49 protein-coding genes (2 of these 49 only partly in view) are annotated in these 57,671 nt (G+C 36.3%); 17 read left to right on the plus strand and 32 right to left on the minus strand.

Features of this window, described 5'->3' with window-relative positions; all coding sequences use genetic code 11:
- The 14 genes from RBU59_RS11205 to RBU59_RS11270 all read right to left on the minus strand — a co-directional run.
- Window positions 1-37 carry the 5' portion of an ABC transporter permease gene (locus RBU59_RS11205; RefSeq protein ID WP_308147952.1) on the minus strand. The gene continues 1,295 nt to the left of window position 1, outside the view, so 37 of the gene's 1,332 nt are visible here — the first part of the coding sequence; the start codon lies at window positions 35-37; its stop codon lies beyond the left edge, outside the window.
- Window positions 27-299, minus strand: coding sequence for a hypothetical protein (locus RBU59_RS11210; protein WP_308147953.1), 273 nt, complete (start codon window positions 297-299; stop codon window positions 27-29). Before RBU59_RS11210 ends, RBU59_RS11205 begins: the two co-directional genes overlap by 11 nt.
- A gap of 18 nt (window positions 300-317) precedes the next feature.
- Window positions 318-2,792 carry a COG1361 S-layer family protein gene (locus RBU59_RS11215; protein WP_308147954.1) on the minus strand — a complete coding sequence of 825 codons (2,475 nt, stop codon included), beginning with the start codon at window positions 2,790-2,792 and terminating at the stop codon, window positions 318-320.
- Between the two features lie 135 nt (window positions 2,793-2,927).
- Entirely contained in the window at window positions 2,928-3,893 is a 966-nt protein-coding gene (locus RBU59_RS28775) for an ABC transporter ATP-binding protein (RefSeq protein ID WP_330698528.1), read from the minus strand.
- A 143-nt stretch (window positions 3,894-4,036) separates the two neighbouring features.
- Complete coding sequence (locus RBU59_RS11225; protein WP_308147955.1) at window positions 4,037-5,230, minus strand: AI-2E family transporter; 1,194 nt, start codon at window positions 5,228-5,230, stop codon at window positions 4,037-4,039.
- Between the two features lie 169 nt (window positions 5,231-5,399).
- A complete protein-coding gene (locus tag RBU59_RS11230; protein ID WP_308147956.1) occupies window positions 5,400-6,020 on the minus strand; it encodes a cytidylate kinase-like family protein in 621 nt (206 codons plus the stop codon).
- A 328-nt stretch (window positions 6,021-6,348) separates the two neighbouring features.
- Window positions 6,349-9,162, minus strand: coding sequence for a transglutaminase domain-containing protein (locus RBU59_RS11235; RefSeq protein ID WP_308147957.1), 2,814 nt, complete (start codon window positions 9,160-9,162; stop codon window positions 6,349-6,351).
- A gap of 14 nt (window positions 9,163-9,176) precedes the next feature.
- Window positions 9,177-10,388 (minus strand): DUF58 domain-containing protein, encoded by a 1,212-nt coding sequence (locus RBU59_RS11240; RefSeq protein ID WP_308147958.1) that lies wholly within the window; start codon window positions 10,386-10,388, stop codon window positions 9,177-9,179.
- A gap of 8 nt (window positions 10,389-10,396) precedes the next feature.
- Window positions 10,397-11,338 (minus strand): AAA family ATPase, encoded by a 942-nt coding sequence (locus RBU59_RS11245; RefSeq protein ID WP_308147959.1) that lies wholly within the window; start codon window positions 11,336-11,338, stop codon window positions 10,397-10,399.
- 167 nt (window positions 11,339-11,505) lie between these two features.
- Window positions 11,506-12,567: a sporulation integral membrane protein YtvI gene (ytvI, locus tag RBU59_RS11250; protein ID WP_308147960.1), complete on the minus strand. Its 1,062-nt coding sequence runs from the start codon at window positions 12,565-12,567 to the stop codon at window positions 11,506-11,508.
- An 87-nt stretch (window positions 12,568-12,654) separates the two neighbouring features.
- Window positions 12,655-13,332 (minus strand): potassium channel family protein, encoded by a 678-nt coding sequence (locus RBU59_RS11255; protein WP_308147961.1) that lies wholly within the window; start codon window positions 13,330-13,332, stop codon window positions 12,655-12,657.
- Between the two features lie 52 nt (window positions 13,333-13,384).
- Window positions 13,385-14,677 carry a TrkH family potassium uptake protein gene (locus RBU59_RS11260; protein ID WP_308147962.1) on the minus strand — a complete coding sequence of 431 codons (1,293 nt, stop codon included), beginning with the start codon at window positions 14,675-14,677 and terminating at the stop codon, window positions 13,385-13,387.
- 17 nt (window positions 14,678-14,694) lie between these two features.
- The gene (locus RBU59_RS11265; RefSeq protein WP_308147963.1) at window positions 14,695-15,318 is read right to left on the minus strand and encodes a DUF47 domain-containing protein; all 624 of its coding nucleotides are present in this window, start codon (window positions 15,316-15,318) and stop codon (window positions 14,695-14,697) included.
- Window positions 15,319-15,450: 132 nt separating this feature from the next.
- Window positions 15,451-16,503, minus strand: coding sequence for an inorganic phosphate transporter (locus RBU59_RS11270; RefSeq protein ID WP_308147964.1), 1,053 nt, complete (start codon window positions 16,501-16,503; stop codon window positions 15,451-15,453).
- A 209-nt stretch (window positions 16,504-16,712) separates the two neighbouring features.
- Between RBU59_RS11270 and RBU59_RS11275 the strand changes: the two genes are divergently transcribed.
- From RBU59_RS11275 to RBU59_RS11285, 3 genes are all read left to right on the plus strand, one after another.
- On the plus strand, window positions 16,713-18,242 hold the full coding sequence (locus RBU59_RS11275) for an ATP-binding protein (protein ID WP_308147965.1): 1,530 nt from the start codon (window positions 16,713-16,715) through the stop codon (window positions 18,240-18,242).
- Window positions 18,239-18,943, plus strand: a complete 705-nt coding sequence (locus RBU59_RS11280) for a response regulator transcription factor (protein ID WP_308147966.1) — start codon at window positions 18,239-18,241, stop codon at window positions 18,941-18,943. Before RBU59_RS11275 ends, RBU59_RS11280 begins: the two co-directional genes overlap by 4 nt.
- Window positions 18,944-19,029: 86 nt before the next feature.
- Entirely contained in the window at window positions 19,030-21,204 is a 2,175-nt protein-coding gene (locus tag RBU59_RS11285; protein ID WP_308147967.1) for a serine hydrolase domain-containing protein, read from the plus strand.
- A 134-nt stretch (window positions 21,205-21,338) separates the two neighbouring features.
- Here the strand turns inward: RBU59_RS11285 and RBU59_RS11290 are convergent, their stop codons facing one another.
- Window positions 21,339-21,941: a nitroreductase family protein gene (locus RBU59_RS11290; protein ID WP_308147968.1), complete on the minus strand. Its 603-nt coding sequence runs from the start codon at window positions 21,939-21,941 to the stop codon at window positions 21,339-21,341.
- A 514-nt stretch (window positions 21,942-22,455) separates the two neighbouring features.
- Here RBU59_RS11290 and RBU59_RS11295 point away from each other — a divergent pair.
- The 3 genes from RBU59_RS11295 (at window position 22,456) to RBU59_RS11305 (ending at window position 24,183) form a co-directional block, all read left to right on the plus strand.
- Window positions 22,456-22,824 carry a demethoxyubiquinone hydroxylase family protein gene (locus tag RBU59_RS11295; RefSeq protein WP_308147969.1) on the plus strand — a complete coding sequence of 123 codons (369 nt, stop codon included), beginning with the start codon at window positions 22,456-22,458 and terminating at the stop codon, window positions 22,822-22,824.
- 25 nt (window positions 22,825-22,849) lie between these two features.
- The gene (locus RBU59_RS11300) at window positions 22,850-23,665 is read left to right on the plus strand and encodes a family 1 encapsulin nanocompartment shell protein (protein WP_308147970.1); all 816 of its coding nucleotides are present in this window, start codon (window positions 22,850-22,852) and stop codon (window positions 23,663-23,665) included.
- Between the two features lie 143 nt (window positions 23,666-23,808).
- Window positions 23,809-24,183 carry a desulfoferrodoxin family protein gene (locus RBU59_RS11305; RefSeq protein ID WP_308147971.1) on the plus strand — a complete coding sequence of 125 codons (375 nt, stop codon included), beginning with the start codon at window positions 23,809-23,811 and terminating at the stop codon, window positions 24,181-24,183.
- 128 nt (window positions 24,184-24,311) lie between these two features.
- On the opposite strand, the gene RBU59_RS11310 is transcribed toward RBU59_RS11305, so the two are convergent.
- A complete protein-coding gene (locus tag RBU59_RS11310) occupies window positions 24,312-25,025 on the minus strand; it encodes a DUF975 family protein (protein ID WP_308147972.1) in 714 nt (237 codons plus the stop codon).
- A 452-nt stretch (window positions 25,026-25,477) separates the two neighbouring features.
- Here RBU59_RS11310 and RBU59_RS11315 point away from each other — a divergent pair, with 452 nt between their 5' ends.
- Entirely contained in the window at window positions 25,478-27,535 is a 2,058-nt protein-coding gene (locus RBU59_RS11315) for a methyl-accepting chemotaxis protein (RefSeq protein ID WP_308147973.1), read from the plus strand.
- A 272-nt stretch (window positions 27,536-27,807) separates the two neighbouring features.
- Window positions 27,808-28,008 (plus strand): hypothetical protein, encoded by a 201-nt coding sequence (locus RBU59_RS11320; RefSeq protein WP_308147974.1) that lies wholly within the window; start codon window positions 27,808-27,810, stop codon window positions 28,006-28,008.
- Window positions 28,009-28,085: 77 nt separating this feature from the next.
- On the opposite strand, the gene RBU59_RS11325 is transcribed toward RBU59_RS11320, so the two are convergent.
- Together RBU59_RS11325 and RBU59_RS11330 are read right to left on the minus strand one after the other, a co-directional pair.
- A complete protein-coding gene (locus tag RBU59_RS11325; protein ID WP_308148578.1) occupies window positions 28,086-29,591 on the minus strand; it encodes a sulfatase-like hydrolase/transferase in 1,506 nt (501 codons plus the stop codon).
- Window positions 29,592-29,704: 113 nt separating this feature from the next.
- Window positions 29,705-31,414 carry a solute:sodium symporter family transporter gene (locus RBU59_RS11330; protein ID WP_308147975.1) on the minus strand — a complete coding sequence of 570 codons (1,710 nt, stop codon included), beginning with the start codon at window positions 31,412-31,414 and terminating at the stop codon, window positions 29,705-29,707.
- Window positions 31,415-31,553: 139 nt separating this feature from the next.
- Between RBU59_RS11330 and RBU59_RS11335 the strand changes: the two genes are divergently transcribed.
- From RBU59_RS11335 to RBU59_RS11345, 3 genes are all read left to right on the plus strand, one after another.
- Window positions 31,554-32,714: an ROK family transcriptional regulator gene (locus RBU59_RS11335; RefSeq protein ID WP_308147976.1), complete on the plus strand. Its 1,161-nt coding sequence runs from the start codon at window positions 31,554-31,556 to the stop codon at window positions 32,712-32,714.
- Between the two features lie 327 nt (window positions 32,715-33,041).
- On the plus strand, window positions 33,042-33,467 hold the full coding sequence (locus RBU59_RS11340; RefSeq protein ID WP_308147977.1) for a MarR family transcriptional regulator: 426 nt from the start codon (window positions 33,042-33,044) through the stop codon (window positions 33,465-33,467).
- Window positions 33,468-33,479: 12 nt separating this feature from the next.
- The gene (locus RBU59_RS11345; RefSeq protein ID WP_308147978.1) at window positions 33,480-33,908 is read left to right on the plus strand and encodes a pyridoxamine 5'-phosphate oxidase family protein; all 429 of its coding nucleotides are present in this window, start codon (window positions 33,480-33,482) and stop codon (window positions 33,906-33,908) included.
- A 284-nt stretch (window positions 33,909-34,192) separates the two neighbouring features.
- Here the strand turns inward: RBU59_RS11345 and recQ are convergent, their stop codons facing one another.
- From recQ to RBU59_RS11385, 8 genes are all read right to left on the minus strand, one after another.
- Window positions 34,193-36,544, minus strand: a complete 2,352-nt coding sequence (gene recQ / locus RBU59_RS11350) for a DNA helicase RecQ (protein ID WP_308147979.1) — start codon at window positions 36,542-36,544, stop codon at window positions 34,193-34,195.
- A 171-nt stretch (window positions 36,545-36,715) separates the two neighbouring features.
- Entirely contained in the window at window positions 36,716-37,435 is a 720-nt protein-coding gene (locus RBU59_RS11355) for an MBL fold metallo-hydrolase (protein ID WP_308147980.1), read from the minus strand.
- A gap of 82 nt (window positions 37,436-37,517) precedes the next feature.
- A complete protein-coding gene (locus RBU59_RS11360) occupies window positions 37,518-38,111 on the minus strand; it encodes a TetR/AcrR family transcriptional regulator (RefSeq protein WP_308147981.1) in 594 nt (197 codons plus the stop codon).
- 384 nt (window positions 38,112-38,495) lie between these two features.
- The gene (locus RBU59_RS11365) at window positions 38,496-40,103 is read right to left on the minus strand and encodes a M56 family metallopeptidase (protein WP_308147982.1); all 1,608 of its coding nucleotides are present in this window, start codon (window positions 40,101-40,103) and stop codon (window positions 38,496-38,498) included.
- A 1-nt stretch (window position 40,104) separates the two neighbouring features.
- Window positions 40,105-40,560 (minus strand): BlaI/MecI/CopY family transcriptional regulator, encoded by a 456-nt coding sequence (locus RBU59_RS11370; RefSeq protein ID WP_308147983.1) that lies wholly within the window; start codon window positions 40,558-40,560, stop codon window positions 40,105-40,107.
- A gap of 240 nt (window positions 40,561-40,800) precedes the next feature.
- The gene (locus RBU59_RS11375; RefSeq protein ID WP_308147984.1) at window positions 40,801-41,265 is read right to left on the minus strand and encodes a cupin domain-containing protein; all 465 of its coding nucleotides are present in this window, start codon (window positions 41,263-41,265) and stop codon (window positions 40,801-40,803) included.
- A gap of 335 nt (window positions 41,266-41,600) precedes the next feature.
- On the minus strand, window positions 41,601-41,930 hold the full coding sequence (locus RBU59_RS11380; protein WP_308147985.1) for a hypothetical protein: 330 nt from the start codon (window positions 41,928-41,930) through the stop codon (window positions 41,601-41,603).
- 203 nt (window positions 41,931-42,133) lie between these two features.
- Window positions 42,134-42,955 (minus strand): AraC family transcriptional regulator, encoded by an 822-nt coding sequence (locus RBU59_RS11385; protein WP_308147986.1) that lies wholly within the window; start codon window positions 42,953-42,955, stop codon window positions 42,134-42,136.
- A 153-nt stretch (window positions 42,956-43,108) separates the two neighbouring features.
- Here RBU59_RS11385 and RBU59_RS11390 point away from each other — a divergent pair, with 153 nt between their 5' ends.
- The 4 genes from RBU59_RS11390 (at window position 43,109) to RBU59_RS11405 (ending at window position 48,486) form a co-directional block, all read left to right on the plus strand.
- On the plus strand, window positions 43,109-43,984 hold the full coding sequence (locus RBU59_RS11390; protein WP_308147987.1) for a sugar phosphate isomerase/epimerase family protein: 876 nt from the start codon (window positions 43,109-43,111) through the stop codon (window positions 43,982-43,984).
- Between the two features lie 13 nt (window positions 43,985-43,997).
- Complete coding sequence (locus RBU59_RS11395) at window positions 43,998-45,056, plus strand: Gfo/Idh/MocA family protein (protein ID WP_308147988.1); 1,059 nt, start codon at window positions 43,998-44,000, stop codon at window positions 45,054-45,056.
- Between the two features lie 137 nt (window positions 45,057-45,193).
- Window positions 45,194-46,048, plus strand: coding sequence for a sugar phosphate isomerase/epimerase family protein (locus tag RBU59_RS11400; protein ID WP_308147989.1), 855 nt, complete (start codon window positions 45,194-45,196; stop codon window positions 46,046-46,048).
- A gap of 323 nt (window positions 46,049-46,371) precedes the next feature.
- Complete coding sequence (locus RBU59_RS11405) at window positions 46,372-48,486, plus strand: Ig-like domain-containing protein (RefSeq protein ID WP_308147990.1); 2,115 nt, start codon at window positions 46,372-46,374, stop codon at window positions 48,484-48,486.
- A gap of 112 nt (window positions 48,487-48,598) precedes the next feature.
- Here RBU59_RS11405 and RBU59_RS11410 read toward each other — a convergent pair whose 3' ends face one another.
- Window positions 48,599-50,122, minus strand: coding sequence for a glycoside hydrolase family 31 protein (locus tag RBU59_RS11410; protein WP_308147991.1), 1,524 nt, complete (start codon window positions 50,120-50,122; stop codon window positions 48,599-48,601).
- 174 nt (window positions 50,123-50,296) lie between these two features.
- Here RBU59_RS11410 and RBU59_RS11415 point away from each other — a divergent pair, with 174 nt between their 5' ends.
- Together RBU59_RS11415 and RBU59_RS11420 are read left to right on the plus strand one after the other, a co-directional pair.
- Window positions 50,297-51,190, plus strand: coding sequence for an AraC family transcriptional regulator (locus tag RBU59_RS11415; RefSeq protein WP_308147992.1), 894 nt, complete (start codon window positions 50,297-50,299; stop codon window positions 51,188-51,190).
- A 236-nt stretch (window positions 51,191-51,426) separates the two neighbouring features.
- Window positions 51,427-51,567 carry a hypothetical protein gene (locus tag RBU59_RS11420; protein ID WP_308147993.1) on the plus strand — a complete coding sequence of 47 codons (141 nt, stop codon included), beginning with the start codon at window positions 51,427-51,429 and terminating at the stop codon, window positions 51,565-51,567.
- 302 nt (window positions 51,568-51,869) lie between these two features.
- Here RBU59_RS11420 and ltrA read toward each other — a convergent pair whose 3' ends face one another.
- The 5 genes from ltrA to RBU59_RS11445 form a co-directional block, all read right to left on the minus strand.
- Window positions 51,870-53,174: a group II intron reverse transcriptase/maturase gene (gene ltrA / locus RBU59_RS11425; RefSeq protein ID WP_308144086.1), complete on the minus strand. Its 1,305-nt coding sequence runs from the start codon at window positions 53,172-53,174 to the stop codon at window positions 51,870-51,872.
- Between the two features lie 592 nt (window positions 53,175-53,766).
- Window positions 53,767-55,407 carry a flotillin family protein gene (locus tag RBU59_RS11430; RefSeq protein ID WP_308147994.1) on the minus strand — a complete coding sequence of 547 codons (1,641 nt, stop codon included), beginning with the start codon at window positions 55,405-55,407 and terminating at the stop codon, window positions 53,767-53,769.
- A gap of 49 nt (window positions 55,408-55,456) precedes the next feature.
- Window positions 55,457-56,089 carry a hypothetical protein gene (locus RBU59_RS11435; RefSeq protein WP_308147995.1) on the minus strand — a complete coding sequence of 211 codons (633 nt, stop codon included), beginning with the start codon at window positions 56,087-56,089 and terminating at the stop codon, window positions 55,457-55,459.
- A 447-nt stretch (window positions 56,090-56,536) separates the two neighbouring features.
- Window positions 56,537-57,226 (minus strand): hypothetical protein, encoded by a 690-nt coding sequence (locus tag RBU59_RS11440; RefSeq protein ID WP_308147996.1) that lies wholly within the window; start codon window positions 57,224-57,226, stop codon window positions 56,537-56,539.
- Window positions 57,227-57,477: 251 nt separating this feature from the next.
- Window positions 57,478-57,671: the 3' portion of a methyl-accepting chemotaxis protein gene (locus RBU59_RS11445; RefSeq protein ID WP_308147997.1), read on the minus strand. Its footprint extends 439 nt past the window's final position; only the last 194 of its 633 coding nucleotides appear in the window; the start codon falls outside the window, past its right edge — the gene reads right to left on this strand; it ends in the stop codon at window positions 57,478-57,480.

Below are 57,671 nucleotides of genomic sequence, written 5' to 3' on the forward strand. Positions count from 1 at the left end.
TCCTTAGACCCATTTTAATTAAATCGCTAATCCTCATAAAGCTCATATCCTTTTTTTATTTTTCTTTTAGCTAATAAAATGCCCAAAAAAATACTTACCGCCAAAGTAACTGCAGATATACCAATAACAAAAGGCCAGCTTGACAGGAGCGGATCCTTGCCGGCACCGGCATCACCCTGAACTTCTCCTACTACTTCCCCATCGCTTCCTTCGGCACCGGTTTCACTAACAGCACCTTTCGCCATAGCATCATTTAATAATACCTGTACATTAAATTCATGATCCATGAATATAGTCATAGTTCTCTCCTTTCAGGCCTATTCCACTTCTTCCTGTTTTCTTAACTTTCTTCTATATAATGCTAATCTAACTTTTCGTGTTACCGGTGTAATGATTACTAAAATTCCAATTTGCAAAAGGACAAAAGCCCATGCCGGAAGAATCGGATGTTTCGCCGTATCTACAATCGGCATATCTCCTCCCATATCTCCCCCGTCTTCTGGTACAAATTCTCCCTGTATCGTTCCCTCAAATTCTTTCTTAATACTGACTTCATCCCCGTTACTGTCTTCAAAGGTTACTACCAGCGTTCCTTTTGCCTGACCTTCAATGGAAGGTATTACCTCTAACTCCGCATATTCCTGACTGCCTGCTTGCACATTACCGATGAAGTACATATTTCCCGTACTTAGTTTATAATCTCCCTCCACGGTAGCATGAACATTATTAAGCGTAGATTTACCCATGTTATAAAATTCGAAAGTTAAAGCGGTTGGTTGATTTACTACGGGAGCATCCCAGGAACCTACTGCGATATTATCGACAACAGGTCTTGCATTTTCCACTGCTTGTAGATTAATTGTCTCTTTTGCCGTCTCTCCTATTTCTCCTGTTTGAGGATTAGGTTCCGCGCCTTCGTATTCATATTCCATGGCAATTTCCAACGGATAAGCTTTGGTAGTGGCATCTGCTTTCACTCTTAGTTCCAGTGTATTTTGCACCGTTTCTCCGGCTGGTATTTCATTTATGTAAAATGTATTGCTGCCTTTGGTAACGGAAAACACATTATCAGCCTGTGATACAGTAACCTTAATATTTCTGGCAGCTACACTGGAATGTGTATTTTTGATATCAAAATTAAATTTAAAATTATTACCTGCTCTTAATTCCTCTTTATCAGTTGAAAAATTACTTATTATTAATTTCGGCTTACTTGATCCGATACCGCTGTTTTGAACATCCTGAATAAATAGGGTTGCTGTGTCGGACTGAATTTTACCGTTTGTCACTTTATATTCTAACTTTAAATTCAGGCTGTTTGTTCCCTCCGGTGCATTTTCAGAAACAGTTAAGGGTATTGAAATTCTTTTCTTTTTATGACCATCTAATTTATCAATATACTGATATGGTTCGGAATCCATTGGAGCAAAGCTGGCACCCTCTGCACTCACAATAGAAACTTTAATTTCTTTTATATTGATTTTACTCTTATTTTCAAGATCGAAAGAAACATCCATACGTGCACCTGCATTAGGTTGTGCAGGATTTTGAGATACATTACTTACAACTATATTCGGCTTACCGTCAGCATCTACTCCGTCGGCTGATACTACTTCCAGGTATAATGTTGACGTTGTCGTAAGTTCCACGTCTGCATCATCTTTATAAGTGATGGTTAACGGCACTTCTTTTAAACCCGCTGTTGCATCATGTGATACAATCAAAGGAATTTTCACATCTATTTTATTGTTATATTTCAAGTCCTTTACGGCTATGGTTTTAGAGGTATAACCCGGCAGAAAACTGCTTGTACCTAATCCTCCTACTGAGACTTCGATTTTATCTGCTTTCTTCTCACCAGTATTACGTAAAGTAGCAACCAGATTAAAGCTGTCTCCGGCTTTTAATTCACTGGCATATTTTGTGCTGACTACTTCTATTTTAGGTGACATACTGTCATTTTTAATATTAACATAAATTTCGACCGAATTTTCACCGGCTTCCCCCTCTACATTTTTATATTCCATCTTAACTGTTAACTTTTTAGTACCGGCTGTAGCAGTAGTAGCTATACTTACAGGCAGTTCAACATAACAGCTTGCATTTGCAGCTAAATCCCCATCATCGTCAATACTTTGTTTTAACTTTGAATATTTGGGGACAATTCCTGCTGCGTCATATCCATCAATACTGAAATACGCATTATAAGCTGTAATTTCTCCCTCATTTTTTATCATAAAAGATAATTTTGTATCCTTGCCAATAACTGCATCCTTAAATTCTACATTATCAACCGTCAATTGGGCGGGTTCTTTTTCTTTACTAATTACCAGATAAGCAAGAGGCAGATCCAAGGTAAAAGAGTCAAGGGATCCGTCATCCTGATCCTCAGCGGTAAATTCTACACTTACCTGTAATTTATATCTGTTTATTTTGGCAGATTCTTTTACCTTTATATCAAATTCTATATATGTAGTATCATAATAGGAAATTCCGGCTGGTTTAATACCATCAACTGAATAGGTTATATTTGATACCGTAAATGGCAGATCCTCCGTTTTAACTCTGATTATCGGATCATTAATATAACCATTAACTGCTCTGACAGGTAATTTAACATGTGCGGTTTCTCCCGGTATTCCCTCTATATCATCTACTCTGCCGTCAAAATTAATCGCTGTTGCTTTATCATTATAAGATTCTGCATCTGCGACAATCACATTACCTAATATATTGCTTAAGATTAATGCCAGAGTTAAGATCGCAGTAAAGATTTTTCTTACTCTTTTCATTTTTTCTCCCTCTACTTCCTTAATTTTCTTATTCCCTGTAATTACCTGCTTCGAAGAAACAAGTAATACCTTTATACGCATTTTTATTTATATTCAATAAGCTGCTTGTTGTTATTTTGCAGGTATTTCTATTAATTAACCAGCAGGCGTTTCTCTTTCCTCTTTAACCTCCGACCTATTACCTGTCTCATTCAATTGGATTGATAATAGATCTGCTTGTTTTGAATCAATTTGTGAAGTATCAGCTTGTTCGTTCTCAGATTTTGTAATTTCTGCTTGAACAGTTTCAGATAATGCAGTCTCAGTTTGCGCCTTTTGAGATGGTACCGTATCAAAGCCAAAACCGTTCTCCTTATTATTCTCTTCCGAATTATTACAATCTTTATTAACCTCTTTCGGATTGTGATTCAGTTCAACACTTTGGATTTTACCATCTAAAATATGTATGATCCTGTCAGCAAAATCTGCCAGTCTTCGGTCATGAGTAACCATTACAATGGTCTGGTTATTATCTTTGGCTATACTTTTAATCAGATTCATAACTTCCATAGCCGTTTTTGTATCCAGATTCCCGGTAGGTTCATCAGCAAATACGATCTCCGGTTTTGCTACGAATGCTCTGGCTATCCCGACCCTCTGCTGCTGCCCGCCGCTCATCTCTTTCGGTTTATGCGATAATCTTGTACCCAGTCCAACTTCTATCAGCATATCTCTTGCCATCTTTTTTCGGACTTTAGTTTTGACTCTTTTAAATACCAGCGGAAATTCCACATTTTCCAAAGCCGTCATAGAACTCATAAGGTTGTAAGATTGAAAAACAAAACCTAAATAGCGCTGTCTGAACCTAGCCAGACTGTTTTCATTCATCTTATGAATTTTCTTACCTTTTATAATAATCTGACCACCGGATAATTTCTCTATACCAGCCATCAGGTTAAGAAGTGTTGATTTACCTGAACCCGAAGTTCCTAACAAGCAGCAGAACTCACCTTTTAAAATATCAAAGCTTACATCGTCAACAGCAAATATTTTTTCGCTGCCCATTCGATATACTTTTTTAACATTCTTAACCTCGATTATCTTTTCAATCTGGTCATCCACCCTGGCATCCTCCTCCCTTTTTTCGGATTCTTTTCTCCAGTTTATGTTACTCTAAATTTATTAAATAAAGACTATATTATTTCTTAAATTTTTATGACATTTTGTTAAATTATGTCATGTTTTCATTAATATAATGATAACATCTACTTTGTCATGTTGTTGCTTTCTGCTTCTTTCTTTTCCAACTGGTGATTGATATACCGTACAAATAAAACCTTTATGAGTGCACCTACCGGTACTGCTAAAAGCATACCAAGCAATCCTCCTATAGCACTGCCGAATATCAAGGAAATTATAACTAATACAGGATGAATCTGAATACTCTGGCTAAGAAGCTTAGGCGCAATAATATTACCATCTATGGCCTGAATGATAAATAATGCTATTAATGCAGCTATCAATACCTTATACTGGCCATTAATTATACAAATCAGTGCGGTACTAAAATAAGCTACTATCGGGCCAAGATAAGGAACCAGGTTACCAATGCCTGCTAATATACCAATAATCACTGCGAATTTCACACCGGTGATAGAAAGGGTAATACTAATTAAAACAGCCATTACTAACGCGTCTGTAAGCTGTCCTCTGATGTACCCTGAAAAAACGCTGTCAGCATCAGCCAGAAATCTGGCAATTCTTGTATTCCATTTATCACTTAATAAGGCTTTGCCAACTTTCTTTATATAATCTAAAATCATTTTTCCATCTATCATAAAATAAATAGCAATAATAAATGAAAATAGAAACGTTGTAATATAGGTTGAAATATTACTGATAGAGGTAGCCAGGGACATCCCTGCCGTCTTTAAATAATTTAAGATATAGGTGGCCGCATCCTTAACATATTGTGTTATTTCATTGGATTGTATGTTTAAATCATCCAGTTTAGCCGATATGGAATTATAGAAATCATTAAAGGTATTCAAATAAGAATTAACCAATACTATAATATCATCAAAATTAGCAAGTCTTAACTGATCGGTTACAGTGAAAACCAATATGGATATAATTCCGATAATTACAATAAAAAATAATATGATGGTTATAAGAACAGCCCAGGAACGGGTAGACTTCAATTGTTTGTTTTTAATCTTTATTTTCTTTAATTTTTCTTCAAGGAAATCATTCAACGGATCAAAAAGATATGCAAACACAAAACCAAATAAAATCGGTTTTGCCACCTGCATAAACCAATTTACTCGACTCATGATGTCTTTTATAATAGAGGGAGCACTTTTTGCCACTAAACTCAAACAATAAATAATGATACAGGTTACAATCACATATAAAGATATTAAGGTATATCTCTTATTTAATTTATTATTCCAATTCATTTAATTAACCAAACCTTTCAAATTCTGTAGTTGTAATCGGAAGAAGTACCCAGGTTAACTTCGACCGTTTGCGGTGTGTCAAAACAGGCTCTTACACGAAAATAATCTAGGTAATTACGACACTTCACCTTTGTGTCGCAATTACCCAGTAAGTTAAGACTATCCTATTTCATTTCTTGTTAGCATATTCGATATAAGATTTAATGCAGTCTGCACAACTGTCTATTCCTATAAAATCACTTCGCAGGGATAAATGATAGTTTTCAGCCCTTCCCCATTTTTCTGAGGAATGGTAGTTATAATAATTAGCTCTGCCTTTATCGATTTTTTGGATTCTATCTCCGGCTTTTACTTCCGACAAATTATCCGACTCCATAACTCTCTTAATTCTGAATTTAACGTCTGCCCATATAAATACATTTATAACTCCGGGTAAATCCTTTAATACATAGTCTGCACACCTGCCTACAATAACACAGGGTCCTTTCTGTGCTACCTGCCTTATAACATCTGATTGCGTCAGATAAATCCGGTCATCTAAGGACAAATTAGTAAATCCTAATTCCTGGTTTCCATATGCATTCATTCCCATGGCAATAGAATATAACAAACTATTTGTTGCTTTATTTTCAGCATTTTCAAAAACTGAGGTACAATATCCGCTTTCCTTGGCTGCAAGGTTTATTAATTCATTATCATAAAATGGGATACCAAGTTTATCGGCAAGTTTCTTACCAATTTCTCTTCCGCCGCTTCCGTACTGCCTGCTTATTGTTATCACGTTTTTCATATAACCTACCCGCCTTTCCCTATTGATTCATCATAGAATAAAACGAACAGAAAAAATGCCAAATATAACTATTTTCACTACCATTATAGCATAGTTATTCTATCCTGTGAACTGAATTTTCTAGTTTTAAGAAGTTATTTGTTACAGACCGTTACTGTTCAGGCCAATAAACGCGACGTGTTTTTTATGAGTGTATTGTCACAGAAAACCGGAGAATAGCAGCGTAGGAACGCAGTCTTCGCGTTTTGTGTGCATCGCGAAGCGTGTTATTGTTCGCGGAACTGCTGCTTTTTGCAGGGGAGTGAACAGTAACTACAGATCGTCAGGTTTAATAAAACACTTTAACAAACCGTAAGATAAACTTTTTTGCAGGAGTTGTATTATGATAAACAGAATTTATAAGTTCCCTATAAAATTTTTCTGCTTCCCGGTATTCCTCCTTAGTAATACAATGCCGGTCAAAACCCGCCTTTAATACAATTCCATAAAACTGTACAAATCCACCGGTTTTTATCAATTTCCAATGTTCTTCCACACGTGCTGCTGTCTCCTCATAGGTTAATTCTTCATCCATTTTTATATGGTAAAAGTCTAAGATACGCCTGATTTCTTTATATCTTAGCAATACTCTTTTACTGAAGTCAGCTGCTTTTCTTATCTTTTTTCTATTATTCTGAACCAGAAAAGAGCGAAGTATAAAATACGATAAAATCACACTGAATAAAACAACCGTCCACAGAATAATCCAGCCGGCTTTTTTTAGGTATAACGAAATTAATAACTTTTGATTTTTATCCGTTACCGTTGCACCATTCGCTTTTGTCCCCTCTTTCTCTAATTCAGAGACTGTCGATTCTTCCTGTGAATTCCCGTCATTTTTAGTTTCTTCATTCTGATCGTTTTCTTTTTGACTTAGATCGTTTTCTTTCTTATTATCAGAGATTTCAGATTCCTTGACTGCTTCTGTATCTTTATCGGATTTTGATAGGCTCTCTTCCTCCTTTGAATCTTTCGTATATCCCTCCCCGTTACCGCTGCCGTTAAAACCAGGAGTAACTTCAACAGGTGCCCATCCAAAGCCATCTACATAGACCTCGACCCAGGCATGGGCATTGGCATCCGGGATTTCAATTAACTTCTCAGTTGCCTGATATTCTTTAAGTTTACCTTTCTCAAATTCTTTAACATCCGCTACGTCGCTATCGGTGCCTTTTAATATATCACTGGGTTTTACAATATACCCCTCCACATATCTGGCTGGAATTCCCATGATTCGAAAAATCAAAACAGCAGCAGAAGCATAGTGGGTACAATAGCCTGTTTTATTTTCATATAAGAAATACTCTACGAAGTCCTTATCCTTTGGTAAAATACCTGGGCTCAATGAATATGTCGTCTCCTTATCTAAATTTTCACGAACCATTTCAATAAGTTTATTTAGCGCTTTTCTGCCATATTGTTTCTTATAACCCTCATATTGAATTGCTCCATAATCTTCCCTCAGGTGCTCCAGACCTTTATCCGGGACCTGCGTATAAGTTTTGTAAACAAATTTCCGGTAAGCTTCTTCAAAAGTCCGGTAATCCTTCAATCGATTAAGCGCCAAAGTCTCCGCTTTTCTTTTTTCTTCACTTAAACCATTATTTGAAAAAGAGCTGCTTAATATTGTATAATCACTATTCAGTTCAAACTGATATATATTGTTAAAGCAGTTATAATACTCCAGCGAATATGAGCTCTGTCTCTTCTTTGGTGTTACATATTCCGGGTTATCTGCTTTCATTACGGAATCCGGTGAATAAACGGAATAATAAGGTGCATAGATATAATCCGAGTCCGAACGAATACCATCCACCTCTATATTACTTATGGAATAGCTGAAATCAGTGTAGGATTTCCCATCCAATTGTTGAATCAAGGATAAAAAATAACTGGTTTGGTTACCAATCTTAAAATTACTGTTTTTCCATAAATTTTCTGTTTTTTTGTATTCTTTTAGCTCTGTCTTGCTTAAGCCATCCCAATAATTACCTTTATATTCACTTCCCACATAACCTTTCATGTATAGACCGGACCCCATGGCCGCTGTTTTAATCCTGAGCATAGTCTGGTTATTAAAATTTACTTCTCCTATTCTACCCAATTTGCCGCCGCTCAAACCGCCTGAGGCTGTAATCCCCTCGAACAGGTTAAGCCCGTCTACCTGAATGGAACTTACCTGGCCGATGGCATCTTCCAGATTAAACTCCATCATTTCTTTCTGTATTTTATTTTTGGTATTCGCTATATTAATTTTTTCTTCATAAAAGTCCGGTGTAAACAGAATAGATAAGACTAAAATTATGCTTAATAATAATACAGCTAAAAAACCTCCTATTTTCAATCCTATGATATATCTGAATTTTTGTTCCAGCAGCTGATTTTCCGTTATTTCATTTTCGCTATCATTTAGTGCTTTTTGTTTTTTACGAATATTTTTTATATAATAATGGTGTTTCTCTTTTAATGTGGTTCCTATTCCGATTACGCTAACTGCACAGGCCAGATAGATTCCAAAGGGTACAGGTGCTGGAATGCAGCCTACGGTAAATGCTAAAAAAACGATTGGTAAGGTTACGATTACAAACAAAGGCCGCAGAACATTAAGCAAAATAACGTAACTTAATAGCAGACACAATAAAATTGCAGCAAAAACAAAAAATATAGTTAGTACCATTATAGGGTCGTAATCTTCAACTAAATATTTTAAAACATTAGTGCCTAAATAAGTATTGATTTTACTGATATAAATATTTTCCAAATGCCAGAATCCGTTTTTTATCTCCTTCCAAAATACATAACCTGCGATCAGATAGATCAGCGCAAAGAATAACAGTCCATATTTCATCAGACCGGGTGTTGTAAATACTGTAAAAAAGTATACTGAAGCAAGAAAAACAGCCACAAGTAAACTCATTTTATTTACTTCTATTGAAAGTCCACTGATTAAACTAAGTAGGGTCCCAAATACCCCTGCTATGATAAGCATAAACTGCAGCAGCTTAAGCTGGGTTGATATTTGTATCTTATTGGTCAGCGTAATACGGTTTCTTTTTGTAAACTCAATTCCATTATTATTTTCTATTTTATTCCTGTGAAACAAGGACTTACTCCTTTCTAAGCGATTCCGACAGCCCTGATTGTTGATTCAATATTATTGATATCGATTTCATATAAATCAATATTGAAATCATACAATACCGATTTTAACTTCTCATTTACCGGATATTTATCCAAATCATTGATATAGAGCACAGTAAAAAAAGTATCTTTATGATTCCTAGACCATTCAAAAATATCCTCTTCTCTGAATTCAGAGGTAATATAAATTACATGGGTGTAACTTTTATTAATTCCGTATCGGTTTTGTTCCGTAAGAATTGAGGTATTATTAACCGGAAACTGTAACTTTAAAAGCTGTCCAATTGCTGCTAAACAATCCTCTTCTGTTTGAACGGAAAACTCCCCTTCTTTCCTTTCATTATTTTCAAACCAAAACATCTTAAATCTATGTTGATTGATGATAAGGTTATAGGCAATGGATATGATGCAATCCAGTAAACCATCCAGGATCTGCAGCCTTGTTACATATTTACCTTTGCAATTTAAATCTAAAAACACAGCGATAACCTCTTTCACCGGTTCACTAAATTCCTTTACCATCAGCTGCGACTGCTTTAACGTGAGTTTTTGATGGATGCGGTTTGGTTTATCCCCTTCCCTGTATTCTCTGATACCAAATACTTCAGAAGGGTCATCTCCAGGCCTGTTATCGGAATAGATTCCACTGTCTATGTTAATAAAATGATTTTCTTTTATTATATCAACCGGAATTTCATAAGTTTCAGGCAGAACTGTTACTGGAATTTCCTGCTTACTTTTTCTGGTAAACGACCAGATGTGGAAATAATCATATAAGGTAATGCTTTTCACTTTAAATAATACATTACCACTGTACTTGGAGCTAATTTGGCAGGATACATTCTGAGAACTTTTCTGATCTAAAGTTACCTGTATACTTTCCTTATTGCCCTCTTTAGAGAGTTCATTGTAGTATTCAATTACTATGTTCATACGGGCTATAGGAAAGATTGAAGTATTGTTAAGATTAACAGTCAAATTAAGAAATTCACGTTTTCCTGCGGTTTTCGTAGTACTATCCAGTTTTATTCTTACTTTAAAAGAGCAGTAAACAGCAATTGAAAGCAGAACCATAGGAAACACTACCGCGGTTAGAAAGATGATACCTATAAAATACTCATTATATAATATGGCAAAAAAACCGGCAATAATAAGAAACAAAAGATATCCCAATTTATTTCTGACCATATAATCTCCTATCCTACCCTGGGGGCTTGTACCTGTTGTAAAATGGTATCAATCAGGCGGTCTATTGTTATATCGTTTAACCGTGCTTTCGGTTTTAACAGGATACGATGTGTGGTTACCTCACGAAAAACTGCCTTGACATCATCGGGTATCAGATAATCCCTGTTATGAATAAAAGCATTCGCCTTAGCCATATTTGTTAAAGCGATAGTTCCTCTTGGGCTTAACCCCAATTCTATATAAGGGTTTTTCCTGGTCAGCAGTATTAAATTAACAATATAATCATATATACTGTCATGAATAAATACTTGTTCAACCTTAGCCTGCATCGCAAGAATTTCTTTCTGGTTAATTACTTTATTCAAGTTGGATAAAGGATTAGCCGTCTGCCTGCCTTTTAACATATTTACTTCACTTCGGATATCCGGATATCCCATAGTTAATTTTATCATAAAACGGTCTAATTGCGATTCAGGTAACATCTGGGTTCCGATAGAGCCGATTGGGTTCTGGGTGGCGATTACCGTGAATGGTTTTGGAATCTCTTTTGTTATACCGTCAACGGTTACGGTTCCCTCCTCCATGACTTCTAACAAAGCCGATTGAGATTTTGGTGAAGTACGGTTAATTTCGTCTGCTAAGAATAAATTACACATTACAGGGCCCGGTTTAAACTGGTAGTCACCCTCTTCTTTCGTAAGAAGATGATAACCTACTACATCTGTCGGCAGAACATCCGGAGTAAACTGAAGCCTATTATGTTCTAAATCCATAACACGGGAAAATGCAAGTGCAAGGGTAGTTTTTCCTACCCCTGGAATATCTTCAATTAATATATGGCCTTTTGCCAATATTGCAGTTAAAACTTTGCTTATAATATGATTTTTACCAATTATAACTTTACCTACTTCATTTATAATTTGTTGCGTATTTTCAGAATAAATATCCATAATAATAGTCCCCTTAAACTTTCCTCATTTTATGTCATGATAAATAACTATAGCTTATATTGTAAATAATTGCAAGTTGAAGTCCCAAAAAAGTCTGCATAAAACTCATTGGCATTAATAAGTTTTAAGCAGACTTTTGATATTTTATACACAATTTCCAATTTTAGTTAACGAAAGAAATGAATGGTTCCTTCATCATTTAGCTTTTTAATGATTGTAGCCGTTACCGGAAGAAGGAAGATACCAACTACTCCTAACAGCTGCGCACCCACGAAGATGCAAATTAATGTTACAACCGGATGAAGACCTATCTGCTGTCCGACTATTTTAGGTTCTAAGGTTTGTCTTACTACGGTAATAACAACATATAAAATCAGTATTCCAATACCCATGGTATTATTTCCGAAGATAAAAGAAATAATTGTCCAAGGCAGCAGCACGGCTCCGGTTCCAAGTATGGGAAGTATATCTACAAAAGCAACAAGGGCCGCTACAAGAAAGGGATTCGGTATCTTTAAGATCCAAAATCCTACTGATAATTCCAAAAAAGTTATAATAATTAAAGTGGTATAAGCTCTGATGAATTTGCCCAAGGTACCAATTATATTGTCTTTCACCAGTATAATCATATTCCTCTTTTCACTGGAAAACTGTTTCAGTACAAAACCTGCAATTCTGTGATAATCTATGGTAAAGAAAAAGGTAGATACTATTGTAAAAATGAAATTAATCAATATGGAAGGAACCTGTCCTGCAAAACCGGTTATGGCACCTACTACAGTGGAAGATGCTTTGGTAAGAAAAGAAAAAATAGATTCATTGATACTGTTAAAAATATCTTCCAAATAAATCTCAATATCCGGGAACCGGTTCAGTATATCCCCTGCAGCTTTATTTAGTGCAGGATTAATGGAATCTGCATATATTTTAGGCAGCTGATAAAATATATTCTGAACAAATGAAAACACCCTCGCACTCATCAAGGTCGCTAAAAAAGCTATAAAACTATAAAAAAGCAGAAGAATAAAGATGGAAACAAAAGATCGCTTCAAATGTAATTTACCTGATATAACATCAATAAGAGGACGTAACAGCGCAGCAACAATTAAACCAATGACAAATGGCATCAGTAACGGCAGGAAATATTTAATACTAATATACGCAATTCCTAAGATAACTGAAAAATACGCAAAATGTATAAGAAACGCCTTTTGCTTATTTAAATTCATTCTTCTTCTCCTATTTTATAGATTCCTCAGGCAATTGAGAAACTACAATGCTCCAGTTTCCCAATTGCCTGTTATAGTTCAAAATTCTTATCGAATACCGGTTAAGAATTCCTCGAATTTCTTAATATTGACACGCTTACCCACAACAACGATTTTATCATTCACCTTTAATTCAATATCAGGAGTAATATCTGTAGTAGTTTTTCCACCCTGTTCCAGTGCTATAATATTAAGATTATATTTTTTACGCAGGTTTGCCTGTACGACAGTCTGCTCCGCAAGTTTTGATGTGAGTTTTAATTCAGCTATGGCAATATCACCGGTTAACTCAATGGAGTCCAGGATACTTGAGGAGATTAAACGGTCCGCAAGCCTGATTGCCATATCGCTTTCCGGATAAATTACTTCTGCTCCGATTTTTTCCAATACCATACCCTGCTCATAGCTGATCGCTTTGGCAATTACTCTTGGAACACCCATGCTGATAACATTAAGGGTAGTTAAGATGCTTACATCAATCTTCTCTCCGATACATACGATTACTGTCTGACAATTCTGAATACCCGCGTCTTCCAAAGTTTCTTTATCCAGTGGGCCTACTACGAAAGCATTTTCCGTAATATTCCTGATTTGTTTAATTTTGTTTTCATTATTATCTATAACTAATACTTCTTTTCCGGCATCTGCTAAGGTTTTAGCTAATGCAAATCCAAAACGTCCAAGTCCTATTATACCGAATTCTATGATTGATTTATGCTGTATCATTATAATCCTCCCAAGAGATACCAAAATTACTTTTAATCTTTAATATACTTTTTTAACCAATTGTTAATGTTTCTTCCGAATAGGTGACATTGGGCATCGCTTTAAATGACCATATGGTTGCTATGGTTAACGGTCCCAAACGCCCTATAAACATAGTTAATATCAGAATGAGTTTACTTAAAGAAGATAACTCTGTCGTAATGCCTGTTGATAAACCTACCGTACCAAAAGCGGACACCACTTCAAAAAGCACTTGTATAAATGAATATTCCGGTTCAATAATACTAATCAAGAATGTATCAACGCATATTAAGGAAAGCGCTAAAAACGTTATAATGAACGCTTTTGTAACCACCTCATGCGGTATGCGCCTTTTGAAAGCGCAGCAATGTTTGTTTGTAGCTATACTATATGCACTTCTGAATAAAGTAAACGCTGTCGTAGTCTTAATACCACCGCCTGTTGATCCGGGAGATGCACCAATAAACATTAAGATAATAATAACAAAAAGACCGGCATTTGTAAATGACCCAACTGCATAAGTTGCAAATCCGGCTGTTCTGGCTGAAGTACTGAAGAAAAATGCCCCTAACCAGCTTACGTCTTCGGTTAATTTTATTAATAATGTACCCGTTATTAATAACGCTGCTGTCATAGTTAAAACGATTTTAGTGTGTAGACTGAATTTTTTAAAAGAATGTTTATGAATAATTTCCTTAATAACAAAAAAACCAAGTCCTCCAAATATAATTAACCCACATGTAGTAAGATTCAAGAGAACATTATCCACATAGGGAACTAAACCTTTGAATCCTCCTAAAACATCAAACCCTGCATTATTAAATGAGGATACTGCATGAAACATACTTATTCCAAGCGCTGTCAAAGGCGGGTAATCTTTTGAAAATACAATAAAGCTAAGTATTACACCGACTAACTCAAAACTAAGTGTTATTAACAAAACTGATTTAACCAGTTTAACAATACCTTTTACAGATCCCAGATTTAAGGCTTCTTTTATAACTAATCTGTCTTTAAAAGATACTTTTTTTCTCGCCAGCAGGAAAAAACCTACACCTACTGAAGCAAATCCAAGCCCTCCGACTTGGATTAAAAGTGCTACCACTATTCTTCCCAAAACATTAAAGCTGTCTCTCGTATCAACTGTAGCTAAGCCTGTAACACAGACTGCACTAGTTGACGTAAATAAAGCATCTATAAAAGATACTTTCACTTCATGATTTGATGTAAATGGTAATACTAATAACAATGACCCCAATAGGATTACCGCAGCAAAACCTAATACAATAAACCTGCCTGGACTCATTTTTTTAAATATAGCCACCTAAAATCACCATTCCTTTATGAATTTTTCATTACGATATTTTCAATATCATTTGCGACATCTTCACAGGCATCACAGCATTTTTCCAGTCTACGGAAGATTTCTGTCCATACCATCAGCTCAATTGGATCTTTTGATGTTTTATACAGGTTACGTACACCACTAAGATACAGTGCATCTCCCTCTTCTTCCAGACGGTTGATTTCTACAATCTCAGAATGTAATCTTTTGGATTTTTTAAAATTCTGAAATTCCGCTAAAGCAACATCCATGGATTTGCAGCAGTCTACAATCATTTCCGTAAATTTTAATATTTCCGGGCGTATGGATTGTACATTAAAAATATCAATACCCATTAACACATCTTCAATCGCATCCGTAACATCATCAATTTTTTGTGAAAGACTGGTTATATCTTCTCTCTCAATAGGAGGAAGGAATTCTTTCACTAACCTGTTCAGCATATCATGTTTTGCTATATCTGCGGAATGCTCAATATTATGCATTTCACGAAGCTTCTCTTCCAATTTTTTTATATCAAATTCACGTAACGTTTTGTTTAATATTTCAGCGGATTTTAATGAAAATTTTGATAAATCTACAAATGCCTCAAAATAATTATAATCTTTTTTACCTTTCATATATATACCTTTTCATATCCCAGCTTGCCGGGATACTGCCACATAATCAGCTGAAAGAATCTTAGTGTGGCATTCCTTTCTCTTCTAATATTTTCTTTCAACCAAAATAGTTAAATATAAAATACTTAATATTTAAAAGATTCTCATAAATATGTAAGCCATTAAAAATCCTACCACACCACATCCCGGAAAAGTTAAAACCCAAGCTGCGGCCATTTCCTGTACAACGCTCCAATTTACCGAACTAACTCTCTTGGATGCACCAACACCCATAATCGCTGTTGTTTTCGTATGCGTTGTACTAACCGGCAAACCGAATACCGATGCCATAAAAAGACTTATGGCTGCGGCTAAATCTGCTCCGAATCCCTGGTAAGTATCCATTTTGACCATACCCATGCCTACTGTTTTTATAATACGATAACCTCCGATGGAAGTTCCAAGTGCCATCACTACGGAACACAAAATCATTAACCAGACCGGGATATGAAAATTTGAAACATTACTCTGACCGTTTGCAAGGAATATACCTAACATAAATACACCCATAAATTTCTGACCGTCCTGCGCTCCGTGCATAAATGCCATAAAAGCTCCGCCGGTTATCTGAGCGTATTGAAAAAACGGTCTGGACTTACGCTTGTCCACTCTCTTGAAAAGAATCCCAATTAGGCGAACCACAAAAAAACCGAGCACAAAACCCAATATGGTGGATAAAAACAAACCATATATAACCTTTATCCATTCGTGACCGTTAATACCGGAAAATCCTCCCTGCAGCGCGATTGCCGCACCGGAAACACCGGCAATTAATGCATGGCTTTCACTGGTTGGTATTCCAAAAGCCCAGGCAGCGGTTGCCCATAAAACTATAGCAAACAATGCCGCGCAAAGAGCAATCAGGGAATTCTTGGGATCTCCTCCAAAATCAACCATATTATAAATAGTCTGAGCAACTGTAGCATTCAACAGTGTCATTACAAATACACCTAAAAAATTAAACACTGCTGCCATAACGATTGCCTTTTTGGGTCCCATTGACCTGGTTGATACACAAGTTGCTATCGCATTCGGTGCATCGGTCCATCCGTTTACCAATATTACACCTAAAGTAAGAATTACGGTAATAAGTAAAGGTGGGTTACTTATTATCTGTCCAATAAATTCACTCAAAGAAAATGTCATAATTGTCTCCCTAAGTACTATATTATTTTTTCATAAACAAGTGAATCTTAACATGTATTTTACAAAATTTCAATATTATCTAAATTTCTTAACGTTTTCTTTATTTAGTATTACTAGGTTTTCCTTTCTATATGTAGTATAATAAAAGAAGTTTTATCATTAATTGCAGAATGCTCTAATTCTCCTAATTTATCTTGGAAAGGGACCCAATGGAAAAACATAATTTCAGGAATGACTTTAAAAACGGTTTAAAGACATTTTTAATTCTTTTAACTGCTGTTACTTTGTCATTTCTTCTCATAATAATAACTCATAACCGTCTAAATTCTCTTATCCTTTACTTTTTGACTATCATTTTGATTGCCAAGGTAACAGACGGGTATTTCTGGGGTATATTATCTTCCGTCCTGGGCGGTGCGGCTGTCAATTATTATTTTAATTATCCGTCTTTTTTGCAATTTAACCGTTATGGCTATCCCCTTACCCTGACAGGCCTGTTATCCATATCTGTCATAATCAGTACTACCATCTCTCATTTAAAGGATTTCACAAAACGGGCGGAGGAGCGGGAAGCAAAATCAAACCGGCTAAATGAAATCAATAACAGGCTGTTTTCCACTAATGATCTCACCGGTATTATTGAAGTGGCTCTGGAATACATCGGTGAATTTACGGGAACCACGGTTGTTTATTATGAAGAATCTCCCCAGTTAGGCAGCAAATGTTATATGAGTAGTTTAAAACCGGAACATGAAAAAATTATTCATTCCCACCATGAAGAGTTTATCGCCAACTGGGTATTCCAAAACAAAAGCCCGGCCGGAATCGGCACTGATTTTCCCGGAGTTTCCAGCTGTACGTATCTCCCCCTGCTTTCTCACAATACCATTTGGGGGGTTATGGGTATTTTTCGGACTGGCCAGGAAAAGTTTAAGCAAATTAATATTTCTTCACTTAATTTAATTATTAAACAGGTCGCCCTTGCTATAGAAAGGCAGCATCTGTCAGACAACCAGCAATTAATACAGATAGAAAACGAAAAGGAAAAAACAAGAGCTAATCTTTTAAGGGCCGTATCCCACGATCTTAGAACTCCGTTAACCGGTATGATCGGTGCCAGTGAAACTATACTGAATAATAAAAATATTTTAAGTGAAAAGGAGCAGATTAAATTAATCGAATACATTTATGAGGATTCCAACTGGCTTCTCCATATGGTAGAAAATCTGTTATCCGTTACTCGAATACGGGAGGGTAATTCTTCTGTTAATAAAGTACCCGAACCACTTGAGGAAGTCATAACCGAGGCAATTATGAGGACCCGCAAGCGGTTTCCATATGCCAATATTAAAGTGAATATACCGGATGACTTTATTATGGTACCTATGGATGCAACTCTGATCGAGCAGGTTATTATCAACTTATTGGAGAACGCAATTAAATACTCCGGTAACAATAAGCCGGTCATTTTACTGGTTGAAAAGGATGATTCCGATATTACTTTTCATATTAAGGATGAGGGTAAGGGTATTTCCGTATCCAAAATAGATTCTATATTTGACGGCTGTTCCCAGACAGAAAATTTAAGCAGCGATTCCGCTAAAGGACTTGGAATTGGTTTATCTATCTGTAAAACAATCATCAATGCACATGGGGGTACTATTACCGCGAAAAACAATGATGGGCAAGGTGCCGTCTTTACTTTCACCCTGCCTTTGGAAGGGAGTTTAATCAAATGAATCGGAAAGCTATGATTCTGGTTGTGGAAGATGAACCTAACATATGCAATTTTATTGCAACCACACTGTCGGCTAATGAATATAAAGTAATTGAATGCAGCACCGGGAAAGAAGCTGTTTCCCTGATCCCTTCCCACTGCCCGGATGTGGTTCTGCTGGATCTTGGTCTTCCGGATATGGATGGCCTTACCGTATTAAAAGAAGTAAGAGAATGGTCCGATACACCGGTTATTATAGTATCTGCCAGAGGTGATGAAAAATCCAAAGTACAGGCTCTGGATCTGGGTGCCGATGATTATATTACCAAACCTTTTGGTACTTCAGAATTATTGGCCAGAATCCGTACTGCCATCCGCCATAATACTAAGACCGGATCCGGCGGTAAATCATCACAAGATGCTTTTAAAGCAAAAGGTTTAATCATAGATTTTAATAAATATCTTGTAACCGTAAACGGTGAAGAGGTTCATTTAACTCAGATAGAATATAAACTTGTATCCCTGTTGGCCCGTAATGCCGGAAAAGTTCTTACTTATGATTTTATTATATCTAAAATATGGGGTCCTTTTGCTTTAAAAGACAATCAAATCTTAAGAGTTAATATGGCTAATATCCGACGAAAATTAGAGAAAAATCCGGTGGATCCGGAATATATATTCACTGAAATCGGTGTAGGATACCGAATGATTGAAGATGATTAAAATTTGATTAAGATAATTGATTCCTATATTCGTTATGCTATAATACAATGGTAAATAAAGGAATAAAATATCAGGAGGACAATAACATGGTTATAAAATTAGTAAAGGCCGGCCTCTCCATTGTTTTAGCATTAACGATTACATTAGTACCAAATACTTATGTATCAGCAAAAGCAATGAATCACTTGCCTCAAAGCCAAAGTGATATAACTTTGACTTCCTTTCCACAAGCAGAGAAAACAGCTCTGAGTCAGGATACAACTGATCCTGCTCCGAGTGATACCAGTACCCCAGTAAAAAAACTGGCAAAAGATAAAGCTGCTACTTTGACTACTCTGTATGGGGCAACCAGTGTTCAATATGCCTTGCTGGAAGACGGCAATATTACAGTATCAGGTTTTTCCGGAGTCTATAGTAAAGATACCAGTACACCTCTGACGGATACTAACATGTATGGTATTGGCTCCATCAGTAAAATGTTCACAACCGTTGCAGTAATGCAATTAGCAGAGGAGGGTAAGGTTGATCTGGACACCCCGGTTATAGAATACATACCCGAATTTACCATGTCGGACCCCCGCTATAAGGATATTACCGTAAGAATGTTGATAAATCATTCTTCAGGATTAATGGGAAGTACCCTTGGAAATGCCGTATTATTCAATGACAAGGATAATACAGCTTATAAAAATTTGTTAAATACATTGAAAACTTCAAGATTAAAAGCTGATCCCGGTGAATTTTCCGTATATTGCAACGATGGTTTCACAATGGCAGAACTTTTAGTGGAAAAAGTATCAGGAGAAAGCTTTACGGATTATATGAAAGAACATATTTCTGCTCCCCTTAATCTATATAATACGAAAACACCTCAGGATAACTTCGAGCAGGAACGGCTGGTAAAAACATATATCCCAGGTTCAAGTACGACTTTACCAACAGAAACCCTGAATATGATCGGAGCAGGCGGAATATACTCCTCTGCCAGTAATTTATGCCAATTTGCCAGGATCTTTATGAATGATTCCAACTCTTTTGTACTTAATAATTCTTCTGCAAAATCCATGGAGAATAAAGAATATCTAAACGGCTTGTGGTCTGAAGATAAATCTTCCACAATTAACTACGGTCTTGGCTGGGACAGTGTAATTACCTATCCTTTTGATAAATATAATATAAAAGCCTTATCAAAAGGCGGCGACACATTATTTTATCATGGTAATCTGACCGTGCTGCCGGAAAAAAACATGGCAGTTGCCGTATTATCTTCCGGTGGATCCAGTATGTATGATCAGGTAATGGCTCAGGAAATCCTTTTAGCTGCTTTAAAAGCAAAAGGTGATATTGATGGAATCCTCCCTGATGTAACTTATGCAAAACCGGTGAAATCAGAGATGCCGGAAAATCTGAAGCAATATGCCGGGATATATGGGAGTTACGGCGGTACTTATAAGATAGCAATCAGTGATGACGGTACCTTAACTTTTAGCAACCTCACAACACCTGCTGCCCCTGCACAGAAGTTTATTTACACCGGTGATGGAAGATTCTATTTCAGCGACGGCAGTACTTATGTCAGTTTTGAAAATGGAAAGAATGGCATCATTTATCTGAATGTCTCCGGATATGTGGCACTGCCAGGTTTAGGCCAGACCGTTACCGACGGCTACCAGGCACAGAAACTTACGGACAATCCAATCTCACAGGAGCTAAAAGCTGTCTGGGAAAAAAGAAATGGGAAATACTACTTCCTGGTTAACGAAAAATACGATTCCGAATATTACACCGCTGGTTCCCTGTATAGCAAGATCAGCCTGTTAAATGAGCTGGAGGGTTATTGCCTATATGCTAAAATTATAGACCAAAATACTGCGAGAGCAGTTTTAGAAATACCGGGTGTTTTCGGCAGAGATTTAAGCGATTTTGTCTTTTACCAGGATAATGGTTGTGAATACCTGAAAGCAGAAAGCAGCGTATTAATTTCGGAAGATGAGATTAAAACAATGCCGGCTTCTGCATTTAAGGTGGGTATCACCAGCAACGGATATGCTAAATGGTATAAAATCGGTAAGAAATCCGCTAATAAAAAGCTTAAAATTGCACTACCCCAAAACGCTTCTTTCTGTGTATATGATTCTAATAATTCCTGTATTATGGATTCCTATATTACTAAAAAGGATACTGTAACTTTACCTAAAAACGGATATATTGTATTTGCGGGAGATGTTAATTCCAAATTCCATATTAACTATATAAAATAATTAGATCACAAAACCAATTTTATATCAATTTGCACATCTGTAACTCTACAATGCGTGATTCGAGCGAGCATCTGTTATGAACGAGAAAACAGCCACGATTCCAATTTAATAAGGAATCATGGCTGTTTTATTTATTATCTAAATATCTTAATTCTGGTATCAAGATCAGAGAATTCTTTCTCGCCAGGTTCTCCTAGCGGTTTACCAAACGGCATCTGGGCTACAAGTTTCCAATTCTTTGGTATGTTCCATTCCTTTTGCACCGCCTGGTCAATCAACGGATTATAATGCTGCAGAGAGGCACCAAGGCCTTCTGCTTCCAGAGCTGCCCAGATGACAAATTGGTGCATTGCACTGGTATGCTCGGACCACACAGGGAAATTATCTTTATATAATGGAAAATTATCCATCAAACCTTTTACAACATTCTGATCTTCAAAGAAAAGAATGGTACCATATCCCGAAGCTAAACCATTATTTACTTTTGCTTTCGTATCTTCAAATTGCTCTTCTGAAGTTAACTTCTTTAGCTCATCAAGGGTAAAATCCCATAACTTCCTGTTATTTTCATTAAATAATACAACGATTCTTGTACTCTGAGAATTAAACGCTGACGGTGTATATTTAACAGCATCTTTTACTATCTGCTCGATACGGTCTTCACTTACAATTTTTTCATTACTAAAACCATAGATACTTCTTCTTCCTTTAACAGTTTCCCAAAAAGATTTTGACATAATGATTACCTCCTTTTAAATTCATCCTATCTGATGATCTGACTATATATTATATCATCTTCTTCAGCAAATATAACCTGAAAGAAAATAGGTTACTTACAAATATCTGTTTCGATTGTGTACAATTAATATTGTTTATTAGATAATATCATGTCTTTTTATTTTATTCAAGTACTAAAAAATTAAATACATACTATTGATTTAAATATTTAGTATATTAAGTATACTGTAAAACACAAATTACCTATAATCATATATTAACACTCCCTTTCTTTTAATTAATAAACATAAAAGCGAAAATACTCCTAAATATAATATGAAAGCCATTATTTCTTATATGAGTAAAATTGAGCCTTATGTGTGAATAGTCATAAATCAAATATAAAAGAATACTATTAAGAGATAAATAAAAAATTTTTTATATTTTTTTTTAATTAGGTATTGCATTTTATAAATTTTGGATATATAATAACAATAACAGTAATTATTACTATTATTGAGGAGGTAAATTAAAATGCCAGCTTTTGGAAACCCATTTCAGGGTAATGTTGAAAGAAAAATGTCAAAAGAAGAACTGATACAAGCTATTCGTCTTGATATTGCAGGAGAATTGGAAGCAATCTATCTATATGATGCGCATGTTCAGGCAACGGACGAAGATATTGCAAAAAAAGTAATAGCCGATATCAGAGATGAAGAAAAAGCCCATGTAGGCGAACTAATGACTCTGCTTAAGATCCTAGATCCTACTGAAGCAGAGATGTTTGTATCCGGGGAAGCTGAAGTAAAAGAGATGTTAGAAGATTTAGGTATCACCAGTCAGGATTCTGTACAGGCAGCTTCATCCTCAAATCTTCATACAGTTGGAAGTTTAATAAAGTAAAAAAAGTCCAGGAGGTGTATTTTATATGAGCTATTTATCAAGAGAAAACTCAAACTTACCGGATGAATTGTGGAATCAAATTGATTCCAATGTTGTAGATACCGCTCGTAATGTTTTAATAAACAGGAGATTTTTACATATCTTCGGTCCACTTGGAATCGGTACGGAAAGTATCCACATCGATGACTCAGATAATTTAGATGAAGTCAGTGAAGATGGATTTATTACCACCAAAGGGAGAAAATACGTTGAAATACCTACCCTATATGAGGATTTCACTCTTCTGTCAAAGGATTTGGAAAACAGTCGGAAATTAGGATATCCTGTAGATTTATCAAAAGCAGCATTTGCTGCGGAAGTTTGTTCCAAAAAAGAAGACCGTTTTATCTTTTTTGGCAATGAATCTTACGGATACGAGGGTTTATTTACAGCTTCCGGTATTAACAAACTAAAGAAAAACGATTGGTCTGCGGGAGAAAATGCATTTTCTGATATAGCAGCGGCATTGGAACTATTTTCTGTAAAAGGTGTCTATGGAACTTATGCTTTAATACTAAGCCCCGATCTTTATATGCAGCTGCAGCGAATTCAACCTGGGACCGGTTTATTGGAAATTGAACGTATTAATAAATTATTAGACGGCAATGTATTTTTCTCATCGGTATTAGGCAGCAATAAAGCCGTTATTGTTTGCCCCGAGGCCAGAAATATGGATCTTGTTATTGGTCAGGATTTAACTTGTGCTTATCTGGAGCAAAAGGATTTAAACCACAGTTTCCGTGTTATGGAAAGTATTCTGTTAAGGATTAAACGTAAACAGGCAATCATTGCTTTTGAATAATAGAAAATTATTATTATACAATAATTAATAATTATGATAAAATTATAGGTAATTACTAATCACTAAGTTCACAAATATACTATTCCATAATCTGGTTATGTAATTACCCCAAAAAATATATTAATTTAAAGGAGATTATTATTATGGCAGATGTAAATTTTTTTCGTTGTAAACATTGTGGAAATATGGTGGCATTAATTAAAAACGGAGGCGGCACTCTTTCCTGCTGCGGAGATGAAATGACTAAACTGGAAGCAAATACTTCCGACGGAGCACAAGAAAAACATGTTCCGGTAGTTATAAAAGAAGATGGCAAAATAAAAGTTACAGTTGGTTCCGTTCTTCATCCATCCCTTCCTGAGCATTACATTGAATGGATTGCTTTAGCAACCGGGGATTCGGTACAGTTAAAATATCTGGAGCCTGGCATGGAACCGAAAGCTGAATTTGATGAAGTAGAATCAGGAACCGTTTATGAATACTGTAATTTACACGGACTTTGGAAAGCTGACTTTTAATCTGTAACACCTTAAAACCTACAATTGTTTTATCTTAAATAAAGAAGGGGTATTGAAAAATTGTATTTTCTATTTTTCAATACCCCTTTATCGATTTAGTTCCTTTTTCTCATAATCCGTTTTCCTGCCTAAATCATGTCCTCCGGTCTGTAATTTCCTTCCGGTGCTATACTTTTACCTGAGACATCATCATAAAAAGCTGCATATGCTGCACTTACATAAGGATTTAACCACAGAAAACCAATGCCCAATGTAAATGCGCATAAAATAATCCAGCCAATAAAACTAAAGCCCAGACAGAAAAAGCGCCATTTGTTTCCATACATCATGCTCTTTGACTGTTTTATTGCTTCCTTTATACCCAGGGATGGGTTATCTTCCAAGATATATGGAGTCATCGCATAACTAATGGAAGCAACAATTCCGGGAATAATGAACAATAAACACCAAAGAATGGTATAAAGGCCAATTAATAACTGCATGCCAAAAGCTTTCCAGAATAAATCTAACTTAGAAAACAAGTCTGAAAACTTTGGGTTTGTATCGTGGATCAGGTTTAAATTAAATCGGCAGTAACCTATTTGAATTACACCACCCAATAATAAAGAAATAATGATATAAATAACGATACCTGTAAAAAATATGGCAAAAAATGAGGTACTTACAATTCCGAAATTAGAATCTGCATAATGTTCTACTTCATTATAATGAACACTTGAGGTACTGCTTAAATCAGCACCCGCACCCAATAATCCCGCTACTAACCCGGTTCCTACTGCCAGGCCCCACTTTCCGTTTAATGCTCTTCTGGCAATACTGCGAAAGTCTTCTGCATATAACATGTCTTTTCCTCCTATTCCTCCTAATAAGATACATGGTTTACTATCCATTATAGATTATGCTGCTCTTGATAATATGATGCTCTTTCTGCTTATATTCATTCTATCACATTTAATACCAGATTTATACATTTTTTAGTTCGTAACTATTTATCTCCCTCAAATAAATTTATTATAAAATGCATGTTAATCCTTACATTCTATTGCTGTTAGCACAAACTTCTTTAACTAACATTTAACATATCAACGATTGCATATTTCGACTTTATCTGATATAATCTTCACAAAATCCAGCTATTACTAATAAAATATCGTATAAATATACAGTTAACTTTGATTTACCGTACCTGATAACAAAGCTAGTTATTCAAAGCATTAGCAGTGAATAACTATTTTTTATAAAACATTTTCAAGTAAAGCAATTTATTGACAGGATGAAGCAGGAGGAGATTACTATGAAAAAAACAAAAGAAAAACGAACTTCAGAAAGAAGGGCGGTAAATCAAAGTATGAAACTAAAATTGGTATTAACATTTCTATCTATGAATGTTATTACTCTGTTAGCAATCATTCTGGTTATCGGCTTCATGTCATACAGGATAATTTCATCGGAAAACAATCAAAAACTAATCAACATTTCCGAAAAAAATTCTAATGAAATTGATGGCTGGTTATCCATTCAGGGTCAGATAGTAAATGAAATTACTGACAGTATTACATCCCAGAAAGAACTGGACAAGGAGCAGATAGTACAATATCTTGAGACAAAAACAAAATCAAATACCTACACTTCGGATGTATATTTTGGTTTTGCAGATAAAAGCTTTTTAGATGGTTCCGGCTGGCAGCCACCGGCAGATTATGATTGTACCACCAGAGCATGGTTTCAGAATGCCAAGGAAAAAGGTGCCCTGAATTACGGTTCCCCCTCCTTCGATATGACAACCAAACAAATGGTTACCGTAATATCTAAACCAGTTATCATTGATGGTAATTTTATCGGTGTTATAGGTATGGATGTTAAACTGGGAACCCTGAATGAGATTGTACAAAAGTCTGTTTCCACCAAAAACAGCTATGCATTTATGGTTGATGAACAGGATAATATAATGATTCATCAAAATGATGCTTTTATGCCAGAAGAAGATAATGTAAGCAATATGAAAGAGGTTATGAACTTAGTAAGTGAAGATGTAATACAGGCTATTCAAAATAATAACCAATTGGTTACCTTAAAGGATTATGATGGTGATGTCAGGCATTTCGTTATGACTAACATAAACTCTACCAACTGGAAGTTCGGTTTGGCAATATCCGATGTAGAATACATTAGGCCGGTTGAAGATCTGTTGACAGCACTTATTATTTGTTCTCTGATTACTCTATTAATAGTGGCGGTTCTTGCTTTTATTGTAGGTGACAAAAATTCCAAACCGATTATATCACTTACCGCAGCAATTAAGAAACAGGCAGATCTGGATTTTAGCAGGGACAGTGAAGCTGACTTTCTGAAGTACGGTAAGCGGAAAGATGAAATAGGAATTATCACCCGTTCCCTGATAGCTATGGAAGAAAATGTAAGACAGCTTCTGATAAATGCCGCAGATAATGCCAGCCAGGTTTCTTCAACTGCCGACGAATTATCGGCAACCTCCAAACAATCAGCCATAGCAGCACAAGAGGTAGCCCAAACCATTAATCAGATTGCGGTCGGTGCAACAGAGCAGGCAGAAAATACGGAGGAAAGCTCACAAGGTCTGATGGAATTAGGAAACCTTATTGATACGGATAAAACTCATATAGCAAACCTTACAAAAGAAACCAATCACGTTAATGAATTGGTTCATAAAGGACTATCTGCGGTAAAAACTCTGTCCCTTAATACCAAAACCAATGGAGAAGCTGTATCTGTTGCTTACCAAAGCATTCTAAAAACCAATGAAAGTTCTGAAAAAATAAGTGAAGCAAGCAACTTTATTACCTCTGTTGCCGAACAGACAAATCTGCTTGCATTAAATGCAGCCATTGAGGCTGCCAGGGCAGGAGAAAATGGTAAGGGATTTGCAGTTGTCGCCGAAGAGATAAGGAGATTGGCTGAGCAATCCACCGATTCAACCAAAATTATTAATGAGATTGTACAGACCTTAAAGGAAGCAGCTGCAATAGCTGTTACAAAAATGGAAGAGGCAGATACCCTTGTTAAAGAGCAGGCAGCCAGCGCGGTAGAAACAGAAACGAATTTCAATGCTATTGCATCGGCAATGAACAATGCAAAAGAAGCTGTTACTGTACTGAATGAATCCGGCAACCGGATGAAAGAAAGAAAAGATGACATATTTGATCTGATTCAAAATCTGTCTGCGGCTGCGCAGGAAAATGCAGCTGCTACAGAAGAAGCCTCTGCTGCTATGGAAGAGGAGTACGCATCCAGTGAAGAAATTGCAAGTGCCAGTGAGAATTTAACCAAAATTACTTCTGAATTACAAAGGTTGATTAACCGATTCAGAGTATAATTATACTAAGTTTATAATAAAAAATTAGTCTATACTATTTAAATTATAAAATTCCGTTGTATGGAAAGATTGCCCTAACTTCCATACAACGGATTTCTTAGTTAGTGGTTCTTCAAAAAAGTGTAATATTGGTTCTCGGATCATACAACTTTTTCCTTTATAATATTGTTATGAATTAACATAATTAGGAATTGCGAAACTTTGTTGTTTAAAAAACTCATTGTTGCATTGCAATTATCTATTATTAATAAAATAACAAGGAGGATATAGAAATGTTAAACAGAACATTAGGTAAATCCAATATTAAGGTAAGTGAGTTGGGGTTAGGCTGCTGGCCTATCGGTGGTCCTTTTTATTCCGGAGACGGGCAGCTCTGTGGTTTTAAGACTGTTAATGATAACGAATCCATCAAAGCATTATTAAACGCTTTAGACATGGGAATAAACTTTGCATTGCCGGGTTATCTCCGTTAAATTCCAACTGGGTTATAAAATCATCAGAAGGTACGACAGCGCCTTGATTTTAATTCGTGTAGTTTTTTATTAGGTTTTTATTTCTTTTCATCTTTCGTTGTCTTCTTACGGACAGCACTTATCATAGGAAGACCTGTGTCATAATCCAACTGTCTCGGTTCATACTCTTCATTTTCCCTCTGTCTGGTATAACCGTCATTTGCCCATACAGATACCCTGTCTTTCCTCCATGGTCGGACCGCCCATTGGTATCCACGGTATAAGTCCCTGGTCCGGTTCATATGTTCTAAAAGTTCATCATGCATTTTATTTCGAATCTCTGCATAAGCTTCCTCCCCGATCAAATTATTTACTTCAAAAGGATCTTCTTTCATATCGTAAAACTCATCGGTATCCAACAGGTGGATTACCAGCTTATAACGTTCACTGGTTATGGCACGCATCACCTGCAATCCTCCGAACCCATCATGGTCTACCTCATATCTTGTAAATTCCAGGAATACATAATCATTTATCTTCTCGTTGCAGTTATAAATCTGAGGAAGCATGCTTTTACCTTCCAGAATCACCGGAACCGGCAGTTTAAAGTAATCTAAAACCGTAGGTACAATATCAATGTGAGATGCCGGAGCCGTAACCGTCTTACCTGCTTCTCCGCCTTTTATAATAAGAGGTATATTGGAAACCTCCTTATAGGCTGTCGCATTTTTCATCTGCAGCCGGTGTGCCCCAAGCATATCTCCGTGGTCAGATGTAAATATTACCATTGCATCCGGTATCTGTTCCTTAATTACATCTAATACTCTGCCGATTTCATAATCTACAAAAGAGTTACATCCCATAAACAGAGATAATAACGTAGATGGCTTGTTGATTTCCTCCTTTGTCTGATTCATTGCATCTCCTGCCCAAAGCTGCTGCATCATGGGTTTCTTAGTCAGATCATCCTGAAAATTCGGATTATCCTCAAACTGAAATCCTTCATACATGGTATTATAAGGCGCCGGACAAATACAAGGTCCGTGAGGCTCATCATAGGACAATACAAGAAAGAACTCATCATCTTTATTCTCATGAATAAAATCTATGGCACGATTGGTACACCGGTGGGCATAGGTAAATTCTTCGGTAATATCTTCATCAAAAGACGTAGCCGGATTTCTCGAACGAAGCCTGTCTTCCTCGCTAAGTTCCTCCAGATAACATCTCATATCATACCAGTATTTTTCATCCCAGCCCTCAGGACATTGTCCAAGTCCAAAATAGTCTCCGCCGTCAAGATGCCATTTTCCCACATATCCGCAGTGGACATGATTGTCGCTAAGCCGTTGTCCAATGGTCTTAACATTGGCACCCATAGCAATACTGTTAGTCACCATACCATTTGTATGAGGAAAGGTTCCTGTAAATAATGCCGAACGGGCAGGTCCGCACACAGGCTGGCAGGTATAGGCATTATCATATTTAATTCCTTCTTTCGCAAGCCTGTCTATATTAGGTGTTATCATCTTTTCATTTCCGTAACAGCCAAGCATATCCTTTCTGGTTGTATCTGTCATAATTAATACAATATTTTTTTTCATTTTAATACCCATTGCATAACACCTCTGTTTATAGATGTGTTACTGCCACAAATAAAAAGTGTGAAAGAATTAATATGTGGCATTCCTTTCAGTTATTCTATTTATCTTTCAAACTATTTTTCCTCTAAATAATTCTTATTGAATTTATTCTTAACAATGATAAATAATGCAACGGTTACAATAGTATAAATAACTGTTATTACCCCCAACCTTGGAAGATAGTCTCCGCCGTGGTAGATAATTCCGATGGGTGAAAATACTACATAAATATAGATTAAGGTTGTAACAATCACAGCAGATATCGGTTTTACATATTTCCAGGAATTTAAATCCACCTCTCCCACATCTTTTTGTATATATGCATCTTTTCTGGGAGCTACAAATCCCGTTATCAGCATAATGATAATACAGCATACAAATAAAATACCATATACATGCAGATAATGTATCGGAATATGGAATACAAACTTATATAGCGCATAGGCGCCAATAAAGAAAATAATCGATAATTTGGCACCGATTGCAGGCACCTTTTTCGTAGCAAATCCCATTAATACAACAACTAATGTTGGTATGTTGAAAAATCCCATTATACTTTTCATAAAAGTATATAACCCATTCGGTGCTTTCGCTATGAAAGGTGCAATAAATATGGAAAAAATACCAATAACCACACCGAATACTTTGCCGATAAATACTAACTTTTTATCAGAAATGTCTTTTTGAAAAATCGGTTTATAGATATTTAAGCAAAACATAGTGGAAGCTGAATTTAATGCCGAGTTAAAAGAACTTAAAACAGCTCCGAAAAGCACGGCTCCAAAAAATCCGATTAATGGCACCGGTAATACATTGGATACCAGCACGGAATATGCCGAATCCTGGTTTGTAATCGAGTCTCCGTATAATTGAAAGGCTATGATTCCGGGAATTACCAAAATAATAGGAACAAACATTTTAATAAATCCGGCATACAAGACACCTTTTTGTCCCTCTTTAAGATTCCTGGCCCCAAATGCCCTCTGTACAATCTGCTGATTCGTACACCAGTAAAATGTATTTACTAATAACATACCTGTAAATATAGTACTAAACGGTACACTGCTGGATGCTGTACCAATTGCATCCATTCGCTCCGGTGAATTCTGAATCAGAGAATCAAAACCGTGTAATATACTTCCGTTACCCAATTTTATCAATCCCAATACCGGTATCATTAATCCACCGATTAAAAGCCCGACACCGTTAATGGTATCCGATACCGCTACGGCTTTTAACCCCCCGAATATAGCATAAATACCACCTACGACTCCTGTTGCAGCTATAACTACAAATAAGGACTGATCTTTCGAAATATGTAATAATTCAGAAACATTAAATAAAGAATTCATCGCAATACCACCTGCATATAAAACAATGGGTAATGTAACAAAAGTCAGACTGATTAAAAATAAACCCGTTACCAGATTCCTGGTGCCCTTGTCAAATCTTTCTTCTAAAAATTCAGGTACTGTTGTAAATCCGCCTTTTAGATATCTTGGTAAAAATAGAAGCGCCATAAATACCAGCGTTACACCGGATGTGGCTTCCCAGGACATTGCGTTTAAACCACTGCTGAAACCATTTCCATTAAGCCCCACTAACTGTTCAGCCGATAAGTTTGTCAAAATTAAAGAACCTGCTATTACAACGCCACTTAAACTTCTTCCTCCAAGAAAATACCCTGTATTTGTTGACAAATCCTCTTTCCTGGTTATCACCCAGGAAATAAGCGCTACTAACACTGTAAAAAATATAAATGATACAATTGTCCACCAACTCATTTTTCTCCTCCGTTTATTTCACGACGTGAATTAATATATGATATATATAACATTTTTGTTTTACTTTGTCAAGTATTTATATTTTTATTTTGCTTTTAAGCTTAATTATGGTATACTTACACAAAAGGGGGTATATCAAATGACACATATTTCCGATATCAAGGATAAAAACAAACATGATATTATTAAATTGCTTTATACCAAACATAACCTGTCAAAAAAGCGTATCGCTATAGAATTAGGACTTTCTCCTTCTGTTCTCACAAAACTTTGCAACGAACTGAAAGAGGAAGGTTTAATTATGGAGACATCACCCCTTGAATCCTTAAGCGCAGGCAGAAAGGAAATCGGTATCTCCATAAAACCGGATTATAAATACTGTTTCGGGATTACACTCAATCATAAAAAGACTTCGATTCTATTAGTAGATATGGGCTTAAGCGTACTGGATGAGGTACAATTTACTACTTCCTCTTATCCAGAGGAACATTTAAACGGAATAATTGATTCACTTCGAAAATTAATAGATAAGCATAATCTGGGTCCCCACCAAATATTAGGAATCGGAATCAGCTTAAAAGGCATTACAGACGGGATACATACCCACTCCGGGATATGGAATCTTCAGTTTAATGTAAAAGAAGTATTTGAAAGGAATTTAAAGATACCGGTGGTAATCGATAACGGAATTCGCTGCAGCGCCATGTTAGAACAGCTTACCACTTCCGACAATAATTTTCTTTTTATCAAATATATGGAGCCGGGTATCGGCGGCGCAGTGATAAAGCATGGCAGAGTACAAAAGGGCGAATCTCATTCTATTATGGACTTCGGACATCTGATTATGGATAAAGAGGGAGACTACTGTCCTATCTGTAAACGCCGGGGCTGTCTCGAGAGCCTCATATCCATCGAATCAATCCTGCAATACACAAAAGATAATTTTTCTAATAATGAAACTTCTCTTTTACGGGATTTATGTGATGGAAATATAGAAAATATTAATATACAAAATATAATGCAGGCGGCAGATAAAGGGTGTATTCTATATAATAAACTATTTAAGCACCATGCGGAATATCTGGCTATTGCATTGATTAATACCTTAGCAGTTATGGATATTAAAAAAGTTATAATGATTGGTGATTTATTTTCTTCCAAGCGGTTTTGTGAATATTTTCGTTATGCGATTTACGAATATCAGCTGACACCTATTTATGATAACATCGAGATTCATATTCATAAAAATGAACTGTTATCCCCTATTGCTTTAGTTTTGAATGAATTTTTATTTGTATGAAATTTCCCGCTTGTTTTATAAGAATAACTAAAAACTCACAAGATTTCCTGTAAGTATTACAGTGGTCCGGTGAGTTTTATTTTTTGACATACAATCGTAAGTTTATAAAGTGACGAAAAGAGCAGCGCCCGGCACCTGAGAAAAGTTATGAAAAAAATTTGATTTTGTGATAAAAAGACTTGACAATAGTACTATATAGTACTATCCTATATAAAAAGGTGATCTGGTTTAATAGATTATAAGAAAGGATGCCACAAAAGGATACTTTCAGCCTCTTTATTTGTGGCAGTATCGCAGCCAGCCTGCGATATGCAATTAGGTATAGACATGAAAACTTACGGTGGTTTTTTAATATCACAAATACGTCAGCTTCAAGGTCGGGCATTTGAAAAAATGCTGAAAGAAAGTGGCATAGAAGCGTTTAACGGTGCACAGGGAAGAATTCTTTATGTACTATGGGAGTATGAAAAGTTATCCATTACAGACATAGGACGGCTTACTTCTCTGGCTAAAACAACATTGACAAGTATGCTGGACAGAATGGAAGAAAGTGGACTTGTAGAACGGATTCCTGATAAAAAAAATAGAAGGCAGATTTTTATAACAATTACAAAAGAGGCAAAAGGATACCGTAAAATGTACGATCAAGTTTCTGAACGGATGAACGAATTGTTTTATCAAGGTTTTACAGATGTTGAAATTGAAGATTTTGAAAATAAATTAAGAAAAATCATCAATAATTTAGAAAAATAGGAGGATTTATTAATGAACGAACAAGTAAAAAAGGATATCTTTCGATTAGTTGAAAATAGCAGAGATGTGATTGTGTGTTCTGTTACTGAAGACGGTTATCCTAATGCAAAATCTATGTTTAAAGCAAAACAAACCGGACTTAAAACATTCTGGTTTTCAACCAATGTCTCTGCGGCACGTACAGGACAGTGGCTTAAGAATCCTAATGCCTGTATCTATTTCCTGGATTCCGAAAATATTCATGGACTGATGTTGACCGGACAGATGGAGGTTTATATGGATAATGAAACAAAACAAGCTTTTTGGAAGCCGGGTGATGAACAATATTACCCCCTTGGACCAACCGACCCGGACTATTGTATGTTAAAGTTTACGGCTATGGAGGGCAATTACTGGGGTCAGCAGAAATATCAGTTTCATGTGGATTCGATAGAGGAATGATCCTACGTCAGATCAGCGGTGAAAGCCTGTAACATCTTATTAAAAGACTCTGCCCAAAAGCCAATCCTGACGGCTTGATTTCTCCGACGTTAGTGGCTTGTAAAAAGTAGTGTTTGATGGATCGAGTATTTCATACAATTGATACGAATTTCAGAGCTTCGTTACCTTTCGTGCAAGCTTCAGCTCTGAAATTGTATTAATTGCATGACATGATGCCGTTTACTGATAACCTGCCTTTTAGGTCATAATCTTACCAACGTGAGAAAAAGGACTGGAATACTTCATCAATTGATTTCCATTATATTCTCTGTCATTCTGAATATAAGCTCCAATAACTGTTGCTGCGCTTCCTCGTTGTACATAAACACTTCATATTCATTTCCCTTTTCGCTGATACGCTTTTCTGCCGTAATTCCTATTTCCTGCCCTTTCTTAGTAGCAACCGCTATATTTCTGGACAACAGTGTACTGTAACGGTCTTCCAGATACCCCTCTTCCCGCAGCTTTGCGGTAAGTTTTGTAACAGCCAGCTTTTTCATACTTCCTTCATCCCGGGTTTCATTGACCATCTCAACAAATTGGCTGACTGTAACCAAACCTTCCGGATATATGGAATCCATCATCTCTCTGGTCAGGCAAAACTCTGCTTTCCTCCCCCCATTGCGGATTACCTCTGCAGGTTTAATATCTTCCGTATGGTCATTGTAGTATAATATCTCTTTCTGACTATTTGAAAATTCTAAAATAGCACTTATAAACTGCTGACCGTATTTTCCGTACTTATTCTCTCCGACTCCGGAGACGGTAAGCATTTCCTCTTTACAAAAAGGCAGCTTGATACACATATCCGTAAGAGTTTTATCAGAAAAGATGATATAAGGGGGCATACCCTCCTCCCTGGCAATATCTGTTCTGACCCGGCGTAACATATCAAAAAGGGCTAATCCCCTGGAAGTCAACAATTCCGATCTTCGGATATCTTTATTTTTCCCGGTATCGTCTGTTTTATCGGCTTTACTATACAGAGGTAATTTCATAATGACGGCGGCGCGATTATCCAGAATGTCAAAAGATCTGTTATTTAGTTTTATAATGGAAAATTTATCGCTTGTTACAGATAGATAACCATCTATTAAAAGCTTATTCAAAATCTGTTTTAGGAAAACTTCAGACTCCTTAGTACGTTTTCCATAAAAAGATGACTGAACCATATTATTAGCTGAAAGTTTTGCTGTTTTTTTACCCATAATTGTAGCTACAATAACATTTAATCCATATCTTTGACCACTTTCTATAACGCAGCCTATCAGGTCTTTGCAAAGCTCTGTTACATCTATTTCCTGAAAATCAGTCAGGCAGTTGGAACAGTTATTACAGCTGTTTTTTCCATATTGTCCGAAATATCTTAGTATATATTCCCTCAGACAATCCTTTGTAAAGCAATAATAGGTCATCTTTTTCAACCGTTCCATATCCTGTTCCTGTATTAACATTCTGTCATCGGCAGATAATTCTTCATTTTCATTTTCTTTTTCAATTAAAAAGCGGTTAATTTGTACGTCTTTTGCACCATAAAGCAGGATACACTCGGCAGGTTCTCCGTCTCTGCCTGCCCTGCCTGCTTCCTGATAATAACTTTCCATATTTTTGGGCATGTTATAATGAATTACATATCGGACATTAGATTTATCAATTCCCATTCCAAACGCATTTGTTGCTACCATAACCGGCAGTTTGTCATAGATAAAATCCTCCTGGTTCCTGGACCGTTCCAAATCACCCATACCTGCATGGTACTTTGCCGTCTCCACACCATGTTCTAATAAAAGCTTCTGAAGCTCCTCCACATTATTTCTGGTACTGCAGTAAATAATACCGCTGTCACCTCTGTGGTTCTTAACATATTCTAGAACTTCCGTATCCTTATCCTTAGGTGTTCTTACTTCAAAATATAAGTTTTCCCGGTCAAAACCTGTTACTACCACTCGGGGTGATCTTAGCTTTAATATGCAGATAATGTCATCCATTACCTCTTTTGTTGCCGTGGCTGTAAAGGCACTGATTACCGGTCGTACCGGAAGTTCTTCGATAAACCTCATTATCTTTAAATAACTTGGCCTAAAATCCTGTCCCCACTGGGAAATACAATGCGCTTCGTCTACTGTAATCATTGAAATTCCAGTATGGAGGGCAAAATCAAGGAATTCCTCCGTCATAAGGCGTTCCGGAGCTACATAGATAATCCGGTACCTACCCTGTTTTGCATAGGAAAGGGCTAAATTTACCTGTCCCCGTGACAGGGAACTGTTAATATAAGCGGCATGGATACCTGCTTCATTCAGCGCCGATACCTGATCTTTCATCAGGGATATTAAAGGTGATATAACAATAGTTATTCCCTCCATCATTAATGCCGGAACCTGGAAGCAAATCGATTTACCGGCTCCCGTAGGCATAACACCAAATACGTCTGTACCATTTAAAATGTTTTGCACCAGTTCTTCCTGTCCAAAGCGAAAGCTGCTGTAACCAAAGTATTTTTTTAATACGTTAACCGGAAGTGTATTCCTGTATGTAAAAGTTTGTTCCATGGTTTCCGTTGTTTCTTCTGTTTGTTCCACCTTCGTATTACCCATTAAATCAAATCTCCCCTGCTAATTTATGTAATTTTTATATCGTTCTTTATCTGATTCGCTTTATATCCTTACACATAATCAATTCTTTGTCCTTAAATGCAGTAGGATAAAAGCATTACAATACCTTATGTTTTACTATTGTATCATAATGTATAAATTATTAAAAACATATTACCATTTTAAATTTTTTAGCAGCTGTGAATCAAATGGATTTCCATGACCGGGATAGATTGTTTTGATTTTCAATGATTTTATTCTCATAATACTTTTTAGAAGTTCTTTAAAATCACAGAAATTCGGTGCAATTTCAACTTTTCCTGTATTGGCAAAGATATCACCTGAAATTAAATCACCCGAGTCTGTAATAATACCGATGGATCCTCTGGTATGACCTGGAATATGTATTATCTTACCATGGAAACCGAATTCAGACAGGTCGAAACCCTCGTCTATCAAAATTTCAGGTCTAAAACTTTCATAATCTTTTAGATATTTTCTTATAAGTTTTTTGATTAGACTCTTCATGAAAAGAAAAACAAATCTATTTACAACAGAACGATATTTGCAATTTTCCATTAACTTTTCCATCTCCGGATTGTTCACTAAAGCTTCATCCGCAGAATGCATTGCTATCCGAGTATTATATTTTTTTCTAAGATACGAAGCATTTGCCACATGATCATTATCACCGTGTGTCAGTACTATGAGTTTCAAATTGTTCTCATTACAGCCATATTTCTCCAATTTTTTCACAATGGACTCTCTGCGGTTATCAAATTTTTTGTCAAAAAACAGATGCCCTCCAGTATCAAAAAGAATATAATTATCATCTTCCCTACCAAGGTAACAGTTTACACCATTTAAATCAATTCTTATAATTTCCTGATTCATGATTTTTCTCCCTTATAAGCTTCTCCGAATTTATGTCTCCAAAAGTCAATGTTGTGTTCTACCTTTTATTGCCGTATTACTTTTATTTATGATTTTTATGGTAATTTCCATGAGTGTCTTCATAAACCTTTAAAAACAACCGGTCAAATTGTTCTTTTTCTATCCCGTAATATTTAATCCATGATTCATTAAAACAAATATAAGCGTAGTTTGTTATAAAGCTTGTAAAAAATTCCGTTACTCTTCTTTCCTGAATATCCAAGTCACCCTCTTTTGAATCTCTTGCTTCTTGGGTTATCAATACGTCTAACATTTTAAAAAGTACAGGTTTATCCTTGGATTTTTTTAATGAATCGATAAAAATAACTCGAACTAAATCAGCATTCCTCCGTCCGAACTCATAATACTCATTTTTTATTCGATCGGCCAGCTTTTCTGCTTTTTCCTGATGCGTTTCTTTGGTTTTCTCTGAAATAAGATCAGCATACTCATTAATAAATTTCGAAGTCAGAACTTCCAGAATTTCTGCTTTACTTTTAAAATGATAGTAAATAAGTGATTTAGGCACATAGGCTTCGCGAGCTATCTCATCCATACGGGAACCCTCATAACTTTTTTCCGCAAATACCTTTATGGCAGCTTTTAGTATTCTATCCCGTGCATTAGGTTCATTCATAACATTGCTCCCTTTTTATACTGACTATTTAGTACTAAATTATAACAGGATTTTACCAGTGAATCAACAGTAAGATATTATAAAAAATTTAGGCAATTACGAAACAATATTGTTTTTTGTAATGTCAGACAATATTTAAGTTTCACAATTACCTAAAATAAGATTTAGTGTCAAATGGTCTCTCTACTAGTATTTTATGAATATCGGTGTAACTATTCGATTTTAGTCGAATTATTTCGACTTCAACCGGTTGAGAATATTGCTTATATTTTGTTAAGACTCTGGCCAAAAATCAAGCCAGATTAACCGCCTATTTGCTGCAAATGCTGTTTGATGGTCCGGTGAACTGCCAAAGAAAGTATCTTATCCTATTAATCCCTCTTATTAGTCGTTCAGAATTCTGCCTGCAGAATAAATTGGACGATAGTTCATATCTGCAATTACCACACCATCTTTTGCATTTTTGGCATGGATAATCTTATTATCCCCAATATATATTCCAACATGATTAATCGTTTTCTTGTTGGAACCTGCATAAAATATCAAATCACCCGGAAGAAGATTATCTGTATCTATTTGTGTACTGTTCTTTTCCTGCTCTTTTACTGTTCTGGGTAAATCAAAACCTGCTTCTTTATACACTGCCTGAATAAATCCACTGCAGTCTACACCCGTTTTAAGATTATTACCTCCCCATACATAAGGTATCCCCTCCGCTTGTTTTGCACAGGTAACTACCTTTTTACGCACTGAATCTGCTTTGGAAACATCTTCTGTTTTTTTAACTTTGGTGTTAAGTTGATGTTTTTCACTTGGTAATACGACAATTGAGTGTTCCGCAATCTTTGCATTTATATCAGATGCCAAAACCTCCTTTTGATTGCCTGCTGCTACAATTACAGTTGTAAAAATCAAACTGAGAAACAGTGCCGGTAATAATTTTCCCGTTATTTTTTTTCTATGATCAAAAATAAATGTTAATCTATGTTTCATGTTATTTTTCCCTCCATATAAATTCATTAATGATACTGTACTCTGTTTGGGCAAAGCCACCGAACATCTTAATAAAAGCTTTCCATAATACAGACAATCCGACTTCGTGGATTCACGAAGAACTATCTCATCACAGGAAATTTCACACCAGTTATCCAACTGTTTCGCCAATACATAACCAAATGGATTATACCAGTTTAATATCAGAACAATTAACCCGATTAGTTTAATGAAAGAATCTTTTCGGTAAATATGTATCAGTTCATGCCGCAGGATAAAATGCAGATCTTTGTCCGGATAAGATTCCTCGGGCAGGAGAATTGCCGGTTTAAAAATACCTATAGACATAGGACTTGAGATGACGGAACACGTAAATAGGTTTATTTTACTGGATTGGGTGAACACCGAATAATTAAGCCTGCTGTAATTATTATGAAATTGATTAATACAGTATGCCATTTCCTGCTTAAGAATACCCGGGTTCGCAGGAATGCTAAACCGAAATAAGAGTTTTTTAATCCGGTAATAACGGATACCCTTTATCATCAATATGAAAGCAGCTCCGATAAGCCAGATCAGGAACAATAATAAGTATCGGTATTGTACGATAACTATAAAAACCGTTAATGGTATCCCCTTTAAGAAATATGTATGTTTTCTAATCAGTTTATCATAATTCGTGTTCCATCTGCTTAAATCTGTATGTTTTTTCTGCAGTGAAGTTCTGTCATAGTTATCACCTGCAGTTTGGTTACCTGGTTCGTTAAATACATACGTATTATTTTCAACAGTTTTCCGCGGTAAACTGATATGAAATAATGCTTCTGAAAATTCGAAACGAATCGGTAATAATAATCCGATCAATAATATTAACCAAACACGATATAGACAAGTAGCAGAAAAGTGTTTTTTTAAAATAGGTTCAAGCATAAGCAGGAGTAATATAAAAAATGTGATATTAAGCGAATTTATAAAATTCGAAAATAATAAATGAATCAAACTATTCCTCCTCCTGATTTTTTAACCAAGTGTTAAGTTCATCTAGTTCCGATTTACTCAGTTTATTATTTCCGGTGAATGCATTCACTAACTGAAATAATGAATTTGCATGATAACGTTCTACAAAAAGGTTCGTTTCATATTGAATGTAATCTTCTTTCTTAATACAGGGATAATAGGTACGTTCCTTTCCTGCTTTTTCACTGTGTAAAAAGCCACGTTCCGTTAAACGATTTAAAAGAGTAATTAAAGTCTGCAGCTTCCACCCTTTTTCATTTCCCAGTTGATTCATAAGTATAGCTGTGGTTACCGGAGGGATGTTTTTCCACACTGCCGACATCACCTCAAATTCAGTTTCTGGTAATTTTGTTAGGGTAACTGTCTTAACGGCATTATTGTTTGTTGACTGTCTGTCATTATTACAGGGTGTGGAATTATCATTTTCATTTCGTTTCATAGAAGTTCTCCTATTTGCCTTGATATTCTACATTTGTCTATATTTATATTCTACGCTTGTCTATAATGATTGTCAACCATTTTTTTATAAAATGTCAACATGATAACACTTTCGCGCCCTCGCGAATTGGGTAACAATATACTTTTGCTCTGCGCGGTACGCTTTTTTATTTCATCGGGAAGTTCGGAGAACTTTCCGATGAAATAAGAAAGGGATACCAGTAGTATCCCGTCATTACTATTATTCATTAGGATCTGAAGACCAATTTTTAACCGTATCATCCAGATCAAATACTAACTTTTTATTTCTTAAAAAGACTTTATTCTCATCCGGATATACCGCTATATCTTCTTTATCACGATTTCCCATATCAAGTATTTGTAATATTTCAGAACCATTATTTATAAACTGATGAGCGATATCCTTGCCGGCAGGTTTAGAGATAACATCCCCTGCCACAACGGATATCTCTTCTCCGTTTATTCTCAATATACCTTTTCCGCTCATTATAAGGAAGAATTCTTCCTGCCTTGTGTGGGAATGGTATTTTGTACTTTTAGCACCCGGTTTTACATAATCAATATTGACATAAATTTTTTCGCACCCCAGAACATCACCTATTAACAACGTTTTCAACTGTGTCTGAAAATCAGGATCGTCTATATAGTCTCTGGGTATTTTATTAATATTTGAAATTTTATACATCGCTTTCCTCCTAATTTATATTAACATGAGCACGAAATCCACCATTAATCTAAAAAGGTAAAACCCTGTATCATAATCGGCAGATAAAAAAAACTAATAATATTATACCCTATTACATTCGAATCGTAAAGAATAAGAAAGGGGCTGGTTTGCCAGACTCTAGGTTTTTGCACACAAAACGAGGAGGCAGCGTTCCTACGCTGTAATTCTCCGGTTTTATGTGACAATACACTCACATAAAACACGTCGCGTTTGTTACCTGTGAACAGTAACAGGTTTTTTATATAAGGAAGTTCGGAGAACTAGTCTATGTAATAAAAAAAGGCCTCCGCCTTTTAACAGGCCAGAGAACTTAAGTTAATCCTGGGTTTTACCATTAATTCAATATAAGTCAGTGCATCTTTGCAGGCCTTAGTTGCTTCTTCCAGATATTCCTCATCCTGCCGTATCTTTTTTTGGAGCCTGAAAATCATTTCTTTTTCTATCTCATAGATACTCTTTGTCACGGAATAACTTCTTGTATCTTCTTTATATTCCTGTCTTATGGAATAAATCATTGCGGAACACTCATAGATTACTTTCTCATTCACACTTTTTTTAGTCTTTCGCCCATAAATTCTAAGGCTTTCTTTCGCCAGATCGTAAATCACTTCTTCTCGATGCATTTAATCCTCTTTTCCTTAAAATGACCAGGTAATTGCCAGACTTCAATATGGCTGTCTGCTCACAATTATCTGATTTTATTCTTATAAACCTAAACTTAACTTGTTGATTATTACAATTACAGAATACCACAACCGGGTATAATTCGTATATAGTTTTTGTAAAAATTGTGTAATTTATTCAATTTCCGATCATAATGGCTGTATTACCGCTTTTTAGATGAAGACGGCAGGTAGCCCATATGCTTTTTATAAGTCTTTGAAAAATAAGATAAATTATCAAACCCACAGGCAAATGCTGCTTCTTCCACACTGTATTTACCGCTTAACAGAAGTCTTTTTGCATTGGTACATCTTAAAATATTAATAAAACAAACCGTTGTATAGCCGGTAATTTCTTTAAAAATACGACAAAAATAATATTTGCTTACTCCTGCTTCATAGGCAATTTCAGAAATGGAGATATTTTTATCATAATTACTTTGTATAAATCTGATTGCTTTTTTAATCATCTCTATTTTATTTGTCTCCGGTTTATTAGACAAGGGCGATTCCGACAGGGTGTAATCCCGGTATAAAGTAATAATCAAATCCATGATTACTGATTTAATTTTCGCTTTATAGAGAGCTTTCTGTGAAAGAAATTCTTCTTTTATCAGGTTTAATTTATCCCGTATCTCCCTGTCTTTTAACAGCCTTTGAAATATGATTTCTTCTGTATCTATTCCAATTTCCTCACAGAATTTCCGGTCAATAATCAAGCAATAATATTTAGACTCCTCTTCTATTGTTTGTATGTAGTGAACATTGTTTGAATTAATGACAGCAATCTCATCCTTATTTGCAGTAATACTGCTGGCATCTGATGAAACAGTTATTGTTCCTTTTATAACGTAAAGAATCTCAATATTTTCATGCCAATGAGGCAAAAAATTGGATCGGCTTTTTATCATTGTATCCAAATGGAATATAATCGGAAAGGACGGATCTTTATGAGTATGCGGTTCATAGAAATTACTTGAATTCATCTTTCGCTCCCCTTTATAACAGTTTATATTATTTCCTATCACCAAGAGCAATATAGTGTTAATTTATAGCAACTTCATTTCTTTACTTCGACGTAGCTCAATTATACAATAAGCTTAATAAACAAACAACTTTTATTTGAAAGGATGGTTTTTATGTACGATTTTCCTATTGGTGTCATGCTGGATTCCTTTAAGCTGGATACAAAAACTGCAATAGAAAAAGCTGCAAATCTTGGAGCAAGGGGACTTCAGATGTATGCGACCTCCGGTGAGTACTCTCCCGAATATTTAACCCCTGTCAAAAGGAAAGAGCTTCTTAACATGGTAAAATCAAGCGGCTTGGTTTTTTCAGCATTATGCGGTGACCTTGGGCAAGGTTTTGGCAATAAAGAGAAAAATCCTGAGCTCATTGAAAAATCAAAACGTATTATGGAACTTGCGAAAGATCTGGAAACCGACATTATTACTACGCATATTGGTGTTGTTCCTAAGGATAAGTACCATGAAAGATACAAAATTATGCAGGAAGCCTGCTATACCTTAAGCCGTTTCGCCGACTCCATAGACGGACATTTTGCTATTGAAACCGGTCCGGAGATTGCAGTTACCCTGAAAGAATTTCTGGATGCACTCCATTCAAAGGGTGTCGCAGTGAATCTTGACCCTGCCAATTTTGTTATGGTAACAGGTGATGACCCTGTTAAAGCTGTTTATACATTAAAAGATTATATCGTACATACCCATGCAAAAGACGGCAGGCGTTTGCTGGTAAAAGATCCGGAAGTTATTTACGGTATCACGGAAGAAGAAATAACTGCCTCCCATGATAGTTTTACATCCGGAGAGAGTAATCTGCCCTTTATAGAACTTCCTCTTGGCGAGGGCGATGTAAACTTTACAGAATATATAAAAGCACTTGATGATATTGGTTATAAGGGGTTCTTAACCATCGAACGTGAAGTCGGGGAAAATCCGGAAGAGGATATTAAAAATGCAGTTATTTTTCTTAATAAGATGAAAGGTTTATAGGAGGAATTAAATCATGGAAAAAATCAAAATTGGTATTATCGGAACAGGCTCAATCTCGGTAGAACATATAGAATCTTATCTAAAAAATGATCATGTTGAATTATATGCTTTCTGCGACCTGAATGAAGAACGCTTGAAATATATGGCTGAAAAATATAATGTAAAACATACTTTCACCGATATGGATGAAATGCTGAAACTTAAGGAAATCGATGCTGTCAGCGTATGCACCTGGAATTCTGCCCATGCTCCCTGTGCCATTGCTGCCTTAAACGCAGGCAAACATGTGTTGTGTGAAAAACCAATGTCCGTATCAGAAGAAGATGCAAAAGCTATGAAAGCCGCGGCAGATAAAAACGGTAAATTACTGATGATTGGATTTGTAAGACGATATGGAAATGACTGCAAAATACTAAAAGATTTTATTAATTCCGACTATTTCGGTGATATCTATTATGCAAAAGCAACTTACCTCAGACGGAAAGGAAATCCCGGCGGATGGTTCGGTGATAAATCCCGTTCCGGCGGCGGCCCTTTAATCGATTTGGGTGTTCATGTAATTGATCTTGTGCGATTCCTGATGGGCAATCCAAAACCTGTATCCGTATATGGTACAACCTTTAAAAAGCTGGGGAACAGAGACAATATTAAAGGTAAAAAATCCTATCGTTCTTCCAGTGCCACGGATCATGATATCTGCGATGTAGAAGATTTAGCCTCCGCTATGATACGGTTTGACAACGGCGCGGTACTTTCCATAGAAGCAAGCTTTAGCCTTAACCTAAAGAAAGATGAAGGAAAAATTGAACTATTCGGTACAAAGGGCGGTGCCAAATTAGATCCGGAGCTGGAATTATACAGCGAGATCAATGATTACTTAACCGATGTAAAATTGGATGCAGAGACCTCCTTAAGTTTTGACGGTCTTTTCGCCAAGGAAATCAATCATTTCGTTTCCTGTATCACAGAGGGAACTCCCTGCATTTCTCCTGCCCAGGACGGTATTGAGATTATGGCTATTTTAGATGCCATATATAAATCAGCAGCAACAGGACATGAGGTTATATTATAGGAACAAGACCCGTGTTCCTATAATCGGATGCACGGCGCAAAAACAGCGCCTTTTAGCAGAAGTTTAAAAACAACTTAAGCTAAGTTATATTATAGGAACAAAACACGGCGCAAAACAGCAAGAGAGGTTACTTAAATATGAAAATATCCGTTAGTTCGTACAGCTTTAATAAATTGTTATCTTCAGGTGAAATGACACAGCTTGACTGTATCAGTAAGGCTAAGGAAATTGGCTTTGATGCCATTGAATTTGTAGATATTCTTGCACCGGACGGTGTATCAAAAGAAGAGTATGCAAAAGTTTTATCCAAGGAATGTAAACGCTTGGAATTACCTATATCCAGTTTTACCTTTGGCGCTGATTTTTTAACTGGCAGCGGCGGTAATACTGAGCTCGAAATAGAGCGTGTGAAAAAGATGGTGGATATTGCGGAAATCCTGGGTGCAAAATTAATTCGACATGATGCTACAAGGGGGGATGGCAAGTCATTTGATGCCATATTACCAATCATTGCAGATGCCTGCAGAGAGGTGACAGTCTACGCTGCTGCCAAAGGCATTAAAACTACGGTTGAAAACCACGGTTATTTCTGTCAGGATAGTGACAGAGTAGAAAAATTATATAATGCGGTAGGTCATGAGAATTTTGGATTACTGGCAGATATGGGTAATTTTTTATGTGCAGATGAGCAACCGGAGAAAGCTTATGGCAAAATAGCCCCTTATACCTTTTATGCTCACGCCAAAGATTTTCATGTAAAATCAGCCATGCTTCCGGATCCGGGAGAAGGATTTTTCAGGTCAAGAAGCGGTAATTATCTCAGAGGTGCGATCATCGGTCATGGTGATGTCCCAGTCCTTCATTGTATCCGCGCTTTAAAAAATGTTGAATTTGATGGTTATATCGCTATCGAATTTGAGGGTATGGAAGAGACCATAAGCGGTATTACTATTGGATTTAATAATTTGAAACGATATATAAAGGAAGCATAATAATATTATTGAAGACTCCGGCAAAGGATAAACTTGCCGGAGTTTTTTTTATGCAATAGGAAATTGCGTCCTATTGCATAAAAAAGCCCGACCGGCAGGATGCACATGACGCGCTTAAGGAAGATGTCACTGTCGTGACAGCGCGTCAGCGCCAGAGCCTGGCTTGTTAATAGATGTTGGCAATTTATTGCATATGTTTGGCAAATATTGTATAATTAAATGTAAATATTATTAGATCAATCCATATGTTGTACTTATGGAGGTCATAATAGTTTTGAGGGAACATATACCAAAAGAAATAGAATATTTAAGTGGGGGTTTCTATGATTAATTTCAGAAAAATAATAGCGGTTTTATCATTTACTTTAGCATTAACTCTGGTTATATCAGTTGAATTTTCTTCAACGCTGACTGCAAGTGCAAGTACTGAAGAAATATTAAGACTTTATGTTGGTCAAAGTTTGGATTTAGATATTAACAATTATTCAACCGATAAAAATATATCCAAAGGCCGCTGGCACTCAAGCGATACCTCAGTGGCAGACACAGATATGCACGGCTATGTTACAGCAGCAGGTGAGGGTACAACCGATCTTATATTTGATTATAAAAAAGGCCGCAAAACAATCCAGGTTTACAGCATAAAGCTTGCTGTGACACATGGACCATTAACAGTCACAACAGTTCCTGAATCAGTCGATTATAACATAAACGACACTACTTCTCATATCGTCTTTATCATGAATTATAACATGGTTAAATCAAAAGTTGCAGAATTTTATAAATACCTGGGCGATTCTGCAGGGCATTCCACAGTGGACTGTATCTACTCCTATAGTATATCAACCGTTTTGAACGATCAGGCAGCTATATCTATAATTGCTGATGTAGATAAAGTTATTCTGGTTGGGTTGCAGCCTACAACTGTTAATTTTGAGAGATTAGAAGCATATAAAAAAGCCGGTGCAAATATTGCTTTAGCATACTATCAAGCCTCCGATGAGAGTGTATTTAAACATTCTGTATTAAAAAGTGATTTGGAATCTGCAGGATTAAACATGATATCAGCACGTCAGGTCTGGACCAATATGTACTACGCTGATATTGCAGATGAAAAACAGCTCAATTTTACTAATCCTGACTCCACCCCTACTCCTCTGGCGGGTTTCGGTCTGGCTGTCTTTTTACAGTATAATCTTAATAATAATAGTTGTAATGAAACTTCCTATTCCGATTTATTAAATAAAATGACAGCAGATGCTCTTAGGGGAATTGACGAAACTTTTTATAACAAAACCAAAAATCTTATAACTGCAGGGCGGACATTTCCGCTTAATGAAAAAGATCCGGTTTTAAAATTAAATGAAATGAAAGAACCTGATATGCTTAATCAGTACAAGCAAAAGCACTATAATGTTTATGATACTTTTTACAATGGCAATACCGCCCAGGGAATATTCTCCATGGAGCAAATGGCGGATAAAACTCCGGTCTGCTATAATACAATCCACTATGATCCGGATTCTTTTAAAAATGAGAAATTATATGCATGGATTGGTGGTAAATGGAAAACCCAGAAATCTACCCCAGAGGATGAATACTCCTTAAGGGTACTCACCTGGTCGGAGGGGAAATGGATTACAAACTCTTACCGCTATACAGATAGCGGTACAAAAGCTAACCCATTAAAAAAACATGACACCGAAGAAATTAAAAGAGATTCTAATGGAAACTGGTATATATCTGTTCAATACGAGGATAAGTTTTATATTTATCAATTGGATAAATCGCTGAAAATAAAACAAAAGGTTTGTATTTCCGATCTTACAGACAGCCAATGTGCCGGATTCTATTTATTATCAGACGGTAAGGTGTTGCTTAAAACGTATGATTCCGCCGATACCTCTTCTCAAAAGGTTTGGGGGGATTGGTACACACCAAACAATCTGCGGTTATATAACAACCTGCAGCTCCTTGATCTGGCCTCCGGTAAAATTATCAGAGAATATGATACTGGTTATTATCCTTCTTCCGGAGATGTAAAAGTTAACGGTAAGCTTATATACATGCAGGATTACTCTGAAGATAATATTATCGTAATTGATTCTGACGCAGGTAAAGTCATTAATATAATACATCTTCCAGATTACGGCTACCTCATTAAGCTGCATGATTACTCCGAGGAATTAGGCTCCCAATATAACTATGATTACGCAGTTTCAGGAAAATATATGTATATCCTGAAGAAAACAGGTATCTATCGAATCAATATGGAAAACGGGCACTTGAGAACACTTATGGATGGCAGCAATAAACCCTTTTATGTTCAGGACATGAGATTCCTGGATTTTGAGGTCAAAAATTCCAAAACCTTTTATATTCTGGCAGTATACTTTGATGCAGAATGTGCCGCCGATTTTTATACCTATACTAAATAAAATAATGTAACAAAGGAGCTTAAAAGCAGAAAAAAGGTTCAAAGTTTTCATACTTTGAACCCTTTTTTAAAACCTCCATTCATCATTAAGACAGATACTCTTCTATCAATACCTATTGTTTTTCATACCATGGCAGTCTTTCTAACGGTGCTTCTACCAATAATGTACATGGCCCGTTAACTATACTGTTATCATCTCCAACCCAGACTCCCTCGGGGAAAACTACATTCTTCGTAACAGCACCTTTAATAATTACCGGTGCAACTAAGATGTTATCCCCTAACATGAATTGATCATTTATTTTCTCGTAACCCTTGTGGGGAAAAACATACTCCATAGGTCTGATGATAGGTTCACCGCTTACGGAAGCTTCTTTTGCTAATTCCAGGATTTTTCCCCCGAACTTTTGATGCAGTTTTGCCATTTCAACACATATCGCAAGATGAATTTCATCCAGTACTCTCCAAGGCGCTATGGAGAACTGCATCATAGGAAATAATGCGGCGCACTCTGCATTCCGGACGATCAGTTTCTGATCAATATTCTCTATATCAAGGAAATCTTTATATTCACCTCCGCCAATCATATCCGGACAAGTAAAGGCATAACCCAGAAGACCTTGCGCAAGGCCATTGGAAATAAGGCTGCCAAGACCGCCCTTAACCTCCCAGCTGTGATTTTTATCACTAAGCCGCTGTGCTAATGGTTTTCCTCCCATCTTCCAGCAGGCACGGTATTCATTTAAGGAATATGTCAAACCGATTTGAGCCCATTTTTCAGAATATTTAAGTCCATCTGTTACTTTACTGCAAATAAAATCATCTCTAAATTGATCTAAATCACCTGCATCAAACTTAAATCCATCAACACCCTGCTTTTGCATAAGAACATTCAGCTGCTCCTTAAACCAATTAACTGCCTCCTCATTGGTTATATCTAACATTGTGCTGTAACCATTCCACCATTTTGCAATTGCAGGATCTCCATCCATATTTTTCACCAGATAACCATGATTATGAGCTATTCTGGAAGTGAGGCTGTCCGCACTAATGAAATTGCACACCCAAAGCATTACTTTAAATCCCATTTTATGCAGTTTATCGATCATAACATCCGGTTCCGGGAAACGGCCCGGATGGAACCTCCACACACCATAATCCTCCTGCCAATTATCATCAATAATAAGTACCCCCGGTGCCATACTGTTATCTATAATCGACTTGGCATAAGCTAATACTTTCTCCTGGGTCGGTTCATACATCATCTCTATCCAGGTATTATACTGTGGAGCGGTAAAGAGCAACGAATCAGTAATTCTTCCATCGGATGGAAAATAACTTCTTGATGCATGTAGAAAAGCTCCTCTTAAATCTCCATAACCTTCGCTGAATATGATCTCATCACCGGAATCCAAAGTTATTTTGTTATCATGAAAAGAATAAGAAAAAGGGGTTTCGCTCCAGATGTAACGGCCTTTATTAGATAATAACAGAGGTGAACTCTGATTATATAACTGCTCCTTATTCAAATCTCTCATAAAATTTATTTCTTTATAGGGCATATAAATCCCGTCCTGCACGATTCCACCCCACCAGTATTCTCCCTCTAACAGTTCTTTCTCCATATTGCTTTTCATTAATCCCACCCTTTCATACGTATTGTGCCAAATACTGCGCCAGGAAAAGCAGTTAATTATAATATTATTTTTTTCTCCGGCTATAGTAATCCTTGTGATTATAACATATAATCATATTAGCATTTAATAAAGTCTTAGACAACAGTAATATAATGCTTCAAGGAGGGTAAAATATTGCTTCAAAAAAACAACGATTCCAAACATAAATCCTTTGGTTATCGCTTCATAAAAGCACCTCAATCACCCCCCGCACAAATATACTCTTTAGGCTGGCAGATACAGACCTCTTCCGATTATGATTTTGATGGGATGAGCCGGCCTGGTGAAAATGGTAACTGTATCTTTCAATATACCTTGTCCGGTTATGGAATATTAGAATTGAACAGTCAAAAACATATCCTTGAAGAGGGTTATGCATTTATTACTGCGATTCCCGGTGAACACCGTTATTATCTTCCGAAAAGCAGTGATAAATGGGAGTTTATATTTATTACACTAACAGGGGATTATGCCTTTTTAGAATGGGATAAAATTCAGGAACAGTTTGGTGCGGTTATACACTTTAAGGGGCAGGAAGAGATTATTAAGTATTTATGGGAAATCTATTGGTCTGCTGCCGGCGGTAAAATAACGGATGGCTATCAAACCTCTTATATCGCCTATGAATTTGTCATGAAACTCTATAGAAGCCTGAATTCTCAATACAATAACTTAAGTCTTGGGAATAGTAACATAGATAAATCCATTCAATATATGAAAGATAATTTTCACAGGATTCACTCCCTGGATGAAATTTCAAGCTTCATTAATATGTCAAAATATCATTTTAACCACACCTTTACCAGGATTATGGGGATATCTCCCTGGAACTACATGACTAAACTGAGAATTGAATATGCCGCAGAATTGTTACTGTCTACAAACCTTACCGCCCATGCCATCGCCAATATGGCTGGTTATGAAAGTTCCAATTATTTCAGTAAAGTATTCAGAAAATATATCGGCACCTCACCGGGTAGATTCCGGATCTTGTACCATGATATAAAAGACTTTAAAATCAACCTGTAAACAGTCTTCTCTTTCTGAAGTCTGTTGCTCTAAACCCGGCTGCGGATTCATTTATAATATTTAGTTCTCTTATGTACCTAATATCCTCTATGTCATTGCTAATTTAGGTATCTTTTACCCGGAAGAACCAAGATCCCGGAACACTTTAATGACTTTACAATTAATTACAGTACAAAAGTATACCCTAAAAATATTGGTAAATACTATCCTATATATTCTAAGAAAGAGGTAAAGTCATGAGTAATAAAGTAAGCAATAAAAAAAGTGCAGGTAAAGGCAACGGTAATTCCGTAATCAATAATACCGAAAAAGCACGAAATACTGTCAGTGGTGATTCTTCATCCAAAAATAGAGAGGGTGGAAATACACAACGATAATCCTATTACAAGTATTAAAAAAACGCTTAGGGACCTTGTTGGAGGATTCCCTCTGTTTCGTATAACCCCTCTTGGTAAAGAACTTTTTAATCTTCATGAGGTAATGCATAGGGAAAATGACATAAGAGTTAATAATTTTCTAATAAAATATGAAACCCGGGATTTACAGTTTCTTATTCAAATGCTAATGGATTTTATTGATGAAGCAGATTCAAAAAAAGAAATAGGGTAGAGAAATAATGGTTAACATTATTTCCCTCCCGTTGAACCGTACATACGGGTCACGTATACGGCTCTACAACTTATATTCCAACTTTTCTTAGATAATAATTTAAAGGATTGAGCAAACCTGCATTGTCCTTTATTTTGTTTTCAAGCAAATCTGGGCTGATAATAAAATTCACTACGTTCATTCCACTTCTTCTGTACCAACCCAGTCTTGAATTTGCAACTTTATAGATTGCCTCATGGTCGAATCCATTCTTATTTTTTCGATTTAGATAACATAAATTTCTGTATATCGTCTTAGGCATTTTCCATTGTTTTATAACAATTACTCTTATTTTATGCCTAAGCCATGTTCCAAACTCTTCCATGAACTGTTTCATCATTCCGATTCTGAAATAGTTAATCCATCCTCTTACTATTTCATTCACTCTCTTTGTTGTTTCCGCAAGCGGTCGTGAAATCGCTTTGTTTCTTTTGAGGTATTCACTCATTTTCTGTTTCAGTTTCTTTTTCTTCTCTGTGGTTGGTTTCACTTTCCATTCGCCACCATGTTTCAGAAATGTAAATCCTAGATATTTACTCCTTGTCGGTCTGACTACCTTAGTCTTTGTTGCATTCACCTTTAGGAACAGCTTTCTTTCAATCCACTCTGTTATGGACTTCATCACTCTGTTTGCCGCCAATTCACTTCTCGTGAATATCAATGCATCGTCGGCATATCTCGTGAAACGCAGACCTCTTTGTTCCAGCTCTTTATCTAGCTTATCAAGGTAGACGTTCGACAACACAACCGACAACGGTCCGCCTTGTGGAACACCGGTGATTGTTGCTTTTTCCAGTCCTTTTTCCATTACTCCTGCTCTTAAATATTTGCGAATCAGATTTAATGTTGTACTGTCATTTACTTGTTCTCTAAGAATCTGAATTAATTTGTCATGATTCACCGTATCAAAGAATTGTTCTATATCAACATCAATGACCCATTCATATCCCTCATTAAGATAATCCAATGCTTGCTTTATAGCGTTATGGCAACTTCTTCCAGGTCTGAACCCATAACTGAATTCACTAAATATTTCTTCATAAATATCAGATATCGATTGTGCAATGGCTTGTTGTATCACTCTGTCCAAAACCGTTGGTATTCCCAGTGGTCTTTTCTTCCCATTATCCTTTGGAATGTATGCTCTACGCACTGGCTTGGGCATATAGGTTCTGTTTCGAATTGACTGTACGATTGTGTCTTTATTTTCTCTGATGTATGCACCAAGTTCATCTACAGTCATTCCATCTACTCCACTTGCACCTTTATTCGCCACCACCTTTTTATAGGCTCTGTTTAGGTTTTCTTTCGATGTAATCATATCTATTAATTCCACTGTTGTTACTCCTCTGCTTATTACTAAATTTATACACATCACCCCTCTGGATATAGATAATTGTCATTGGTTACGTTCCTACTTTCTTTATCCATCCGATTTCTGGCTTGCGTATTATTCTCTTAATAACGATTTGTACTATAAATCGTTTCAGTCCTTCGGTTATTACACCTACTATAACTTCATCTGACTCCCTCCCTAAACCTTTTTCGACCACATCTATGATATGTGGGTAGGGTCTCCCAAGGTAAGACACTAATCTTTCGTTCCACAACCTCTTGATTTACAACTTCGGTTTACGTTTACCATTTGGGCTTTGGTTTGTCTAGCAACCTTACCCACCTAATCGCCTTATCAAGTTTCTGTACGTAGGCTCAAGAACTTTGCTACACCACTTCCTTCATCCATACCATTACTGATACCAACTTGTGGTTCGCTACACTTGGCGGTAAATACCCGCGACTGGACTTGCACCAGTTAGATTAGTGCCATGCTTGGCACACTAGAATACAGGGCTGCCAACTCACGTTAAAAACCGCTCATTAACAGCCCTGTTCTGACTATGTTAAAACAATCTAAATAGGATTATGTTCTACTTACCTGCTTTACTATTATTACCTATGCTATTATTAAGAACTTCATCTACACCGGTGACATTGACATTCTTAGTGGTTTTCGCTTCAAGGCTGTCAGCCATAACAATGTTTTTCATATCAATACCGACTGAACTTTGTACCGTATCAAATACTTTTGCCAATACGGTGGGGACATTGTCCGATACATTATCAATACCTCCGCCATAGATTTTAATATCTGAGATCTGGCTAAGAGGTTCCGCAATTGCTTTCGCAATATCAGGCAATTTTTCTATTAATTTATCCGCCATAGCCGCACCGGTATACTTCTTATATGCTTCTGCTTTTTTCTCCATCGCTTCTGCTTCTGCAAGACCTTTTGCTTTGATTGCTTCCGCTTCCGCAAGACCTACGGCCGCTATTGCTTTTGCTCTGGATTCACCGCTAACAGTCTCTGCATTTGCTTCCGCTTCCGCCTTTAACTTGATTGCTTCAGCTTCGGCTTTTGCTTCTGCCTTTTTTGCTTCTGCTTCCGCATTCGCTTCCGCTTTTCTCGCTTCGGCTCTCGCTTCCGCTTCGGCAATCCTGGTATATTTTACTGCATCTGCCTGTGCCTGTTTTTGCTGTCTGTCGGCATTGGCAGGTTCAACAATCTTAACTTTTAACTCTTCACGTGTCTTCTCTGCACGGCGTTGTTCCAGTTCTGTCTGTTTTTGTTCTCTTGCAATCTCAACTTGTAATTGTGCTTCCTGTAATTCTTTTTGTTTTAATTCTTTTAAAATATCCGCTTCCATCTGAGCCGCGATTACTTCTTTGTTCGTAATACTTTTCTGAATTTCATAGGCGGCATCCGCCTTAGCCTTTGCAGATTCCTGTTCACTTCTGTACTGTGCTTCCTGAACTTCCTTTTCTTTTAAAGCAGCACTTACTTGTGTCTGGGCTTCCAAACGGGCTTTTTCTCCCTCTTTTGTAGCTTCTGATTTCTTAATGGACTCTTCTTTCAGTGCCATTGCCTGAGCAATCTCCGCATCTTTTTTCTTTTCGGCGATTTGCTTCGCACCAAGAGCTCTTATGTATCCATTCGTATCATTTACATCCTTAATGGAGAAATCTTTCAGTTCAAGTCCCATCTCACCAATCTTAGTCCCGACAACTTCCTGTACTTTAGCCGAAAAAGCTTCCCGATCGTTATAGATCTGTTCAACCGTCATGGAGGCTACAATCTCCCGGAGTTTACCCTCAAGTATAAGAGTAACCTGTTCTGATATGGAATTTTGAATCTGACTTTCATTAGTTCCTGTAAATTGCTCTATGGCAGCATAAATGCTTTCATGAGTATTTCTTACTTTTATTACGGCAGTGCCGGCTACATCAATTGGTACTCCCTGTGAGGACATCGTCTGGGATGTATTTACATTTAATTGTATGTTGCCCAGGGAAATTGTATCGGTCCTTTCCAAAACCGGAAGAACCAAACCGCCTCCGCCTGTAATGATTCTCTTCTTCATACCGGTAACTACCATTGCCTTATCCTGAGGGACCTTCTTCCACATGCGGAATATACTTGACAGTATGGCCAATCCCGCCACGACAGCTACAACTGTAATAATGATCGGAACAAGATTAGATGCCCCTAAGTACTCTGTTAAAAAAACCATTGTATTACCTCCATTTAATATTATTATATAATAATGCTCAAAGCATTTATTACTCGTACTTATTTTTCGCTTCAACGATTACAACGCCATTTTTTAACTCAATTGTCTTAACAACCTTTCCTGTTTCCAGTCTGACACTTCCATCATTACACCTGGCCGGGTAACTTACCATTACATTTTGTAATGTAGTAAAGCTTACCGTTCCTAATTGACCCGGCAGTATCGTATCCACTACCTTTCCGTCATATAAAAGTAATTCATTTTCGTCGATTCCGTAACTATGCGTTTGAACTTTCTTTAATGTCTTTATCAATGTTTGTATTATGACAGACGCTATGTATCCGGTAATGATTGCTGTGGCAAAAGTAATTCCTTTTCCTTTCCCGCCGTATGTCATTATTCCGCCTACGGCACCAAATGTAATTGCAAGTGCTGACAGTGACATTAATGAGGAAGGAAACAAACCAATTGAGAACACTGTATTCGTATTTATCCCTATGTCCGTATGCGTGTCAAGATCTACATGCGTATCTAGATCTACATGAGTATCTAGATCTACATGGGTATCTAGATTACCCATATCAACATCCGAATCAAGCCCATCACTCAGGCTTCCTAAAATAAAACTGATAATTGGAAGTACTGCGCCTCCGGCAAGGAAACATAAATATATCGTCATCATAAAAAACACCCCTTATTCTATTTTCCTATACGTTTAATTAAGTGGAAATAAAGAAACCGCTCTGGAATATGTTAACGAATTATCACAATCCGTGTTTCTTTCATTATACCATTATTCCCCAATATATTCAAAAGGTATTTAATCTCAGTCCTTCCGTATTATGCCGTAAGAAAATAAAATGTCTTAACCTTTGTATTTAAAGTACTATAATATTGTTATACAGGATATTATTTAAATCTAACTTTAAATTCTATTAAAATCAAATTAAAAATCACCTTTACAATTAATTTCAAGATCCTTATCTTGTTTATTCTGTAAAAGTGATTTAAATAAGTTGTAAGAATTTAATTCATTGCACTTACCTTAGTATTAAATTGAGGTATCATATTTTCTTTTTTAAACGAACCCTCCTCAAACCGCAACAATTCTGTGTTCATTTTTATATCCTTACTTTTCTTTTAGATAATTACAGATAGCGGAAATTGTCAGGTCTTTTTCCTCTATATTATTTGTTATATCATCAATCAAATCATTTGCCAGATTAAATTCTTTTTTATCAGCTAAAAATATTCTGGCTCTGGGCCGCGGAACCATACCTTGAGGACCGGCACCTGTGATATAATTAATTATAACGATTACATCCTTGATATTATCCTTATTCACATCACAAAAACCCACTGCTGCCACACTATCATAAAGACCCACATAATTTTCTGTACTGTTATTTTCACAATAATATGGGAAAGAATATATCACACTATTATTTTTCATTAAAAAAAATGAAACATCCTCAAAATCATTACTATTATCCGGTTCATAGGAAATAAACCTCACGTTACCCCAGTCATTCAGCTTTACATCAAATGATTGATCTTGTATGATTCGATTTTCTACAAGAGTAACGTCCGAGGCAGGCGAACCAAGGTCATCAGTTGAAGAATCCTCTGTCTTCTCATTTTTATTTTCAATCGAAGATTCTTTTCCCTCGTCAGTGGATACTCTCTCAGTCTTATCTTCTTTCGTATACCTCTCTTGCGGATTGGTATTCTGATTATCTTCATTCACCTTTGCCGAGCACGCACATAACCCTATAACTGAATATAATAGCATTAACACAAGAAATAACTTTTTTTTCATATCGATCCCCTTTCAAATCCTGATTTCACAAAATACACTATTCCATTACCATGAAAATTATAGCACTTATGCCTTACTTGAACAATCCATTATTGCAGTTTCATCTTTTATGCTGCACAACGCTTAAAAAATGGCCCCCGTTTAAAAGGAGCCATTTAGTTATATTTTAATTAACACTGCAATGTATGTATCAACAATCGTCATTTTGTGAATATGCTTTAGATGGCGTACTTACGATTATACTGTATTAATTACTCTAATTTAAATTTATTTACTATATGATCCAATTCCCCTAACATTTCCTTTTCATTCACCACTGCTTTTCTGATATTATCCAAAACAACAGAAGCTTCCTGCATACTTTTTAAGATATCATAACTTCCTGCTGTTGTCTTCTCTGTATCTGCCGCAATACCCTGTATTGCTGCTGCAACTTCGCTTATTA

The organism is Anaerocolumna sp. MB42-C2 (assembly GCF_030913705.1).
Lineage (GTDB): Bacteria > Bacillota > Clostridia > Lachnospirales > Lachnospiraceae > Anaerocolumna.

Excerpts from the sequence above, each read along its gene's own strand:
- RBU59_RS11210 (WP_308147953.1), bottom strand. The coding sequence starts at position 299 with ATGACTATATTCATGGATCATGAATTTAATGTACAGGTATTATTAAAT.
- RBU59_RS11215 (WP_308147954.1), bottom strand. The coding sequence starts at position 2,792 with ATGAAAAGAGTAAGAAAAATCTTTACTGCGATCTTAACTCTGGCATTA.
- RBU59_RS11225 (WP_308147955.1), bottom strand. The coding sequence starts at position 5,230 with ATGAATTGGAATAATAAATTAAATAAGAGATATACCTTAATATCTTTA.
- RBU59_RS11230 (WP_308147956.1), bottom strand. The coding sequence starts at position 6,020 with ATGAAAAACGTGATAACAATAAGCAGGCAGTACGGAAGCGGCGGAAGA.
- RBU59_RS11240 (WP_308147958.1), bottom strand. The coding sequence starts at position 10,388 with ATGGTCAGAAATAAATTGGGATATCTTTTGTTTCTTATTATTGCCGGT.
- RBU59_RS11245 (WP_308147959.1), bottom strand. The coding sequence starts at position 11,338 with ATGGATATTTATTCTGAAAATACGCAACAAATTATAAATGAAGTAGGT.
- ytvI (WP_308147960.1), bottom strand. The coding sequence starts at position 12,567 with ATGAATTTAAATAAGCAAAAGGCGTTTCTTATACATTTTGCGTATTTT.
- RBU59_RS11255 (WP_308147961.1), bottom strand. The coding sequence starts at position 13,332 with ATGATACAGCATAAATCAATCATAGAATTCGGTATAATAGGACTTGGA.
- RBU59_RS11265 (WP_308147963.1), bottom strand. The coding sequence starts at position 15,318 with ATGAAAGGTAAAAAAGATTATAATTATTTTGAGGCATTTGTAGATTTA.
- RBU59_RS11270 (WP_308147964.1), bottom strand. The coding sequence starts at position 16,503 with ATGACATTTTCTTTGAGTGAATTTATTGGACAGATAATAAGTAACCCA.
- RBU59_RS11275 (WP_308147965.1), top strand. The coding sequence starts at position 16,713 with ATGGAAAAACATAATTTCAGGAATGACTTTAAAAACGGTTTAAAGACA.
- RBU59_RS11280 (WP_308147966.1), top strand. The coding sequence starts at position 18,239 with ATGAATCGGAAAGCTATGATTCTGGTTGTGGAAGATGAACCTAACATA.
- RBU59_RS11285 (WP_308147967.1), top strand. The coding sequence starts at position 19,030 with ATGGTTATAAAATTAGTAAAGGCCGGCCTCTCCATTGTTTTAGCATTA.
- RBU59_RS11290 (WP_308147968.1), bottom strand. The coding sequence starts at position 21,941 with ATGTCAAAATCTTTTTGGGAAACTGTTAAAGGAAGAAGAAGTATCTAT.
- RBU59_RS11295 (WP_308147969.1), top strand. The coding sequence starts at position 22,456 with ATGCCAGCTTTTGGAAACCCATTTCAGGGTAATGTTGAAAGAAAAATG.
- RBU59_RS11300 (WP_308147970.1), top strand. The coding sequence starts at position 22,850 with ATGAGCTATTTATCAAGAGAAAACTCAAACTTACCGGATGAATTGTGG.
- RBU59_RS11305 (WP_308147971.1), top strand. The coding sequence starts at position 23,809 with ATGGCAGATGTAAATTTTTTTCGTTGTAAACATTGTGGAAATATGGTG.
- RBU59_RS11310 (WP_308147972.1), bottom strand. The coding sequence starts at position 25,025 with ATGTTATATGCAGAAGACTTTCGCAGTATTGCCAGAAGAGCATTAAAC.
- RBU59_RS11315 (WP_308147973.1), top strand. The coding sequence starts at position 25,478 with ATGAAAAAAACAAAAGAAAAACGAACTTCAGAAAGAAGGGCGGTAAAT.
- RBU59_RS11320 (WP_308147974.1), top strand. The coding sequence starts at position 27,808 with ATGTTAAACAGAACATTAGGTAAATCCAATATTAAGGTAAGTGAGTTG.
- RBU59_RS11325 (WP_308148578.1), bottom strand. The coding sequence starts at position 29,591 with ATGAAAAAAAATATTGTATTAATTATGACAGATACAACCAGAAAGGAT.
- RBU59_RS11330 (WP_308147975.1), bottom strand. The coding sequence starts at position 31,414 with ATGAGTTGGTGGACAATTGTATCATTTATATTTTTTACAGTGTTAGTA.
- RBU59_RS11335 (WP_308147976.1), top strand. The coding sequence starts at position 31,554 with ATGACACATATTTCCGATATCAAGGATAAAAACAAACATGATATTATT.
- RBU59_RS11340 (WP_308147977.1), top strand. The coding sequence starts at position 33,042 with ATGAAAACTTACGGTGGTTTTTTAATATCACAAATACGTCAGCTTCAA.
- RBU59_RS11345 (WP_308147978.1), top strand. The coding sequence starts at position 33,480 with ATGAACGAACAAGTAAAAAAGGATATCTTTCGATTAGTTGAAAATAGC.
- recQ (WP_308147979.1), bottom strand. The coding sequence starts at position 36,544 with ATGGGTAATACGAAGGTGGAACAAACAGAAGAAACAACGGAAACCATG.
- RBU59_RS11355 (WP_308147980.1), bottom strand. The coding sequence starts at position 37,435 with ATGAATCAGGAAATTATAAGAATTGATTTAAATGGTGTAAACTGTTAC.
- RBU59_RS11360 (WP_308147981.1), bottom strand. The coding sequence starts at position 38,111 with ATGAATGAACCTAATGCACGGGATAGAATACTAAAAGCTGCCATAAAG.
- RBU59_RS11370 (WP_308147983.1), bottom strand. The coding sequence starts at position 40,560 with ATGAAACGAAATGAAAATGATAATTCCACACCCTGTAATAATGACAGA.
- RBU59_RS11375 (WP_308147984.1), bottom strand. The coding sequence starts at position 41,265 with ATGTATAAAATTTCAAATATTAATAAAATACCCAGAGACTATATAGAC.
- RBU59_RS11380 (WP_308147985.1), bottom strand. The coding sequence starts at position 41,930 with ATGCATCGAGAAGAAGTGATTTACGATCTGGCGAAAGAAAGCCTTAGA.
- RBU59_RS11385 (WP_308147986.1), bottom strand. The coding sequence starts at position 42,955 with ATGAATTCAAGTAATTTCTATGAACCGCATACTCATAAAGATCCGTCC.
- RBU59_RS11390 (WP_308147987.1), top strand. The coding sequence starts at position 43,109 with ATGTACGATTTTCCTATTGGTGTCATGCTGGATTCCTTTAAGCTGGAT.
- RBU59_RS11395 (WP_308147988.1), top strand. The coding sequence starts at position 43,998 with ATGGAAAAAATCAAAATTGGTATTATCGGAACAGGCTCAATCTCGGTA.
- RBU59_RS11400 (WP_308147989.1), top strand. The coding sequence starts at position 45,194 with ATGAAAATATCCGTTAGTTCGTACAGCTTTAATAAATTGTTATCTTCA.
- RBU59_RS11405 (WP_308147990.1), top strand. The coding sequence starts at position 46,372 with ATGATTAATTTCAGAAAAATAATAGCGGTTTTATCATTTACTTTAGCA.
- RBU59_RS11410 (WP_308147991.1), bottom strand. The coding sequence starts at position 50,122 with ATGAAAAGCAATATGGAGAAAGAACTGTTAGAGGGAGAATACTGGTGG.
- RBU59_RS11420 (WP_308147993.1), top strand. The coding sequence starts at position 51,427 with ATGAGTAATAAAGTAAGCAATAAAAAAAGTGCAGGTAAAGGCAACGGT.
- RBU59_RS11430 (WP_308147994.1), bottom strand. The coding sequence starts at position 55,407 with ATGGTTTTTTTAACAGAGTACTTAGGGGCATCTAATCTTGTTCCGATC.
- RBU59_RS11435 (WP_308147995.1), bottom strand. The coding sequence starts at position 56,089 with ATGATGACGATATATTTATGTTTCCTTGCCGGAGGCGCAGTACTTCCA.
- RBU59_RS11440 (WP_308147996.1), bottom strand. The coding sequence starts at position 57,226 with ATGAAAAAAAAGTTATTTCTTGTGTTAATGCTATTATATTCAGTTATA.